Here is a 57,671-nt window from a genome sequence, read left to right as displayed (position 1 = left end):
TTTTGATATCAACGAGAAGGATAAACACAACCATCTTCACGGGTTTCTTTACCATGAAAAGTGGAATGTCTTGACCACGAAGCAAACTGATGAAGAAGTGATTGTTGAAACAGAAATTGATCTTTCTGAGCTTCCCTATGTGCAGAAGCAATTTCCTCATCATGCCGTCGTTCGGATGACATACACAATCAAGGAGAATACCCTATTTAAACATGCGACGGTCATGAACAAAGGAAAGGAAGCGTTTCCTTGGGGAATTGGTTATCATACTACATTTATATTTCCGGCAGAAAGCTCATTATTTTCCCTGACAGCAGATCAGCAATGGGAGTTGGATGAACGCCTGCTGCCGACCGGGAAGCTGATGGATGTCCCGTATAAAGAAGCTTTGCATGAAGGAATGGATTTGCGCCACAAGCAGCTGGATGATGTCTTTTTATCTTCTTATCAGAAGAGGGGCGGAGAAAACCAGGCAGTCATTTATCATCAGCATGCACATATCAGCATTATTTATAAGGCAGATGAACAGTTTAAACATTGGGTTGTATACAATGCGGACGGAAAACAAGGGTATTTATGCCCTGAGCCTTACACATGGGTGACAAACGCAGTGAATCTTGATTTACCTTCGTCACTCACTGGTTTACAAGTGCTGGAGCCGGGAGAAGAAACGACAGCTAAAAGCAGTATCACCATTGAACTGAATCATCAATAGCTAATGATGAAGCGCAGAGAGGCGGGGAAATTAATGAAAAAAAGCATAAAGCTTTATGTTGCTGTTTTACTGCTTTTCGTCGTTGCTTCGGTGCCTTATATGCATCAGGCTGCGCTTGCCGCTGAAAAACAAGATGCACTTTCCGGGCAGATCGATAAGATTTTAGCTGATCATCCTGCCCTCGAAGGCGCAATGGCCGGCATCACCGTTCGCTCTGCGGAAACAGGTGCTGTTCTATATGAACATTCAGGAGACACCCGAATGAGGCCTGCCTCTTCTCTAAAGCTTTTGACAGCAGCCGCGGCACTTTCTGTCCTTGGCGAGAACTATTCTTTTACAACCGAGGTCCGGACGGATGGAAAACTGAAAGGGAAAAAGCTGAATGGTAACCTTTATTTGAAAGGGAAAGGCGATCCGACACTTTTACCATCTGATTTTGACAAAATGGCTGAGAAATTGAAACATTCCGGCGTAAAAGTAATTAAAGGCAATCTGATCGGTGATGATACGTGGCATGATGACATGCGATTATCACCTGATATGCCTTGGAGCGATGAATACACATATTATGGCGCGTCAATCTCCGCTCTAACAGCGTCTCCAAACGAAGACTATGATGCAGGCACTGTGATTGTTGAGGTCACCCCAAATCAAAAAGAAGGGGAAGAGCCCGCCGTGTCTGTCTCTCCGAAAACCGATTATATAACGATAAAGAACGATGCTAAAACGACTGCTGCCGGTTCAGAGAAAGACCTCACAATCGAAAGAGAGCATGGAACAAACACGATTACAATTGAAGGGAGCGTACCGGTTGACGCAAACAAGACAAAGGAATGGATTTCTGTCTGGGAGCCTGCCGGATATGCCTTAGATTTATTTAAGCAGTCACTAAAAAAACAAGGTATTACTGTGAAAGGGGACATCAAGACGGGTGAAGCACCTAGTTCTTCAGATGTGCTGCTCTCTCATCGCTCAATGCCTTTATCGAAACTTTTTGTGCCGTTCATGAAATTAAGTAATAACGGACATGCCGAAGTGCTCGTAAAAGAGATGGGGAAAGTGAAAAAAGGAGAAGGGAGCTGGGAAAAGGGGCTCGAAGTGTTAAACAGTACGCTTCCGGAATTTGGTGTTGATTCTAAATCACTCGTCTTAAGGGACGGATCAGGAATCTCACATATTGATGCTGTATCCTCAGATCAACTTTCACAGCTGTTATATGACATTCAGGATCAGAGTTGGTTCTCGGCTTATCTAAATTCTTTACCTGTTGCGGGCAATCCTGACAGAATGGTGGGCGGAACGCTGAGAAACCGCATGAAAGACACTCCTGCACAAGGAAAAGTAAGAGCAAAAACCGGATCGCTCAGTACGGTAAGCTCTCTATCGGGGTACGCAGAAACAAAGAGCGGAAAAAAACTTGTTTTCTCTATTCTTCTAAATGGATTGATTGATGAAGAGGATGGAAAAGATATTGAGGATCAAATCGCTGTCATTTTGGCAAATCAATAATAGCGGCAGACCTGTTTTCCAAGAGAAAACAGGTTTTTTTATGTCTGTAATAACGCTTTGTCGAACCTTCCAACAATTAGAAGAATGATGCGCAAAAGAAAATTAGTCCGATTAAAAAGTAGTGTATAAGACCTTATGTAAAACAATACTTTTATCACTTTATATCCGGAAATTTGATAAAAAAAGAAACGAAAAATAAAGAAATAATACTATATTCAAAAAAATGTTATAAAAATTTAATGTTTTTTATTGTACTTTAAAAAATATCCGTTAATATAGTGCATATATGGATTATATAGTCATATAATTTCTTTTATTGTCATTTTTCTGCTTTTTTCTACATTTTCTTATCCTCTTATTATGAGAACTGGAGGGAATCCGTTGAGCGAACATACTTATTCTTTAACCCATGCCCAAAGGAGAGTGTGGTTTACCGAACTGCTGGAGCCAGATACCAGCATCTGCAATCTCACAGCCTGTGTGAAATTTAAAGGCAATATTGAGCTTGATACTCTGGAGGGAGCACTGAATCATTCCATCTCCCGCAACGACGCCATTAGATTTCAGCTGTTAGAAGGAGAAGAGCTTGAGCCGCGATTGCACCTTACTGAATATAAATATTATCCACTTAGAATAATTGATTTTTCAAATGTTGAAATGATAGAAATAGAGCAATGGATTCAGGATCAAGCGAGCATTCCATTTAAACTGTTCAACTCGCCTCTTTTTCAATTTTACCTCCTTAGAATTGACTCTCATGAAGTTTGGCTATTTGCGAAATTCCATCATATCATAATGGATGGAATCTCTTTAAATGTGATGGGAAATCAAATTATAGATCTTTATCAAAAAATGAAAAAGAAAGATCCTTTACCTGATCAGCCGGAACCTTCTTACTTGAGCTACATCGAAAAAGAGAGTCAATATCTACAATCTCCACGGTTTGCAAAGGACCGTTTATTTTGGACACAAACCTTTGAGCACCCGTTGGAATACCACTCGTTAGCCGACCAGACGTCCTTACAAAAACAGAGCACATCTGCATCCAGAGACACCATCATTCTTTCACCTGATCTAGAGCAAACGATTCGAATCTTCTGCGAAGAACACAATATCAATATCATATCCTTATTTATGGCTTCATTTTACATATGCATCAGCCGAATCACTTCTAAAAAAGATCTTGCCATTGGCACCTACTATGGCAACAGAGGGTCAAAGGCTGAAAAAGAAATGCTCGGCATGTTCGTTAGTTCTCTTCCAATCAGAATAACGGTTGATCCTGACACAGATTTTCTTTCCTTTGTCCGCACAATAGGCAGGGAACAGCTTTCTGTTATGCGTCATCAACGGTTTCCTTATAATTTGCTTGTAAATGAATTAAGAAATGAACAGAAGGATTTACACAACCTTATCGGTATATCTATGCAGTATCAGCCACTTCAGTGGCATAATGCAGATGATTTTGACTATGAAACAGCGCTTTATTTCAGCGGATACACTGCGAATGAGCTTTCAGTTCAAATACAAGAACGGATAGACAATGGAACCATTCAATTAAATTTCGACTATCAAAATACCTTGTTTTCTCTTGAGGATATTAAACGAATACAATCTCATTTGCTTACCATACTGGAAAACGCCCTTCAACATCCGCACAGCTTTATAAGAGAATTAGATATGACGAATACAAGAGAAAAGCAAAAATTGTTGTATGAGTTTAACAAGACGGAAGCTGTTTCGCCTAAAGCTTTCACCCTGCATGGGCTGTTTGAGCAACAGGCAGCTTCCACACCGGAGCGGCTGGCCATTCGCTTTTCAGGCGGTTCGCTGACATACGCTGAGCTTGATATGTACGCCAGCCGACTGGCTGCGCACCTTGCGGCACGCGGCGTCACAAACGAAAGTATCGTCGGTGTCCTGTCTGAACGCTCACCTGACATGCTGATCGCTGTCCTTGCTGTATTGAAGGCCGGAGGGGCGTATTTGCCGCTTGATCCTGCGTATCCAAAGGAGCGGCTGAGCTACATGCTGAAAGACAGCGGGGCATCACTCTTGCTGACGCAGCCGGGATGCTCCGCACCAAACTTTTCTGGCGAAACGCTTGAAGTGGACATGACATCTCTTGAGCGTGAAGAAGTAAAACGTTATGTGTCTGCTTCTGTTAGCGACGGATCTCTCGCCTATGTCATTTATACGTCGGGGTCCACCGGACAGCCGAAAGGAGTGGCCGTTGAGCACCGCCAGGCTGTTTCTTTTCTGACCGGCATGCAGCACCAGTTTCCGCTTTCGGAAGATGACATTGTCATGGTGAAAACCTCTTTTTCCTTTGATGCGTCTGTGTGGCAGCTGTTTTGGTGGACTCTTTCCGGTGCTTCGGCGTATCTGCTTCCGCCCGGTTGGGAAAAAGACCCCGCGTTGATCGTACAAGCCATTCATCAGGAAAACGTGACAACGGCTCATTTTATTCCGGCTATGCTGAACAGCTTTCTAGATCAAGCGGAAATGTTAGCGCTCGGTGACGGGACAAACCTAAAGCGTGTATTCGCCGGAGGTGAACCGCTTGCGCCGCGTACGGCAGCCCGTTTTGCTTCTGTATTGCCGCAGGTATCATTAATCCATGGTTACGGGCCGACAGAAGCAACGGTAGACGCGGCATTTTACGTGTTGGACCCAGAACGGGACAGGGACCGTTTGCGGATTCCGATTGGGAAGCCCGTACCCGGTGCGCGTTTGTATGTTTTAGATCCGCATTTAGCCGTACAGCCTTCTGGTGTCGCCGGCGAACTGTACATTGCCGGAGCGGGTGTTGCCAGAGGTTATTTGAATCGGCCGGCATTAACGGAGGAGCGTTTTCTAGAAGACCCGTTTTACCCGGGGGAACGCATGTACAAAACAGGGGATGTGGCGCGCTGGCTCCCTGACGGGAATATTGAATTCCTCGGGCGCACGGATGATCAGGTGAAAATCCGCGGCTACCGGATTGAGCCGGGAGAAATTGAAGCGGCACTAAGAAATATAGAAGGTGTAAGAGAGGCGGCCGTTACCGTACGGACAGACAGCGGGGAGCCGGAATTATGCGCTTATGTAGAAGGGCTCCAAAGAAACGAAATCCGAGCGCAGCTTGAGAGACTGTTGCCGGGCTACATGGTCCCAGCCTATATGATAGAGATGGAACAGTGGCCGGTTACACCAAGCGGAAAGCTCGACCGAAACGCCCTGCCAGCTCCTAGCGGAGCGGCAGATGCGGAGACCTACACGGCGCCGAGAAACGTGACTGAGATGAAACTTTCTCAGCTATGGGAGGACGTGCTGAAAAATGGCCCTGTCGGGATTCACGACAACTTTTTTGACCGCGGGGGACATTCCTTAAAAGCAACGGCGCTTGTCTCACGGATCGCCAAAGAATTCGATGTACAGGTGCCGCTAAAAGATGTGTTTGCCCATCCAACAGTAGAAGGGCTGGCTGCCGTTATCCGTGAAGGAACGGACAGTCCATATGAAGCGATTAAGCCCGCTGAAAAACAGGAAACCTATCCGGTTTCCTCTGCCCAAAAGCGGATTTATGTCCTTCAGCAGCTGGAAGACGGAGGGACAGGCTACAATATGCCGGCTGTGTTAGAGCTCGAAGGGAAGCTCAACCCTGAAAGGATGGACAGAGCTTTCCAAGAGCTGATCAAGCGCCACGAGTCGCTTCGTACCTCCTTCGAACAGGACGCAGGAGGCGATCCGGTGCAGCGCATCCATGACGAGGTGCCGTTTACGTTACAGACTACAGTTCTCGGCGAACGAACCGAACAGGAGGCCGCAGCCGCATTTATCAAACCGTTTGATCTCAGCCAAGCGCCGCTGTTCCGTGCCCAAATCGTAAAGGTATCAGATGAGCGGCACCTGTTGCTGGTTGATATGCATCACATCATTTCAGACGGTGTTTCCGTCAACATTCTGATTCGGGAATTCGGCGAGCTGTACAATAATCGGAAGCTTCCGGCACTGCGCATTCAATATAAAGATTATGCCGTATGGCAAGAAGGATTTAAAACAGGAGATGCGTACAAAACGCAGGAGGCGTACTGGCTGAAGCAGCTCGAGGGCGAGCTGCCTGTGCTGGATCTTCCGGCTGATCATGCCCGCCCGCCGGTGCGAAGCTTCGCGGGTGACAAGGTCTCATTTACGCTGGAACCAGAGGTGGCATCAGGCCTTCACAAGCTGGCACGAGAAAACGGAAGCACACTGTACATGGTGCTCCTTGCGGCTTACACCACGTTCTTGTCACGCTTAAGCGGACAGGAGGATATCATCGTCGGCTCGCCAATTGCCGGCCGTCCGCACAAGGATCTTGAGCCGATACTCGGCATGTTTGTGAACACGCTGGCGCTTCGGACGCGCCCGGAGGGCGGGAAGCCATTCGTACAGTATTTGCAGGAAGTGCGTGAGACAGCATTGGAAGCCTTTGAGCACCAAGATTACCCGTTCGAAGAGCTTGTCGATAAGCTTGAATTGACACGGGATATGAGCCGGAACCCAGTGTTTGATGCGATGTTTATCCTTCAAAATGTGGAAAAACAGGACATAGATCTGAGAGAAATAAAAGTCCGGCCTGCCAATTTCGCACATCACATTTCTTTATTTGATATCACATTAATAGCTACGGAGATAAATGGATCTATTTGCTGCGAAATGGAATTTAGTACCGAAGTATTCCTAAAAGCTACGATTGAACGGTGGGCTGATCATTTTATCCAATTTCTGCATGCGGCACTTTCAACCCCTGAAACAAGCCTTGCACAAATAAACATACTTAGTGATAAAGAAAAACAAAAAATAGTCTTTGAATTCAACAAAACTCAGGTTGAATTTGCTCAAAAAGATGTTCCTTTTCATCGCATATTTGAAGCGAAAGCTGAAGAAATTCCAGAACATATAGCTGTTATTGATAACGAAACAGAGATTAGCTATCGGCTTCTAAATGAAAGAGCCAATCGTCTGGCACGAACATTGCAAAACAGAAAAGGACCGAAGCCAACTGTGGCTGTTTTAGCCAAGCGGTCCATTGATGCAATTGTTGGAGTGCTGGCAGTGATGAAAGCTGGCGGAGTGTATATCCCAATCGATTCACATTATCCAAAAGCCCGTATTGAATATATTCTTCGTGATAGCGGGGCAGATATTCTACTTTCACAGCAGGAATTGAAGCATTTGATTTCAAACTTGCCTGAATCTGAGATGTCTCATATCTGCCTTGACGATGAAAGCACTTATGAAGAAAGTAACTGCAACCTTAACTTATCTCCTGCTCCTGAAGAGCCGGTATATATCATTTATACGTCAGGAACGACGGGTGCGCCTAAAGGTGTTATTGTCACCTATCAGAACTTTACTCATGCTGCTCTTGCTTGGCGTCAAATTTATGAACTGGATCGGAAGCCTGTCAGACTGCTTCAAATCGCGAGCTTTTCATTCGATGTCTTCTCAGGAGATTTGGCGAGAACATTGACCAACGGCGGGACTCTAATCGTTTGCCCAGATGAAACACGGCTGGAACCTGCTGAAATATATAAAATCATGAACTCTCAGAGAATCACGGTGATGGAGTCGACACCGGCTCTCATTATCCCGGTGATGGAGTATGTATACCGTAACCAGTTCAAGCTTCCTGACTTAGACATGCTGATCCTTGGTTCCGACATGGTGAAAGCTCAAGATTTCAAAACATTGACAGATCGCTTTGGCCAAAGCATGCGCATCATTAATAGCTATGGTGTCACAGAGGCAACCATTGATTCGAGTTTCTATGAAACCAGTATGGGTGGAGAGTGTACGGGAGATAACGTACCAATCGGCAGCCCGCTGCCGAATGTACACATGTACGTACTCAGCCAGACTGATCAAATTCAGCCGATCGGTGTTGCCGGCGAGCTGTGCATCGGCGGGGCAGGTGTTGCGAAAGGCTATCATCATAAACCTGACTTAACGCAAATGAAATTTACAGAAAATCCATTTGTCTCTGGAGAAAGGCTGTACAGAACCGGTGATCGAGCATGCTGGCTTCCAAACGGAACGATCAGGCTTCTTGGCCGAATGGATTATCAAGTAAAGATAAATGGATACAGAATTGAAACAGAAGAAATTGAAAGTGTTCTGCTTCAAACGGGGCTTGTCAGAGAAGCTGCTGTTGCCGTTCAGCATGATAAAAATGGACAGGCTGGTTTGGCAGCATATATTGTGCCTTCAGACATCAATACGAATGCTCTCCGTGCTGCTTTAACAAAGGAGCTGCCAGCGTATATGATTCCTGCACATCTGATTCCTTTAGAAAACATGCCGCTGACCCTAAACGGAAAGCTGGACAGAAATGCCTTGCCGGCTCCAAATAATGTGTTATCGCGTCCATATACCGCACCAGTTAACGACATACAAAAAACGATGGCGTATATATGGGAAGATGTACTGAGCATGTCACGAGTCGGCATTCACGATTCCTTTTTTGAGCTTGGCGGAGACTCAATTAAAGCATTACAAGTGGCAGCACGTCTGGCAGCTGAAGGCTGGAGCATGACAATACGCGACTTATTCCGTTATTCAACGATTCAGGAACTATGCGGACATATCACACCATTGGCATCTCAAGCGGACCAGGGACCTGCGGAAGGTGAAGCTGAACTCACCCCGATTCAGCGAAGATTTTTCGGACAGGTACATGCTTTTCACTATCATTACAACCAGTCCGTCATGCTTTTCAGTGAAAAAGGATTCAATGCTAACGCGCTTCATCTAGCGCTGCGTAAAATAACCGAGCATCATGATGCCATTCGCATGATTTTCCAACGTGACCAAAACGGCCATGTCATTCAGTTTAATCGCGGAATCAATCACAAGGATCATGAACTGTTTGGCCTTTATATTTCAGATTGGACAAAAGCATCGCTGGAAAGGGCTCATCTTGATGAAAAACTTGCCGCTGAGGAAACCGTCATTCAAAGCAAAATGAATGTAGAAAAAGGGCCTTTGCTGCAAGCAGGTTTGTTTAAAACGGCAGAAGGGGATCATTTGCTGATTGCACTTCATCATCTTGTGATAGATGGCGTTTCTTGGAGAATTCTGCTTGAAGATTTAGCTACAGCATATCAACAGGCTTTAGAAAAGAAAGAAATCCAATTACCGCCAAAAACGGATTCTTATTTATCCTACGCCGATGGTCTTACCCAAATAGCTGAAAGTAAACAATTGCTTTCAGAGAAAACGTATTGGCAAACGATTTTAGACGCTCACACTGCTTTTCTTCCTAAGGACATAGAAAATGTGCCGGACAGACTCCAAATGAACAGCGACGCAGCAGCGTTTGTACTATCCGGGGACTGGACTGAAAAATTGCTGTTTGAAACCCAGCAAGCCTATGGTACTGATGCCAACGAACTTTTGCTTATGGCTTTAGGAATGGCGCTTTCTGAATGGACTGGGCATGACCAAATCGTGATCAGCACTGAGGGACACGGCAGAGAAGGGCATGTGCCAAACATTGATATTTCAAGGACCGTTGGATGGTTTACCTCCATTTATCCTATTTTGCTAGACATGGTTATTCCCGAGCCTTTCGAGGATCAGCTCGCATACCGAATTAAGACGACAAAAGATATGCTGAGAAGAGTGCCGAACAAAGGAACTGGATACGGATTGTTAACACACATAGGAGAACTGCGGCATAAAGAGCCTGAGGTCAGCTTTAATTATCTCGGTCAATTTAGCGAAGAGAAAGAAGCTGATACGTTTCAATTATCATATTACCAGCCCCGTTACGAAATAGCGGGTGAGAGAGAACGAGAGTATGAGCTAGACATCAATGCTCTCATTACGGACGGACGGCTTCAAGTAAAAGCGGTATACACCCAGGCGTTCAGCAAACACTCAATTGAGTGCTTTATGGATCGTTTTCACAGGCATCTTATCGAGACGATTGAGCATTGTTCGCAGAAAAAAGCACGCGAAAAAACATTGAGCGATTTCAGCAATAAGGAATTAACGTTGTCTGCATTATCTAGCATCGAAGATCTCGTGAAAGATCTTTAACTTTTGAAAAGGTGTGTGGAATTGATGGCACAATCGGCACAAATTCAAGATATTTATCCGTTATCGCACATGCAGGAAGGAATGCTGTTTCATTCACTAATGGATTTCAGCTCGAAAGCATATATCGAACAGACCTCGTTTACGATCACAGGGAATCTATGCGTCGACTCGTTTCAAAAGAGCTTAAACCTTCTTGTTTCTAGATATGATATTTTCAGAACGATTTTCATTAAAGAAGTACCAGATCTTACAGGTCCGCAGCAGGTAGTCTTATCAAACCGGGAATTGACAGTATATAGAGAAGATATTTCTCGCCTGGCTGATCAAGAACAGCAGACGCTGATTGATGCTTTTATGACTAAGGATCGGGAAAAAGGATTTGATTTGCAAAAAGATCCTTTAATGCGTCTTGCCCTTTTTGATAGAGGAGACAGCCAATATACATGTGTCTGGACACATCACCATATCATCATGGATGGGTGGTGTCTCGGCATTATTCTTAAAGAGTTTTTCAGCATGTATGATTCGCTCAAAAATAACTCACCTGTACAGCTTGGCAGCACGGTGCCGTACAGCCGTTATATTGAATGGCTCGGAGAACAAGATCAAGAAGAGACCGCTGCCTACTGGAGCGAATATTTGAAGGAGTACGGCAATACTGCTTCTATTCCCCGAATAAAGCGCCGTACGGCAGACGGGGATTATAAAGCCGACCAGATCAGCTTTTCATTAGCGCAGGAAATGGTTGAGAAACTGACAGAGGCTGCCCAAAACTGGGGAGTGACATTAAACACGTTGTTTATGAGTATTTGGGGCGTGCTGCTCCATCGATATAATGCTGCAGATGATGCCGTTTTTGGGTCCGTCATTTCGGGACGCCCGTCAGCGATTGACGGGATTGAATCAATGGTCGGCTTGTTTATCAATACTGTTCCAGTGCGAATCCGATCTGCGGAAGGCATAACGTTTTCTTCGCTGGTCAAAGCCGTGCAGGAGGATATTTTATCATCTGAACAGCATGGGTATTATCCGCTTTATGAAATTCAAAACCATAGTCCATTGAAGCAAGGGTTGATCGATCATATTTTTGTTTTTGAAAATTACCCTGTACAGCTTCATCAGGCATTAAGCGTGGAGAGTGAAAATGACGAAGGCGCTCTGAAGCTGAGTGACATTTCAATGTCGGAACAAACCAATTACGACTTTAATATCGTTATCGTTCCGGGAGAATCATTTTATATCAAATTCAGCTACAACGCAGACGTTTACGAGCGGGAGGAGATGCTGAGGATTCAGGGGCATCTAAAGCAAGCACTGGATTGCATTTTGACAAATCCCGATGTTGCCGTCAGTGACATCAATATCGTGCCGCCGGAGGAGCAACAGGTTATCCAATCGTTTAACGAAACTGAGCGTCCTTATGTGAACAAAACGATACCCCAATTGTTCGAGGAACAAGCCCGCAAAACACCTGAAGCGGCTGCATTAAAAATGGGAGACGATTGCTGGACCTATCGCCAATTAAATATAAGAGCCAATCAGATTGCGCACGCCCTGATAGAAAAAGGCGTTAGATCTGGAGATATCGTGGCTGTGATGATGGGCCGGTCAATGGAAATGCCTGCAGCTTTGCTTGGGATTTGGAAAGCAGGCGGCGCTTATATGCCGCTTGATCCACATTTTCCAGCAGAACGTCTTTCTTTCCTGCTGAAGGACAGTCAAGCGGCTCAATTACTGATAGAAGAAGACCTTATTTCCTTGATCCCTCCGTCCTATGAAGGAAATACGATAACGATAGAACATACAGAAAGTTACCAAACAGAAGCGCCAAATATGCCCCCAGGTGATCTAGCCTACTTGATCTATACGTCGGGAACGACGGGGCGCCCTAAAGGGGTTTTAGTTGATCATCACGGTATTGCCAATACATTGCAATGGAGACGGGAAGAGTATAGCATGACCGAACAGGATATATCCCTCCATTTGTTTTCGTACGTGTTTGACGGCTGTGTAACGAGCTTATTTACCCCGCTTTTATCTGGTGCGTGCGTACTGCTGACAACAGATGACGAAGCGAAGGATGTGCTGGCCCTTAAGCGAAAAATAGCCCGTTATAAGGTCAGCCACATGATCATTGTTCCTTCCCTGTACAGGGTGTTATTGGAAGTGATGACTGCTGACGATGCAAAAAGTCTTCGTATTGTTACATTTGCGGGTGAAGCGGTCACGCCTGATCTGCTTGAGTTGAGTCAAATGATTTGTCCTTATGCTGAACTGGCAAATGAATACGGGCCCACAGAAAACAGTGTGGCAACAACAATATTGCGGCATCTGAATGAAAAAGAGAGGATCACAATCGGACACCCGATCAGAAACACAAAAGTATTTGTTTTGCACGGAAATCAAATGCAGCCGATCGGCGCGGCGGGTGAACTGTGTATTTCCGGCGCGGGTCTTGCGAGAGGATACTACAAACAGCAAGAGCTGACACAGAAAGCATTCTCCGATCATCCATTCCTTGAAGGGGAGCGTTTATACCGAACAGGTGATGCAGGCCGCTTTTTGCCTGATGGAACGATTGAATATATTGGACGTTTTGATGATCAAGTGAAAATTAGGGGTTATCGTATTGAACTGAGAGAGATTGAAACAGTTCTTCGACAAGCACCGGGGGTAAAAGAAGCAGCGGTACTGGCCCGTGATGTTTCTGCTGAGGAAAAGGAGCTCGTTGCTTATATCGTTCCGGAAAAGGGAAACAGCCTCCCAGATTTGTATCAGCATCTTGCCGGGACATTGCCGTCCTATATGATCCCAGCAAGTATTATCAACATCAGCCGGATGCCATTAACATCCAGCGGCAAGCTTGACAGGTTTGCGCTTCCTGAACCAGAAAACAATACGAGTGTCACATATATGGCGCCCCGAACCTTAATCGAAGCTGATCTCGCACATATTTGGGAAGATGTGCTGAATAAACAGCACATCGGCATTCGTGATGATTTCTTTCAGTTAGGCGGACAGTCCTTAAAAGCGGCCGCACTGGTATCAAGAATACATAAAAAGCTTAATGTCGAGCTGCCGCTCAGTGAGGTGTTTTCTTATCCGACGGTTGAAAGCATGGCGGTCAAATTGATGAGCTTAAAAGAACACGCTTTTACACAGATTGAACCTGCGGATCAAAGAGATGTCTATCCGCTGTCTTTCTCGCAAAAACGATTATATGCTCTTCATCAGCTGGCAGATGACAGCACAGGCTACAACATGCCAGCTGTACTTGAATTACGCGGAAATCTGAATCGCCAGCGGTTGAGAAGCGTTCTCACAGAACTTGTGAATCGGCATGAAGCATTACGGACTGTTTTTGTGCTTAACAGAGACGAGCCTGTGCAGATCATTTATCCAGAGATGGCTTTTGATCTAAAAGAGCTTGAAATGGAGTCAGAACAAATGCTTGAGTCTGCAATCGAGACCTTTATCAAACCGTTTGATCTATCATCCGGTCCGCTTTTTAGAGCATGTGTCATTACAATGGGCAATAATCGCGGATTTTTGCTGCTCGATATGCACCATATTATTGCCGACGGTGTCTCGATGAGCACTCTTGTCCAAGAATTTACTGACTTATATTGCGGAAAAGAGCTGCCAGCTTTAAACCTGCATTATAAGGATTTTGCTGTTTGGCAGCAAGAGAACTACCCGAAAGAGCTATACAAAAAACAGGAGGCCTACTGGCTCGGTCAGCTTGGCGGGAGTCTTCCTACACTAGAATTACCGCTTGATAAAACAAGGCCGCGTCTCCCTGATTTCAGCGGTGGAACAATTGAAGTCAACATTGATAAAGACATGGCTGATGAGCTGCACCGTTTAATGGCTGAAACGGGAACAACATTGTATATGATTCTTCTGGCTGTCTATTCTATTTTGTTATCTAAGCTAAGCGGGCAAGAGGATATTGTTGTCGGTTCGCCTGCTGCCGGAAGACCGCACGCTGATCTGGAGCGCGTCATCGGAATGTTCGTCAATACATTGGCGATGCGCAGCAAGCCCGAGGGCCACAAAACGTTCAGCTCCTATTTGCAGGACATTCGCCACCTGGCTCTGACCGCTTACGAGCATCAGGATTATCCTTTTGAGGAGCTGGCAGATAAGCTCGATACAAATCGAGAGGTAAATCGCAACCCGCTGTTCGATGCGATGCTTGTGCTTCAGAGCAGTGAAGATTTCCGGTTCGAAGTGCCTGGTCTGTCGATTTCGTCTGTCACTCCTAAACATGATATATCTAAATTCGATTTAACATTACACGCTGAGGAGCATCCGAGTGGAATACGCTGCCGTTTTGAATACAGCACTGCTCTTTTTGAAGAAGAAACCATTACGCAGTGGGCATCCTATTTTATTGAATTGGTGAAAGGGGTAACGGCGGATACCGAGATGAGAATTTCGGACATGCAATTGCTTCCTGCTGCAGAGCGTAGGTTGCTCCTTGAAAAAATGGGACAGTATGCGGCTTATCCGAGAAATGAAAATATAGTAAGCTTATTTGAAAAGCAAGCCGCTCAGCATCCGGAGCATATCGCAGTGGTTTGCGGCCATTCTCAGCTTACGTATCAAGACCTGAATGAAAAAGCCGAGCTGGCAGCTGCTATGCTGATCAAACAAGGGGTCAGAACTGGCGATATCGTCGGTCTGATGCTCGATCGGTCACCTGATATGATCATTGGCATTTTATCGATTTTAAAAGCTGGAGGGGCCTATTTGCCGATTGATCCTGAATATCCCAAGGAGCGTATTAGCTTTATGCTCAATGACAGCGGAGCAAAACGGCTGCTGACAGAGCGCGGTCAAAACAAACCTGCAGACTACACCGGGCATATTTTGTATATCGATGAATGTGAAAACGACTCAATTCCGGCTGATGTAAACATTCAAGAAATAGTAACAGATCAGCCCGCATACGTGATATACACATCTGGAACGACTGGCCAGCCAAAGGGAGTCATAGTCGAGCACCGCAATGTGATCAGTCTCTTGAAGCATCAAAACCTGCCTTTTGAATTTAACCATGAAGACATCTGGACGTTATTTCATTCTTATTGCTTTGATTTCTCTGTATGGGAGATGTTCGGTGCGTTATTGAACGGAGGTACATTAGTCGTGGTCTCTAAAGAAACAGCCCGTGACCCCCATGCATTCCGTTTATTGTTAAAAAAAGAGCGCGTCACTGTACTCAATCAGACCCCGACTGCTTTTTACGGCTTGATGCTTGAAGACCAAAATCATACAGATCATTTAAACATCCGCTATGTGATTTTTGGCGGCGAAGCCTTACAGCCCGGATTGCTTCAAAGCTGGAATGAAAAATATCCTCATACTGATTTGATTAATATGTACGGTATTACAGAAACAACGGTCCATGTAACATTCAAAAAATTGTCCGCAGCAGACATTGCAAAAAATAAAAGTAATATCGGCCGGCCTCTTTCTACTCTGCAGGCTTATGTGATGGATGCTCATATGAATCTGCAGCCGATCGGAGTTCCAGGGGAGCTGTATATAGGCGGAGAAGGTGTGGCACGGGGATATCTCAACAGAGATGAGCTGACCGCTGACCGTTTTGTATCCAATCCTTATCTTCCGGGAGACAGATTATACCGAACAGGAGATCTTGCTAAGCGCCTGTCAAATGGCGAGCTGGAATACTTAGGCCGCATTGATGAGCAGGTGAAAGTCAGAGGGCACCGTATTGAGTTAGGCGAAATCCAAGCGGCACTTCTTCAGTATCCAATGATTAAAGAGGCGGCTGTCATTACCAGAGCAGACGAGCAAGGGCAAACAGCTATATATGCATATATGGTGATAAAAGATCAACAGGCTGCGAATATATCAGACATCCGAACTTACCTAAAAAACGCCTTGCCTGACTTTATGCTGCCTGCCCGTATGATACAAATTGACAGCATCCCGGTGACTGTTAATGGAAAGCTCGATCAGAAAGCCCTGCCAGAGCCTGAAAAACACGCTTATACAGCTGATGATATCAGTCCTAGAAATGAGATTGAAACGGTGATGGCTGAAATTTGGGAGGAGCTTCTTAATGTAGATGAGCTGGGTGTAAGCGCCAATTTCTTTGAGCTTGGCGGAGACTCTATTAAAGCGCTGCAGGTTTGTGCCAGACTGAAGCAGCGCGGATTTGAAACGACAGTACGTGAGATGTTTGAACATCAGACTCTTGGTGAACTGTCCGCCCGGGTTCGAAAAGACGTACGCGCCATTGACCAAGGCCCGGTCGAAGGCGAGATTACTTGGACACCTATCCAGCAGTGGTTTTTCTCGCAATCTCTGGAAAGCCATCATTTTAACCAGTCCGTTATGATCTACCGGGCTGAACGATTTGATGAGGCTGCGCTTAGAAAAGTACTAAAAAGCCTTGTGACTCATCATGATGCACTGAGAATCGTATCCCGGCATGAAGATGGCAGGCAGGTGCAGATAAACAGAGGGATAGATCTTTCAGATGAGGAGCTATATGCACTTGAACTGTTTGATGTAAAGGATAGCCTAACAGAAGCCCGGAACACGATTGAGGAAGCAGCCAGCCGGATGCAAGAACATATTCGTTTGGAAACCGGCCCCTTACTTCACGCTGGATTGTTTAGAACCGAGAATGGTGACCATTTATTTCTGACGATTCATCACTTAGTTGTTGATGCGGTTTCCTGGCGCATTTTGTTCGAGGATTTTTCAGCGGCTTACAAACAGGCAGTCTCAGGAGAATCTATTAAACTGCCGCAAAAAACAGATTCATATTTAACGTATTCACAAAGAATAGCTGACTACTCTAAAAGTCGCCAGGTGCAGCGCGAAGCAGCGTACTGGGATGAGTGCGAGAACCGTCACATCCAGCCTATTCCAAAAGACAATGACGCATCATCTAACACATTCAAAGATACAGAAGTGATTGATTTTGAGCTATCTCGCCATCACACAGAATTACTACTAACGGCTGCACATAAAGCTTACAGCACGGAGATGAATGATATCCTTCTGACAGCTTTAGGTCTTGCTTTGCAGAAATGGACGGGAAATAACCAATTTAAAATCAGCATGGAGGGCCATGGAAGGGAATCATATCTTGAGGACATCGATATTAGCAGAACTGTTGGCTGGTTCACCTCCATTTATCCTGTGTGGCTTGATATGAGAGATTCCGATCATAAGGACAAAGAAGAGCGGCTGGGCCACCTTATTAAACAGACAAAAGATATGCTGCACCGTATACCGCATAAAGGCGCGGGCTACGGCGTGCTGAAATATATCAGCAAAAGATGGGGCTCTCAGAAAAACAGCCCAGAAATCAGCTTTAATTATTTAGGCCAGTTTGATCAGGATATTCAATCAAATGCCTTTGAGGTGTCTGACATCAAGCCAGGAAATGAGATCAGCCCGAACTGGGATCGTCCTTATGCACTGGATATCAGCGGCGCCGTTTCTTCGGGGTGCCTGAACATGCACATCATCTATAACAGGCTGCAATTCGAAGAAAAAACAATCCAAACATTTGCCGGGCATTTTAAACAGACACTGGAAAACATCATTAAACATTGTACGGGCAAAGAAAACCGAGAATGGAGCGCATCTGATTTCACTGATGAAGACTTAACGCTTGATGAATTGAGTGAGATTATGGGAGCCGTCAACAAACTATAGGAGAGGAGATTCACTGATGCCGCAGCAACCCGAAATACAGGATATATACCCTTTGTCATTTATGCAGGAAGGGATGCTTTTTCACTCACTGTATGATGAACAGTCGAGAGCTTATTTTGAACAGGCTTCTTTTACGATCAATGGACAGCTTGACTTGGAGCGTTTTCAGAAAAGTATGGATGCTGTTTTTGACAGGTACGATATCTTTCGAACAGCATTCATCTATAAAAATGTAGCCAAACCTCGTCAAGTCGTGCTCAAGCAACGTCATTGCCCTGTTCATGTTGAAGATATTTCTCATCTCAATGAAAAAGATAAAGAACATTGTACAGAGGCATTCAAAGAGCAGGACAAATCCAAAGGCTTTGATCTCCAAACGGATGTGCTGATGAGAATATCTATTTTAAAATGGGCGCCTGATCATTATGTCTGTATCTGGAGCCACCATCATATTTTAATGGATGGCTGGTGTTTAGGCATCGTCATTAAAGACTTTCTCCATATTTATCAAGCGCTTGGAAAAGGGCAGTTTCCTGATTTGCCTCCCGTACAGCCGTACGGGACGTATATTAAATGGCTGATGCAGCAAGACCGGGAAGAAGCAGCTGAGTATTGGAAAAAGAGGCTTCAGCATTTCGAAAAAGCTTCGCCTCTGCCTAAAAGAACAAATCAAATGTCGGATGGGACATTACAGCAGATCACGTTTACCATTCCTGAAAAAGAAACCTCCGAATTACAGAAAATCGCTGCAGCTTGTGGTGCGACACTTAACACTGTTTTCCAAGCTTTATGGGGAATCATGCTCCAAAAGTTCAATCGCCGCGACGATGCTGTGTTCGGATCAGTTATATCAGGCAGACCTTCTGAGCTAAAAGATGTGGAAAACATGGTCGGACTTTTTATCAATACCATTCCTATTCGAGTCCAAAGTGATTTTCTGTCTTTTTCTGACCTAGTCAGCAGAATGCAAAAGGACATGACTGAGGTAGAAGCTTATAGTTACTTTCCCTTATATGATATTCAGGCGCAGAGCGCTCTTAAACAAGAGCTGATCGATCATATTATCGTCTTTGAAAATACACCTACTCAACAAGAGATTGAAGAGCTGAATCAAGCTGGATCATTTGATTTCTCCGTGAAAGATTTTGAGATGGAAGAGGTAACTAATTATAGATGCAGTGTCAAAGTGATCCCAGGGCGTACTTTGTACGTTCGGATTCATTTTCATACAGGCGCTTATCAACCAAATATGATGTCTGAGATAAAAGATTATTTACTGCACATGATCTCTGACGTCATCTCTGATCCATCTCTTCCTGTGTCAAAGATGACGTTGCTAGATGAGGACAAAACACGGAAAATCGTTTCTCAAAATAACAGGACAGTATCTGTTTCACCTGAAGCGCCAACCCTGCATGGCCTGTTTGAGCGACAGGCGGCAGTCACACCGGAGCGGCCAGCGATTCGCTTTTCCGGCGGTTTGCTGACATACGCTGAGCTTGACATGTACGCCAGCCGGCTGGCTGCGCACCTAGCGGCACGCGGCGTCACAAACGAAAGTATCGTCGGTGTCCTGTCTGAACGCTCACCTGACATGCTGATCGCTGTCCTTGCTGTATTGAAGGCCGGAGGGGCCTATTTGCCGCTTGATCCTGCGTATCCAAAGGAGCGGCTGAGCTACATGCTGAAAGACAGCGGGGCATCACTCTTGCTGACGCAGCCGAAATGTTCCGTACCGAACTTTTCCGGAGAGACGCTTGAAGTTGACATGACATCTCTTGCGAGCGAAAAAGCAGAAAACCATCTATTTACTCCTGCTGACGGCGGTTCTCTCGCCTATGTCATCTATACATCGGGCTCTACCGGGCAGCCAAAAGGAGTGGCCGTTGAGCACCGCCAGGCTGTTTCCTTTCTGACCGGTATGCAGCACCAGTTTCCGCTTTCGGAAGATGACATTGTCATGGTGAAAACCTCTTTTTCCTTTGATGCGTCTGTCTGGCAGCTGTTTTGGTGGACTCTTTCCGGTGCTTCGGCGTATCTGCTTCCGCCCGGCTGGGAAAAAGACCCCGCGTTGATCGTACAAGCCATTCATCAGGAAAACGTGACAACGGCTCATTTTATTCCGGCTATGCTGAACAGCTTTCTCGATCAAGCGGAAATCGAAAGGCTGAGTGACAGGACAAGCCTGAAGCGTGTATTCGCCGGAGGTGAACCGCTTGCGCCGCGTACGGCAGCCCGTTTTGCTTCTGTATTGCCGCAGGTATCATTAATCCATGGCTACGGGCCGACAGAAGCAACGGTAGACGCGGCATTTTACGTATTGGATCCAGAACGGGACAGAGACCGTTTGCGGATTCCGATTGGGAAGCCCGTACCCGGTGCGCGTTTGTATGTTTTAGATCCACATTTAGCCGTACAGCCTTCTGGTGTCGCCGGCGAACTGTACATTGCCGGAGCGGGTGTTGCCAGAGGTTATTTGAATCGGCCGGCATTAACGGAGGAGCGTTTTCTAGAAGACCCGTTTTACCCGGGGGAACGCATGTACAAAACAGGGGATGTGGCGCGCTGGCTCCCTGACGGGAATATTGAATTCCTCGGGCGCACGGATGATCAGGTGAAAATCCGCGGCTACCGGATTGAGCCGGGAGAAATTGAAGCGGCACTAAGAAATATAGAAGGTGTAAGAGAGGCGGCCGTTACCGTACGGACAGACAGCGGGGAGCCGGAATTATGCGCTTATGTAGAAGGGCTCCAAAGAAACGAAATCCGAGCGCAGCTTGAGAGACTGTTGCCGGGCTACATGGTCCCAGCCTATATGATAGAGATGGAACAGTGGCCGGTTACACCAAGCGGAAAGCTCGACCGAAACGCCCTGCCAGCTCCTAGCGGAGCGGCAGATGCGGAGACCTACACGGCGCCGAGAAACGTGACTGAGATGAAACTTTCTCAGCTATGGGAGGACGTGCTGAAAAATGGCCCTGTCGGGATTCACGACAACTTTTTTGACCGCGGGGGACATTCCTTAAAAGCAACGGCGCTTGTCTCACGGATCGCCAAAGAATTCGATGTACAGGTGCCGCTAAAAGATGTGTTTGCCCATCCGACGGTAGAAGGGCTGGCTGCCGTTATCCGTGAAGGAACGGACAGTCCATATGAAGCGATTAAGCCCTCTGAAAAACAGGAAACCTATCCGGTTTCCTCTGCCCAAAAGCGGATTTATGTCCTTCAGCAGCTGGAGGACGGAGGGACAGGCTACAATATGCCGGCTGTGTTAGAGCTCGAAGGGAAGCTCAACCCTGAAAGGATGGACAGAGCTTTCAAAGAGCTGATCAAGCGCCACGAGTCGCTTCGGACCGCCTTCGAACAGGACGCAGGAGGCGATCCGGTGCAGCGCATCCATGACGAAGTGTCGTTTACATTACAGACGACAGTTCTCGGCGACCAAACCGAACAGGAATCGGCAGCCGCGTTTATCAAGCCGTTTGATCTCAGCCAAGCGCCGCTGTTCCGTGCCCAAATCGTAAAGGTATCAGATGAGCGGCACCTGTTACTGGTTGATATGCATCACATCATTTCAGACGGTGTTTCCGTCAACATTCTGATTCGGGAATTCGGCGAGCTGTACAATAATCGGAAGCTTCCGCCACTGCGCATTCAATATAAAGATTATGCCGTATGGCAAGAAGGATTCAAAACAGGAGACGCGTACAAAACGCAGGGGGCGTACTGGCTGAAGCAGCTCGAGGGCGAGCTGCCTGTGCTGGATCTTCCGGCTGATCATGTCCGCCCGCCGGTGCGAAGCTTCGCTGGTGACAAGGTCTCATTTACGCTGGATCAAGAGGTTGCATCAGACCTTCACAAGCTGGCACGAGAAAACGGAAGCACACTGTACATGGTGCTCCTTGCGGCTTACACCGCGTTCTTGTCACGCTTAAGCGGACAGGAGGATATCATCGTCGGCTCGCCAATTGCCGGCCGTCCGCACAAGGATCTTGAGCCGATACTCGGCATGTTTGTGAACACGCTGGCGCTTCGGACACGCCCGGAGGGCGGGAAGCCATTCGTACAGTATTTGCAGGAAGTGCGTGAGACAGCATTGGAAGCCTTTGAGCACCAAGATTACCCGTTCGAAGAGCTTGTCGATAAGCTTGAATTGACACGGGATATGAGCAGAAATCCGCTGTTTGACGTAATGTTTGTTCTTCAAAACATGGATCAGGAATCGTTGGAGCTGGATGAACTTTGTCTCAAACCTGCAGCAAACAATGGGCATCAAACGTCCAAATTTGATTTAACCCTATATGCCCAGGAACAGCCCCACGGTTTGCTGACGTTCCAAATGGAGTTTAGTACTGACTTATATAAGAAAAAAACGATAGAAAAGTGGCTTCAATACTTCATCAATATGTTACTCTCCATCATCAAAGACAACAAAGCCGCTCTCGGAACAATAAATATCCTGAATGAGGATGAGACCCATTACCTTATCCACGAGCTCAATCGCACAAAAATAGATTATCCAAGAAATGAAACCATCAGCAGACTCTTTGAAATGCAGGCTGAACAAACGCCTAATGCTGTAGCAATTGTCAGCGACACCCAAGTATTTACTTACGAGGACCTGAACAGCTGGGCAAATCAAATTGCCTCAGTTCTACAGATTAAGGGCGTAGGGCCTGATAGTGTTGTAGCCTTGTTGACAGGCAGAACACCAGAACTCATTGCAGGAATGCTGGGCATTCTAAAAGCCGGGGGAGCCTATCTGCCTATTGCTTCTGATCTGCCTGTTGAACGAATAGCTTATATGCTGTCAGACAGCGGGGCGGCATTACTCCTTCAATCTGAAAAAACAGAAAAACAACGATTAGACATTGAATGTGAACAAATCATAATCGAAGATATTCAAAAGCAAGGAGAAACGAAGAACGTTGATTCTTCAGCAGGGCCACATTCACTCGCATATATCATTTATACCTCTGGATCAACCGGTAAACCAAAGGGTGTCATGATTGAGCAGCGAAGTGTAATTCGTCTTGTGAAAAACAGCAATTATATTACATTTACACCTGAAGACCGCCTTCTGATGACATCATCAATCGGTTTCGACGTTGGGTCATTTGAAATTTTCGGACCGCTGCTAAATGGTGCCGCTTTGCATCTGTCCGATCAACAAACATTTCTCGATTCCCATCAGCTTAAGAGGTACATAGAACATCAAGGAATCACAACGATTTGGCTGACATCTTCTCTATTCAATCATTTGACAGAACAAAATGAACAAACATTTTCACAGCTGAAACATTTGATTATTGGCGGAGAAGCTTTGTCGCCGAGCCACGTCAATCGAATCAGAAATGTCTGCCCTGAAGTATCTATATGGAATGGATATGGCCCTACCGAAAATACAACTTTTTCGACATGCCTTCACATTCAAAAAACATATGAACTTTCCATTCCGATCGGGCGGCCGGTTGGTAATTCCACCGCTTATATCTTAAATCAATGGGGAGTGCTGCAGCCGGTCGGAGCTGTCGGTGAACTTTGTGTCGGCGGAGATGGCGTCGCCAGAGGATATTTGGGCCGTCCTGATTTAACGAAAGAGAAATTTGTCCCACATCCATTTGCACCTGGCGATCGACTGTATCGCACAGGTGATCTGGCGCGCTGGCTTCCTGACGGGACAATTGAGTACGTTGGCCGTATTGATGATCAAGTAAAAGTCAGAGGCTATCGTGTGGAGCTGGGTGAGATCGAATCAGCACTTCGTCAAATAGACGGGGTCAAAGAAGCCGCAGTGTTAGCACGTACAGCCCAGACCGGGAGCAAAGAGCTGTTTGGCTATATCAGCGTAAAAGCAGGCACGAATGCTGAACAAGTGCGTTCTCTTCTTGCGCGTTCGCTGCCAAACTATATGATCCCGGCGTACATTATTGAAATGGAGACTCTCCCGCTCACATCAAACGGCAAATTGAACCGAAAAGCACTTCCTGAACCAAATTTCACATCTAAACAAACGTACGCTCCACCTCGAAATGACCTTGAAGACCAACTTGTGTTGATCTGGCAGGAGGTTCTCGGCATCCAGAGGATCGGAATAGAGGATTCGTTTTTTGAATTGGGCGGAGATTCAATCAAAGCGCTTCAAGTTTCTGCACGCCTTGGGCGCTATGGACTAAGCTTGCAGGTAAGTGATTTATTCCGTCATCCAAAGATAAAGGACTTATCACCATTGATCCGTAAGTCAGAGAGAATCATAGAGCAAGGACCCATTCAGGGTGACGTTCCTTGGACGCCTGTTCAGCAATGGTTTTTTTCACAAGATATTGAAGAAAGACACCATTTCAATCAGTCTGTCATGCTATTCCATTCTGGACGTTTGTCTGAAAACGCCCTTAGACCAGCCTTGAAAAAACTGGCGGAGCATCATGATGCGCTTCGGATGGTTTATCGCAACGATGATAGGCGATGGATTCAAATCAACCAAGGCATTAAGGAGTCACAGCTATACAGCTTAAGAATCTCTGATCTTTCACAGTCAGAAAGCGGCTGGGAGACGAAAATCAAACAAGAAGTTGCAGATCTTCAGCAAAGCATCAATTTGCAGGAAGGACCATTGTTGCACGCCGCTTTGTTTAAAACACTGACCGGAGATTACTTGTTCCTTGCGATCCATCACCTTGTCGTTGATGGTGTCTCATGGCGGATTTTGCTGGAGGATTTGTCAGCCGGATATCAACAAGCTGCTGCAGGCCAGACGATCCAGCTTCCGCCTAAAACGGATTCCTACCAGGAATACGCAAGACGCATACAGGAATATGCCCAAACCAGTAAGCTGATTCGCGAAGAGGCGTATTGGCGAAGTATAGAAGAACAGCAAGCCGCAGAACTGCCATATGAAATACCGCATCATCTGAACATCGACTCCAGCAAAAGGGACTCATTAAGCTTTTCACTGACTGAAGCAGACACCGCCGTCTTGCTGCAAAATGTCAATTACGCCTATGGCACAGATACACAAGATATTCTGTTAACCGCAGCATCCTTGGCGATTTGTGAATGGACAGGAGGAAGTAAGCTCCGTATCGCTATGGAAGGACACGGTAGAGAACACATTCTGCCAGAGTTAGATATCAGCAGGACGGTCGGCTGGTTTACATCCATGTACCCGGCCTTCATAAGCTTTGAAAATCATAGGGATGAGCTCGGAACCTCAGTAAAAACCGTTAAAGATACACTGGGCCGGATACCAAACAAAGGGGTAGGTTACGGTATGCTGAAATACCTTACACACCCTGAAAATAAAAGCATTACGTTTTCAAAAACACCTGAAATCAGCTTTAACTATTTGGGCCAGTTCAACGACATCGAAAGACAGGACACCTTCCGCCCATCAAGCCTTGGGAGCGGAAAGGATATCACTCATACATGGAAGCGTGAGCAAATCATCGAGATGAGCGCAATGGCAGCAGACAAAAAGCTCCATTTCAATCTTAGTTATCCGCCAGCCCGCTTTCACAGAAACACAATGGAACAGCTTATTAACAGGATTGAACACTTTTTGCTGGACATTATGAAACACTGCGCCGGTCAACAGAAAGCAGAAAAGACACTGAGCGATTTCAGCAGTCAATCATTAACGGCAGAGGACTTGGACAGCATAACCAGCTTGGTGGAAGAATTGTAGAAAATCGTGACAGGAGACATGAACATGACAAAAGCGAATTCAATTCAGGATATTTATCCGCTGTCTTACATGCAGGAAGGGATGCTTTTCCATTCCCTCCTGCAAAAAGATTCACAGGCGTATGTTGAGCAAGCTTCTTTTACAATAGAAGGAAAAGTCAACCCGCAGTTTTTTCAAAACAGCATCAACGCTCTTGTAGAAAGACATGATATTTTCAGAACGATTTTTATCAGCCAAAATGTTTCCTCCCCCCAGCAGGTTGTTCTGAGAGAACGAAATGTCATCGTACTGGAAGAAGACATTACTCATTTAAACGAGGCGGAGCAATCACAGTTTATCGAGCAATGGAAAGAAAAGGACCGGGACCGGGGGTTTCATTTGCAAAAGGATGTGCTCATGCGCATCGCTCTGATTCAAACAGGAGAGAGCCAGTACACTTGTATTTGGACCTTTCATCACATCATGATGGACGGTTGGTGCCTCAGCATTGTGCTAAAGGAGTTTCTGCATATTTACGCATCTTATGTAAATGCATCCCCAATAACATTGGAGCCGGTCCAGCCATACGGAAAGTATATCAAATGGCTGATGGAGCAAGACAAAGAGCAGGCGGTTTCTTATTGGGACCATTATCTTTCCGGCCATGAACAGCAAACCGTGCTCCCGAAGCAGAAAAAAACAAAGGGAAGAAGCAGGCAGGAACACGTTACATTTTCATTCTCTAAGGAAGAAAGCAGCAGGCTTTCAGAGCTTGCTGCAAGAGAAGAAGTGACACTCAGTACGATTTTTCATACCATTTGGGGCATTCTGCTGCAAAAATATAATAATAACGATGACGCCGTATTCGGTTCTGTCATTTCAGGAAGGCCCGCAGAAATCGAAGGCATTGAACATATGGTAGGTCTTTTCATTAATACGATGCCGATTCGGGTGCAGGGGGCAAAAACGCCATTTCTTCAACTTATAAAAGATATGCAAAAAGACCGTCTTGCCGCTGAAGCGTACAGCTACCACCCTTTGTATGAGATTCAATCCCGCTCAGCTGTTAAGCAAGGGCTGATTGATCATATTCTCGTATTTGAAAACTATCCGGTGCAGCAAGAGATTCAAATGCTGAACAAACAGGAACATGCTTCTGATCTTTTTCAAATTCATAATTTCACTGTCGCAGATGAAACCAACTACAGCTTTTATCTTATGGTAGCACCAGGAGAAGAAATCCATATGAAAATGAGCTATGATGCTGAGCAGCACGATCGGTCTTTTGTGCTTTCTGTCAAGGAGCATTTTCTGAATGTTGTATCGCAAATCTTACACAATCCGAATCTTTCACCTGGTGAAATCGAGATTACGACAGACACCGAAAAGCGGCAGCTGATTGGAGAAATCGCAGATCGAACACCAGTTTACGAAACCATCCATGCCATGTTTGAAACACAAGCAGAAAAGACGCCGGATGCTTATGCGGTAATTGATCAAGCCTGCTCGTTAACATACAAAGAACTGAATAAATCGGCTAACAGATTGGCGCGGCATTTACGAATGAAGGGTGTTGCGAGACAGGAGCCCGTTGCGATTATGATGGAACGCTCAGCGGCGTTTATCACAGGTATTCTTGGAATCTTAAAGGCAGGCGGCGCTATTGTTCCGATAGATCCGTATTATCCAGCTGACAGAATCCGTTATATTCTAAATGACTGCGGCTGTTCGCATGTTGTTTCACAAGCGCATCTTTCCTCATCGTTAGAAAACAATTACATTATCACTCATGCAGAAGATATCGAAAGCAAAGAAGACGGCAATAACATGAAGTCAGTCAATAATGCTGACGATCTGCTGTATATCATTTATACGTCAGGTACAACAGGTAAACCAAAGGGTGTTCAATTTGAGCATCGAAACATGGCTAACTTGCTGAAGTTCGAATATGCACACTCTGGCATTGATTTCGAAGCAGATGTTCTGCAATTTGCGACACCTGCCTTTGACGTCTGCTATCAAGAAATATTTTCTGCGCTTCTTAAAGGAGGCACACTGCACATCGTGCCAGAAGCCATAAAAAGAGATGTGCCTCAGCTGTTTGCATTTATAAACAAGCAACAGACGAATATTGTGTTTCTCCCAACTGCTTTTATCAAAATGATTTTCAGCGAGCAGCAACTGGCGAACTCGTTTCCTTATGGCGTCAAACACTTGATTGCAGCCGGGGAACAATTAATGATTTCAGACCTTTTCCAAGAGATGTTACGTGAACGCGACATACACCTGCACAATCATTACGGACCTTCAGAAACTCATGTCGTATCAACGTATACCATTCATCCGGGAGACCCTATTCCGGAGTTTCCGCCAATCGGTAAACCGATAAGCTGTACTGATCTATATATTTTGAATCATCAAAAACAACTGCAGCCCTGCGGCGTACCAGGTGAACTCTATATTTCCGGCGCAAGTGTTGCCAGAGGATATGTCAATCACGATAAACTGACACGCGACAAATTTTCATCCGACCCATTCAGGCCTGGTGTGATCATGTACCGTACAGGTGATTTGGCCAGACGGCTTGAAGACGGCAACATCGAATATATCGGACGGGCAGACAATCAAGTGAAAATCAGAGGTTATCGAATTGAGCCGCAAGAAATCGAAGTCACGCTAATGAATCATCCGGACATTAGTGAGGCTGCCATTCTCATCTGGCAAGATCAAAACGGTGAACATGAATTATGCGCTTACTATTGCAGTGTACAAAAGCTGAATGCAATAGATTTACGCAGTTATATGGCTAGTGAGCTCCCAGAATACATGATTCCGTCGAAATGGATATGGGTTGACAGCATACCTCTTACCCCAAACGGAAAAGTAGATCGCGCAGCACTTCCGGAGCCAGATGCTTCAATCAGCGGAAACCCATATACTGCCCCTCGAAATCTGTTAGAGGCAAAGCTTTCGCAACTATTTGAAGATGTGCTAAAGAATGGACATATAGGCATCCAAGACAACTTTTTTGACAATGGCGGCCACTCGTTAAAAGCAACAGTGCTTATGTCACGGATCGCAAAGGAATTCCATGTGCAAGTTTCACTTAAGGACATCTTTGCTCATCCGACTGTTGAAGGATTAGCTTTAATTATTCGAGAGGCTGAACAAAATCTGTATGCAGCAATTGAACCAGCAGAAGAAAGGGATACATATCCTGTATCTTCGGCCCAAAAACGAATCTATGTGCTTCAACAGCTTGATGAGGGTGTCGCCTATAACATGCCTGCGGTCTTAGAACTGGAAGGTGCACTGGATGTCGCCAAACTGTCTGCTGTATGTAAAGAACTGATCAGCCGGCATGAGCCGCTTCGAACTTCCTTTGTATCCGGAGCTGATGACGAGCCGGTTCAGCGTATCCACACCGAAGTGCCTTTTACGTTAAGTAAAGAGACCACTATCGAGGGATTTGTCCGTCCCTTTGATCTCAGCCAGGCGCCATTATTTAGAGCAGGCCTTATAGAAGTGTCAAACGAGAAGCATGTATTGCTGGTGGATATGCACCATATCATTTCAGATGGCGTATCCGTTCAGCTCCTAATCCGAGAATTTACCGATCTTTATGCAAACCGGCAGCTTAAGCCATTGCGGATCCAATATAAAGATTACGCCGTATGGCAGCAGAAATTTAAAAAGGGAGACTCGTACCAAAAGCAGGAGACTTACTGGCAGCAGCAGTTTAGCGGGGATCTTCCTATACTGGAGCTTCCAACAGATAAACGACGTCCGGCAGAACGGCAATTCATAGGCGGAAAAGTAACCTTTCAATTGGACAAAGAGATCACGGCCCGCATAAAGCGGCTCGCCCATAAAAACAGAAGCACGCTTTATATGACGCTTCTCGCTTTGTATTCAGCCTTTTTGTCTCGGTTAAGCGGTCAGGATGATATCGTGATTGGTTCACCAATCGCCGGACGGCCCCATGCCGACCTTGAAGCTGTTCTTGGGATGTTCGTCAATACACTGGCTCTCCGCACACGCCCAGCGGGTAATAAGACATTTGAGGAATTTCTGAAAGAAGTCAGACAGACGGCATTAGAAGCGTATGAGCATCAGGATTACCCGTTTGAAGAGCTTGTGGACAAACTCGGTGTGCAGCGGGAAATGAGCCGGAATCCTTTGTTTGACACAACGCTAGTCCTTCAGAATATGGAACAGCAAAAGCTAAAAATGAATGATGTACAGCTTCAGTGGAACGACTTGGAGCACCCAATATCAAAATTTGATATTTCCCTATACGTTACAGAGCATGATTCCGAGCTTTTCTGTCAGTTTGAATACAGTACAGCTTTGTTTGAGAAAGAAACCATCCAAAGGTGGGCCAGCCTTTTCACCACGCTTGTGGAACATACAGCTGCCAGCCCTGAAACAGAATTGGACGATATTCCAATCTTAACAAAAGAAGAAGAGAGAGATTTCATTGAATCATGCCATCCGTTTGAGGAGACGGGCTATTCAATGAATCAAACGCTCCACTATGCACTCGAACAGCAGGCAGCAAAAACGCCTGATCAGGCGGCCGTTATCTTCGAAGATGGAGTGATGACCTATAAAGAATTGAACGAACAGGCTAACCGTATCGCCTGGGAGCTAATTGGACGGGGGGTAAAACCCGAAACGACTGTTGCCATTATAGGAAAGCGTTCACCTGAAATGCTGCTTGGCATTTATGGCATTCTTAAAGCTGGCGGCGCTTATCTGCCCATCGACCCGGATTATCCGGAAGAACGAATCAGCTTTCTGCTGGAGGACAGCGGTACAAACATTCTCCTGCTTCAGTCTGCCAGCCTTCATATTCCGGCATTTACAGGAGAGATTGTCTATCTCAATCAGACAAATAACGGACTGGCACATCGTTTGTCCAATCCGAATGTGGATGTTCTCCCGCAATCTTTAGCCTATGTCATCTATACATCCGGCTCTACCGGGATGCCTAAGGGTGTTGAAATTGAACATCGATCAGCGGTGAATTTTTTGAATTCCCTACAGTCCCGCTATCAGCTAAAGCATTCAGATATGATTATGCACAAAACATCATATTCATTCGATGCTTCAATATGGGAGCTGTTTTGGTGGCCTTATGCCGGAGCTTCTGTTTATCTGCTTCCTCAGGGAGGCGAAAAAGAACCTGAAGTGATCGCGAAGGCCATAGAAGAACAAAAGATCACAGCTATGCATTTTGTGCCTTCAATGCTCCATGCATTTTTAGAACATATAAAATATCGCTCTGTACCGATTAAGACAAACAGACTCAAGCGAGTGTTTTCTGGGGGAGAACAGCTGGGGACCCATCTTGTCTCCCGATTTTACGAGTTGCTTCCAAATGTTTCAATAACCAATTCCTATGGGCCAACGGAAGCAACCGTAGAAGCTGCATTCTTTGATTGTCCGCCGCATGAAAAACTTGAACGGATCCCAATTGGAAAACCTGTTCATCATGTCAGATTATATATCCTGAATCAGAATCAGCGGATGCTGCCTGCTGGATGTATCGGCGAACTGTACATTGCCGGAGCGGGTGTTGCCAGAGGTTATTTGAATCGGCCGGCATTAACGGAGGAGCGTTTTCTTGAAGACCCGTTTTACCCGGGGGAACGCATGTACAAAACCGGGGATGTGGCGCGCTGGCTCCCTGACGGGAATGTTGAATTCCTCGGGCGCACGGATGATCAGGTGAAAATCCGCGGCTACCGGATTGAGCCGGGAGAAATTGAAGCGGCACTAATAAGCATAGAAGGTGTAAGGGAGGCGGCCGTTACCGTACGGACAGACAGCGGGGAGCCGGAATTATGCGCTTATATAGAAGGGCTCCGGAGAAACGAAGTGCGGGCACAGCTTGAAAGACTGTTGCCGGGCTACATGATCCCAGCCTATATGATAGAGATGGAACAGTGGCCGGTTACACCAAGCGGAAAGCTTGACCGAAACGCCCTGCCAGCTCCTGGCGGAGCGGCAGATGCGGAGACCTACACGGCGCCGAGAAACGTGACTGAGATGAAGCTTTCTCAGCTGTGGGAGGACGTGCTGAAAAATGGCCCTGTCGGGATTCACGACAACTTTTTTGACCGCGGGGGACATTCCTTAAAAGCAACGGCGCTTGTCTCACGGATCGCCAAAGAATTCGATGTACAGGTGCCGCTAAAAGATGTATTTGCCCATCCGACAGTAGAAGGGCTGGCGGCCGTTATCCATGAAGGAACGGACAGTCCATATAAAGCGATAAAACCGGCTGAAAAGCAGGAAACGTATCCGGTTTCCTCTGCCCAAAAGCGGATTTATGTCCTTCAGCAGCTGGAGGACGGAGGGACAGGCTACAATATGCCGGCTGTATTAGAGCTCGAAGGGAAGCTCAACCCTGAAAGGATGGACAGAGCTTTCAAAGAGCTGATCAAGCGCCACGAGTCGCTTCGGACCTCCTTCGAACAGGACGCAGGAGGCGATCCGGTTCAGCGCATCCATGACGAGGTGCCGTTTACGTTACAGACTACAGTTCTCGGCGCACGAACCGAACAGGAGGCCGCAGCCGCATTTATCAAACCGTTTGATCTCAGCCAAGCGCCGCTGTTCCGTGCCCAAATCGTAAAGATATCAGATGAGCGGCACCTGTTGCTGGTTGATATGCATCACATCATTTCAGACGGTGTTTCCGTCAACATTCTGATTCGGGAATTCGGCGAGCTGTACAATAATCGGAAGCTTCCGGCACTGCGCATTCAATATAAAGATTATGCCGTATGGCAAGAAGAATTTAAAACTGGAGACGCGTACAAAACGCAAGAGGCGTACTGGCTGAAGCAGCTCGAGGGCGAGCTGCCTGTGCTGGATCTCCCCGCTGATCATGCCCGCCCGCCGGTGCGAAGCTTCGCGGGTGACAAGGTCTCATTTACGCTGGATCAAGAGGTTGCATCAGGCCTTCACAAGCTGGCACGAGAAAACGGAAGCACACTGTACATGGTGCTCCTTGCGGCTTACACCGCGTTCTTGTCACGCTTAAGCGGACAGGAGGATATCATCGTCGGCTCGCCAATCGCCGGCCGGCCGCACAAGGATCTTGAGACGATACTCGGCATGTTTGTGAACACGCTGGCGCTTCGGACGCGCCCGGAGGGCGGGAAGCCGTTTGTACAGTACTTGCAGGAAGTGCGCGAGACAGCATTGGAAGCCTTTGAGCACCAGGATTACCCGTTCGAAGAACTTGTCGATAAGCTTGAATTGACACGGGATATGAGCCGGAATCCAGTGTTTGATGCGATGTTAGTTGTTCAAAATAATGATTACGAGCGATTGCATCTTCATGATTTGCAAATGAAGCCGGCACAAGTTTCTCATCTCGTTTCTAAATTCGATTTGACACTACAGGCATCTGAGGGCGACGGAAACATTCATTTCCTTTTTGAATATTCAACCGCATTGTTCGAGAAAACCACCATTGAACGCTGGGCATCGCATTTAACAAATGTACTTAGCATCATTGGTAAAAACCCGGAGGTGACACTCAACCATATCGACATCCTGACCCAAGAAGAGCGGCACCAGCTGCTTAATGAGTTTAACACCGGGCAAGCGAATCAATACGGAGTTCAAACAATCAGTCAATTGTTTGAGCAGCAAGCTGCACGAACACCAAAAGCTTCTGCACTTGTCAGCGGAGACAAAACACTCACTTATCAAGAGCTTGACGAGTGGTCCAATGGAATCGCACGTGCATTGCGCAGCCGAGGTGTTAAGCCGGACACACCAGTAGGCATCATGATGCATCGTTCGTTCAGTATGATAGCATCCATACTTGGTGTGTGGAAAGCCGGAGGCTGTTACGTTCCCATCGATCCTGAATACCCGACAGAACGGAAACGCTATATCCTTAGCGACAGCGGAACGAAACTGCTGATGACAATAAATGAAGCGGATCGGGAAGCACTTGCTGACTTTGAAGGAGAGATCTTAGCGATAGAAAGTGTAGAGGCATACGACAAATCACCGCTGCCGCAAGTATCGTCTGCTCATCATTTGGCTTATATCATTTATACCTCTGGAACGACGGGCCGTCCAAAAGGGGTAATGGTCGAGCATAAAGGTATTGCCAACACTCTTCAGTGGCGGCGAAACGCTTATGCATTCAACGAGACAGATACCATTCTGCAGCTCTTTTCTTTCTCATTTGACGGCTTTATAACGAGTATGTTTACACCGCTTTTGTCAGGTGCAAAAGCCGTTTTGCTTCATGAAGAGGAAGCGAAGGATATTCTGGTCATTAAGCATCAGCTGTCTCGTCAACGGATTACACATATGATTATTGTGCCTGTTTTATATCGAGCGCTTTTGGACATAGTGCAGCCGGAAGATGTAAAGACGCTTAGAGTCGTCACACTGGCGGGAGAAGCGGCTGACCGCGAATTGATCGACCGCAGCTTAGCTATATGTCCGCATACCGAACTCGCCAACGAATATGGACCGACAGAAAACAGCGTGGCGACTACCGTCATGAGACATATGGAAAAGCAGGCATACGTAAGCATCGGCCAGCCGATTGACGGGACTCAAGTGCTGATTTTAAATAGCAATCATCAGCTTCAGCCAATCGGTGTTGCGGGAGAGCTTTGTATAGCAGGAACAGGGCTTGCAAGAGGGTACGTTAATCTTCCAGAACTGACAGAGAGAGCATTCACGCAGAATCCATTTAAACCCGAAACACGAATGTACCGAACAGGAGACGCCGCCAGATGGATGGCCGACGGAACACTCGAATATCTCGGAAGAATCGATGATCAAGTCAAAATCAGAGGATACCGTGTAGAAACGAAAGAAATTGAATCGGTCATCCGGTGTATAAATGGTGTAAAAGACGCCGCAGTAGTTGCTCATGAAACAGCGTCAGGACAAACCGAATTAAGTGCTTATGTGGTGACAAAACCAGAGTTGAGCACAAATGCTGTACGCTCAGAATTACAAAACAAGCTGCCGGTGTTTATGCACCCTGCGTTTATTGAAAAACTGGACTCACTTCCATTGTCACCAAACGGCAAGCTGGATCGCGGAGCACTTCCAAAACCTGTATATAACCACGAAGGTGAACGTCCATTCCTCCCGCCAGCCAGCAAAATGGAACAAATACTGGCAGATATATGGCAAGAAGTACTGGGGGCAGAAAAGATCGGAACAGCTGATTCGTTCTTTGAACTTGGCGGAGATTCAATCAAAGCGTTACAGGTATCTGCGCGGCTTCACCGGATAGGCAAGCAAATGGCAGTGAAAGATTTGTTTAGCCATCCGACCATTCAAGAATTGGCAGCTTATATCCGTGATTCAGATACAAGTTCCAGCCAAGCTCCGGTTGAGGGAGACGTACAATGGTCGCCTGTTCAAAAATGGTTTCTTTCTCAAGATATAAAAGAAAAACACCATTTTAATCAGTCCGTAATGCTGTATCGAAGCACCTCTGTACAAGAAGACGCACTGCGCAAAACGTTAAAAGCAATAACGTGTCATCATGATGCGCTGCGAATGGTGTTTACACAGAATGAACAAGGAAAGTGGGATCAATATAATCGGCCGCTCAGTCATTCGGACGACGCGTTGTACGGCCTTCAGATGATTGATTTATCAGCTCCGGACGGCACTGATGGAAATAGAGCGTATGAGCCTATTATCAAACGTCATGTACTTGATATTCAGCAGAAAATGGATTTGAAGAATGGTCCGCTGCTGCAAGCCGGTCTTTTCCACACAATTGACGGTGATTTCTTATTTTTATCTGCTCATCACCTCGTCGTTGACGGCATTTCATGGCGGGTTCTGCTTGAAGATTTGGCTTTAGGGTATCGCCAAGCTGCAGGCGGGGAGGATATCAAACTGCCGCCTAAAACAAGCTCATTTAAAGCGTATACGAAAAAGCTCTCTGACTACGCTGAAAGCCAGCAGCTCATGAAACAGCTCAAGTATTGGCGCGAAGCCGAAGAGTATCAAACAGAGGCATTGCCTTTTGATCACATTGATGGAACTAGAGCACACGAGGGACAACGGTCCACGATTTCGTTTACCTTAAACGAGAAAGAGACAGCAGCACTCTTAAAAGACGCCAACAGCGCATATAACACTGATACGCAGGACATGCTGCTCGCTTCTGTCATTCTTGCGCTGCGCCATTGGACCAATCAATCCGCCTTCAAACTATCATTAGAGGGCCACGGGCGAGAGGATGTATTAGAAGGAATAGATGTGAGCCGGACGGTTGGATGGTTTACCGCCATTTATCCGTTATTGGTTAAATTGAACGCAGACTTGCCAGATTCGGAAGAATACATGGTTCATGTGCTAAAAACAACAAAAGATACACTGAGACGTGTACCTGACAAAGGATTCGGCTACGGTGTCATCAAATATTTGACTCCGCCTGGCAAAAAAGACATCAATTTCACAGGTGCACCAGAAATCAGCTTTAATTATCTTGGTCAATTTGAAAGCGGCCGCACAGCTGAAGTACCTGAGGAGGACGCCTTCTCATTCTCTCCGCTGGGTGCCGGGGGTGATATCAGCACAACATGGAACCGTGAACAGTCGCTGGATATCAGTGCAATCGCTGCAGAAGGGAAAATGACTGTCAATATGACTTATGACACTACCCGTTTTCAGCGCAAAACCATCGAACAGCTTAGCGAAACATGCCGTCAATTTTTATTACAGCTGATCGAACACTGCCAGAACAAAAGCGAAACAGAAAAAACGATCAGCGATTATGATGATCAAGAACTGACCGAGGATGCCCTGCAAGAGATTGCTGATATGCTCAGTTTTCACTAATGAAACCGTGAAGAAAGGTGCAGACACTATGGATAACATAAAAAAAATCAAGAACATTTATCCTCTGAGTCACATGCAGGAGGGAATGCTCTTTCATTCCTTCCTCCGTAAAGAGGAGGGGGCATACGTTGAGCAGTCGCTCTTCACTATTAAAGGAAGCCTCAGCTATAAATGGTTTCAGCGCAGCATTCAAGCCATTATCGACCGCCATGATATTTTCAGAACCGTGTTTTTGCCGCACGTCCCGCATTTGTCGGGACCTCGGCAAGTCGTGATGACAGAACGTGAATTCCATTTGTACAGCGAAGACATTTCCCATCTGCCAACAAACGACCAGAATGAGTATATTGAACGCTTTAAAGAGAAGGACAAGCAAAAAGGCTTTGATCTGCAAAAAGACATGCTGATGCGGATTTCTCTGTTCAAAACAGCTGAAGATGAGCATGTCTGTCTTTGGAGTCACCATCACATTTTAATGGACGGATGGTGCCTAGGTATTGTTATGCAGGAATTTATGCAAATTTATCAATCGATTCATGCAGGAAAACCGCTTTCATTAGACCCTGTCCGTCCGTACAGCACCTATATTTCCTGGCTGACAAACCGAGACAAAGAAAAAGCAGCGGCCTACTGGGATACCTATTTAAAAAACTACAGCACTCCATCACCTCTGCCTCGTGTGTCTGATAAAGAAACAAAAGAAGGTTATCACCGTGAAGATTTGATATTTTCATTAAATAAACCACTGACAGACAAGCTGAAAGAGACTGCCAAACAACACGGCGTCACGCTCGCTACCCTTATTCAGGCTGTCTGGGGTGTGATGCTGCAGCAATATAACCGCACAGACGACGTTGTGTTTGGCGCAGTTGTATCAGGAAGACCGTCAGAAATCCCAGGCGTGGAGCAAATGATAGGGTTGTTTATCAATACCATACCGATTCGAATTAAAACACATCAAGACGAAACGTTTCAAGAACTGTTCATACGATGCCAGAAAGAAATGCTGGAAGCTGAGCCGTTTACCTGCCAGCCTTTATTTGATATTCAGGCAAACACCGCATTAAAACAGGAACTGATTGATCACATTATCGTCTTTGAAAACTATCCGTTACAGCAGAAAATCGCCGATTCCGCTGATCAGACCGATTCACCGCTGCAAATCGATCAAGTTCAAGTATCCGAGCAATCAGGATATAACTTTAATCTTGTCGTTGCTCCCGGCGAAGAGCTTGTCATCAAGTTCAGCTATAATGCATTCGTTTACGATGCTGCCTGGATCAGCTGTATCAAGAGGCAATTTACGCAAGCGCTTAGCACAGCTGCACAGCACCCTCATATGCCAATTGCTGATTTTTCTTTTCTTGATGCAACAGAAAAAGAGCAGATTGTCACACAGTTCAACAATACAAAAACGGAGTATCCAAAGAAACATACAATTATCGATTTATTTCGCGAACAAGCAGAAAAGACGCCAGACCATACCGCACTTGTGTATGGCAATATGTCTATTTCGTATAAAGAGCTTGATAAACGCTCTAATGCGCTCGCCAGAGAGTTAATTCAAAAGGGATTTCGGAAAAACGAGACAGCCGGAATATTGGCTGCACATTCTCCCGAATTCATGATCAGTGTGCTTGCCGTATTAAAAGCAGGGGGAGCATACCTCCCGCTTGATGAGGAGCTTCCGCCTGAACGAGTCAGCTTTATGCTTGAGGAAACGCAAGCAAAAATGCTGATTGTTCAAAAGGGGCTGGAGCAAAATGCTGCGTTCTCAGGAACATGTATGATTGCAGATGCGCAGGCATTGATGGGAGAGAACCATTTTCCTATCAACACCATCTCCAGTCCAGACGATCTTGCATATATCATGTATACCTCAGGATCAACAGGCCGGCCGAAAGGGGTCATGATCACGAATCGCAATGTCGTGTCCCTTGTCAGAAACAGCAATTACACGTCTGCGTCCGGTGATGACCGGTTTATTCTGACTGGATCTATCAGCTTTGACGCCGTCACCTTTGAAATGTTCGGGGCACTTTTAAATGGCGCAAGCCTTCATATCATTGATAAATCGACAATGCTGACACCTGATCGGTTTGGAGCATATTTGCTTGAAAATGACATTACAGTGCTATTTTTAACGACAGCTCTTTTTAATCAGCTGGCACAGGTACGAGCTGACATGTTTCGCGGACTCGATACGTTATATGTCGGAGGAGAAGCACTTTCGCCTGCTCTGATGAATGCTGTCAGGCACGCCTGCCCAGATCTCGCGCTTCATAATATTTACGGGCCTACGGAAAACACGACTTTTTCAACCTTTTTTGAAATAAAGAGAGACTATGCGGGGCCGATTCCGATTGGAAAACCAATCAGCAATAGCACCGCTTACATCTTAGATACAAAAGGACGTCTTTTGCCAATAGGCGTTCCCGGCGAGCTTTGTGTTGGCGGTGATGGGGTCGCTAAAGGCTATTTGAACAAAGATGACCTGACAAATGCTGTTTTTTCTCCTCATCCTTTCTTGCCTGGAGAAAGAATATACCGTACCGGTGATTTGGCGCGCTGGCTGCCTGATGGAAACTTAGAATACATCAGCAGAATTGACAGGCAAATGAAAATCCGCGGAAAACGAATTGAGCCTGCCGAAATAGAAGCGCACCTGTTAGAAATGGAAGGCGTTCAAGAAGCAGCAGTGACATTGAGAGAAAAAGATGGAGAGGCGCAGCTGTACACTCATTACGTCGGTGATCACAAAAAAACAGATACGGATTTTCGCGCCGATTTGGCGCGTGTGCTTCCAGACTATATGATCCCGCAGCACTGGGTGCGTGTGGAGCGGATGCCGCTTACCGGAAACGGAAAAATAGACCGCAGCGCGCTGCCTATTCCAGAAAATAAGCCTGCCAAACGACAGAACATCATATTGCCAAGAAACTTGGTTGAAGAAGAATTGGCGAACATTTGGAAGCAAGTCCTCGGTGTTAACACAATCAGTATTGATGATGACTTCTTTGCTATTGGCGGACATTCACTAAAAGCACTGCAAGTCATACATACACTAAAACATCAGCAGAACATTGACATACCGATTGATTTCTTGTTCGAACATCCGACAATCGCTCAGCTTGCCGAAAAACTTTATTCTAAACAGCTGACAGCAGCAAATGAACAGCATGTGATCAAACTGAACCAGCACGGCGCGCAAAATCTTTTCTGCTTCCCGCCGATATCGGGATTTGGCATTTATTTTAAAGACCTTGCTTTATTGCTGAATGAGAAGGCAGCCGTATACGGGTTTCACTTTATTGAACAAGACACCCGCATTGAACAATATGTTAATTGCATGACGGACATACAGCCTGAGGGCCCATACGTTTTATTAGGCTACTCTGCTGGCGGAAACCTGGCTTTTGAAGTGGCACAGGCTATGGAGCGCAAAGGATTGGAAGTCAGCGACTTCATTATCGTGGACGCTTATCTAAAAGAACAGCCTTTGCCTATCGATACCGGGAATGACGAATCTGCAGCATATCTGCCTGAAGCAGTCAGAGAAAAGGTGATGAAGAAAAAAAGAAACTATCAGGAATATTGGGCACAATTGCTGAATGAAGGCCACATCAAAGCAAGCATTCATTTCATCGAAGCTGGAATCCATCCCGAAACCAGCGGGCATACAGGCTTAACGAAATGGGAAGGCGCCTGCGGAAACTATAGTGAGTACACGGGTTTTGGCGCTCATAAAGACATGCTGGAAGGAACATATGCTGAAAAGAATGCTGACATCATCCTCGACATTTTAGAAAAGATCACTTCAAATAAAGCAATCCCGCACAAACAATAGAGCGGATTCGCGGACAGAGGCATTCTCTGTCCGCTTCTTTTTGTATCAAAGAATGGATCGATGACACTAGGGAATGATAACATCATCCTTTTTCTTGGAGGCTTGTCATGGATCATCTATCTTTTCTTACGTTTATCATGCTGATTCTAGCCAGTTACAGACTGACACATTTGATTGTATTCGACAAAATCACAGAATTTATCCGAAAACCTTTTATGAAAAAGAAAAGGATTGTTGATCAAAACGGGCATGTAGATGAAAAAAGCGTGCCGGCTTCTAACTTTGGATACATGCTCAATTGCTACTGGTGTGCCGGTGTTTGGTGTGCCATCTTGATCGGACTTGGCTATCTTTTTTTGCCTCGTATTGCAATACCGCTGATCTTTATTTTAGCCATTGCCGGAGCACAAGCGATCCTTGAAACGGCTGTCGGTGTCGGCGTAAAACTTATTGACGTGTTAAAAAGTTTGCAAACCATGATGAATGATAAAAAGTCCTAAAAGCGGCTCACAACATGCTTTAGGACTTTTTTCGTTTATTTAGTGAGATAGACATTCTGTTAATCACCCTTTTATAGCCCGGGAATACCGTAATAGCGAATAGTGAAAGTGATGTAATGGGGGAGAAGAAACAGAATGAAGGTTTGCCAAAAGTCGATTGTCCGTTTCCTTGTCAGCTTGATCATCGGAACGTTTGTCATTTCCGTTCCGTTTATGGCCAATGCGCAGTCTGACAGGGAGCTGAGAGCCGTATGGATTGCTTCCGTATTAAATATTGATTGGCCGTCCAAAAAAGGGTTATCTGTGAAAGAGCAAAAACAGGAGTATATCAAACTGCTGGACGATGTGCAAAAAATGGGAATGAATGCCGTTATCGTTCAGATTAAACCGACGGCTGATGCCTTTTATCCGTCAGCTTACGGGCCTTGGTCGGAATACTTAACCGGTGTCCAAGGGAAGGACCCGGGCTATGATCCTCTTGCATTTATAATTGAAGAAACCCATAAACGAAATTTGGAATTTCACGCGTGGTTTAATCCTTACCGTATTACAATGAATCATACAGATCTTAATAAATTGTCTGAGAGTCACCCGGCAAGAAAACATCCAGATTGGGTTGCCGCCTACGGAAACCAGCTGTATTATCATCCAGGCATTCCAGAAGCGAGAGATTTTATCGTCAAAGGCATTGAAGAAGTCGTAAAACATTATGATATCGATGCTGTTCATATGGATGATTATTTTTACCCTTATAAAATAGCAGGACAGGAATTTCCTGATCAAGCACAGTATGAACAATACGGAAAAGACGCTTTTTCTAATATCGATGACTGGCGGCGGGACAATGTGAACCAGCTTGTCAAACAAATCAACCAAACAATTAAAGCTGCAAAACCGTATGTCAAATTCGGCATCAGTCCCTTTGGAGTATGGAGAAACGCCGCAGATGACCCGACCGGATCGAATACAAAAGCAGGCGTCAGAAATTATGACGATCTATATGCAGACACAAGGCATTGGATCCAAGAAGGCGACATCGATTATATTGCTCCGCAAATTTATTGGAGTATCGGCTTTAACGCAGCGGCGTACGACGTGCTGGCTGATTGGTGGAGCAATGAAGTCAAAAATAGGCCTGTTCACTTATATATTGGCCAGGCAGCATATAAAATCAATAACAATTTTGATCCGCCTTGGTCCGACCCTGAGGAATATGTGCGGCAAATCACTTTGAACCGCCAGCTTGAACTGGTGAAAGGAAGCATGCATTTCAGCCTCAAGGACCTCAACAAAAATCCGCTTGGCATCAAAGACAGGCTCAGCACCGATCTTTACAGCAAGCCGGCACTGGTTCCGCAAATGCCTTGGCTTGACAATACCGCCCCAAAAAAACCGAAGCTTACGAAAGTCACCGAAGACAAAAACGGCAATCTTCTGCAGATTAAAGATCACCCATCAAATCAAAAAACGAAAGAAACAGCCTATTATGCGATATACAGAGCCGAAGGGAAAAAGCAGAGAACATTGCTGGCAACGCAAAGAAAAACACATGAGCAGCAAACCTTCTTAGATAACACGGCAGATCCTAACAAGAAATATACGTATTATGTCACTTCAGCAGACCGGCTTCATAACGAAAGCAAGGCTTCCAAACGAACAACAAAATAAGAAATGAGAAGGACGGCTTTCTAAGTCGTCTTTTTTAGTGATTTTGGAGACAGGAAACGATGGTAAACCGCTGTATTTTTTAAAAAAACAAAGGTGAGATTCACATGAATATGGAGGCGGTGTTTGGACATTTTCCATTATTGGAATCTGAGAAGCTAGAATCGAAGAGAAACACGTACAGGACGTGTTTTACGTTTTCATTTTTAGTCTGGTTAGGTGCCACATTATTTTTTGTGCTGTTCGAAGATGCTGTGTTGACTGATCCGGCTGAAGAAGCCTTTTTGACGAACTTTCTTCTCTTGGAAGCGGGCACCGCTCTTGTTTTATGCCTTGTGTTCTTTCTCTATCAAAAACTCGATCAATCACAGTTCGCGGTGATCAAGCTAGGTATATGGGGATCAGCGGTCGGTTTATTGATTGATACGATTTCCCTTTGGAATCTCCCTCATCTTCCCGGCTTTATCAAAGGGCCAAGTTATTGCGTTTGCGATATGGATGGTATGCGCCTACTGCATGTATTTGCTCATTCCGCTGAAATTATCACATAAAAAATGATTCAGTTTTAATTTTCAGACTTTTCTTGTCAGGGAATGATTATAGAACTCGCCTAATAGGATGTTACAAAGATGTGAAGGAGGAAACGATGTGAATTTTGAGCTGACAAAAGAACAACAAATGGTGCGTGAAATGGTAAAAGATTTTGCGAAAAAAGAAATTGCTCCTCACGCTGAACATGTAGATCAAACAGGCGAGTTCCCGATACAAACATTTGAAAAAATGGGTGAACTCGGTCTGATGGGTATTCCATTTCCAGAAGAATACGGCGGATCTGGCGGTGATACGATTTCATATGCCTTAGCGGTTGAAGAAGTCGGCAAAGCCTGCGGCAGTACTGGATTAAGCTATGCTGCAGCGGTCTCGTTAGGCGCAAGCCCTCTTTACTACTTCGGAACAGAAGAGCAAAAACAGACGCATTTGACGCCGCTGGCTTCAGGCACAGCACTCGGATCATTCGGCCTGACGGAGCCAAATGCCGGCTCAGATGCAGGAGGCACTCAAACAAAAGCGATTTCAAATGGTGACGAGTATGTAATCAACGGCGAAAAGTGCTGGATCACTAATGCAAGCTACGCACGCACAGTTATTGTAACCGCCGTAACAGGCAAAAACAAAGACGGAAAAAACATCATCTCCGCATTAATCGTGCCAACTGACACACCAGGACTTACGATTACGAGCCCGTACGATAAAATGGGCGTCCGCGGATCGAATACAGCGGAAATTTTGCTTGAGGATGTAAGAGTGCCTGCGGCCAACTTACTTGGCGATCCAACAAAAGGGTTTAAACAGTTTCTATATACGCTGGACGGAGGGCGAATCTCCATCGCTGCTCTTGCAGTCGGCATTGCCCAAGCGGCCCTTGACGCATCATTGGCATATGCGAAAGAACGAAAGCAGTTTGGACAGCCGATTTCTTCCTTTCAAGCGATTCAATTTAAGCTTGCTGACATGGCGATGGAAATTGATCTGGCACGGCAAATGGTGTTAAAAGCCGCTTGGCTGAAAGACCATAACCACCCGTTCACCAAAGAAGCGGCGTACGCCAAGCTATTCGCATCTGAAATGGCGACAAGAGCTTGCAATCAAGCCATTCAAATCCATGGAGGTTCAGGCTATATGAAAGAGTATGGGGTGGAACGGATGCTGCGGGACGCAAAATTAATGGAAATCGGTGAAGGCACATCTGAAATTCAGCGTCTCGTGATCGCCAGACAGCTTTTAAAATAAAAATGTAAACGCTTTCCCATCATTAAGAAAGGAGGAACAATGAATGGCTGAACTCATCCATTCCACAATCGGCAGGCTGCTGGAACAAACAGCTGATGCGTATCCCGATCGAGACGCTGTTGTGTATCCAGACCGAAATATCCGTTATACGTACGCTCAATTTGACAGTCTGTGCCGTCAAACCGCTAAAGGCCTTATGCGGATGGGGATTGGAAAAGGAGACCACGTCGCCATATGGACTTCTAATATCCCTGAATGGCTTGCCGTCCAGTTCGCAACTGCGAAGATCGGAGCCGTGCTCGTAACCGTCAATACCAATTATCAAGCACACGAACTGGACTACTTGTTAAAGCAAACGGATGCCGCCGCGCTTATTATCATGGATTCATACAGGGGCACTTCTTATCCAGACATCGTGAACAGTTTAATTCCAGAACTGCAAGAAGCAAAGCCCGGCCAACTGAAATCTGAACGCTATCCCTTTTTAAAAACGCTGCTCTATATTGGCAATAAACGGTTGCCTGGCATGTATCATTGGGACGATACAGAGATATTGGCGAAAACAGTGACAGATGCTGAGCTTGAAGAGAGAATGAACAGCCTGGATAAAGACAATGTGATTAATATGCAATACACATCAGGAACGACAGGGTTTCCAAAAGGCGTGATGCTGACCCATTTCAATGTCATCAATAACGCTGCCAATATCGCTGAATGTATGGCTTTAACCTCTCAAGACCGCATGTGCATCCCTGTTCCGTTTTTTCACTGCTTTGGATGCGTCCTTGGGGTTTTGGCATGTGTATCCGTCGGGGCAGCCATGATACCCGTGCAAGAATTTGATCCCGTTACCGTCCTTAAAACGGTAGAAAAAGAGAAATGCACAGCGCTCCATGGTGTGCCTACCATGTTTATCGCCGAGCTGCATCATCCGGATTTTGATGCATATGATCTATCGACGCTCCGAACAGGAATCATGGCCGGCTCTCCCTGTCCAAGTGAAGTGATGAAAGCTGTGATTGAAAGGATGGGCATGAAAGACATTACGATCGCCTATGGACAAACCGAAGCCTCGCCAGTCATTACACAAACGAGAGCAAATGATTCCTTCATAAGAAGAGTCGAAACAACCGGCCGCGCCCTGCCACATACTGAAGTGAAAATTGTAGAACCTGGGACATGTCAAGAAGTTCAAAGAGGCGTGCAGGGAGAACTGTGCACCCGCGGCTATCACGTCATGAAAGGCTATTATAAAGACAAAGAAGCGACCAGAAAAGCAATCAATCATGACGGATGGCTGTTTACCGGAGATCTTGCTGTCATGGATGAAGACGGGTACTGCCGCATCACCGGAAGATTAAAAGATATGCTCATCAGAGGCGGCGAGAACATTTATCCGCGGGAAATTGAAGAATTTTTATACCGGCATCCCGCTGTTTTAGATGTACAGGTCGTTGGTGTGCCTGACGCCAAATTTGGGGAGGAAGCTGCAGCCTGGATTAAACTGAAAGACGGTAAAAGCGTTTCACCTGATGAGCTTAAAGCCTATTGCAAAGGGAAAATCGCCCGCCACAAAATTCCGCGTTATGTTATTTTTACGGATGACTATCCGATGACGGCCTCAGGCAAAATTCAAAAATATAAACTGCGAGAAAAAACGATTGAAATGTTTAACCTATCATCAAGTCAATGAGGTGAAATCATGTTTACAAAAGTACTGATCGCCAACCGCGGAGAAATTGCAATGAGAATTATCCGAACATGCAGCAGTCTCGGCATTAAAACGGTCGCGGTTTATTCAGAAGCAGACAAGGACGCGCTCCATACAAAAGCCGCTACAGAGGCATATTTGATCGGGGAATCGAGAGTCAGTGAAAGTTATTTAAATATAGAGAGAATCATAAAGACGGCGAAAAAAGCAAATGCCGACGCGATCCACCCGGGATATGGATTGTTATCAGAAAACAGCCGGTTCGCTGAACGCTGCAAGCAAGAAAACATCGTGTTTATCGGACCTTCCCCTGATATCATCGCAAAGATGGGCAGCAAAATTGAAGCGCGAAAAGCAATGGAGGCTGCAGGTGTCCCTGTGGTGCCGGGCGTTTCTGAATCCCTCGGAGATATAGAGGCAGCCTGCCGCACCGCAAGTCAAATCGGCTATCCTGTCATGCTGAAAGCTTCAGCGGGCGGAGGGGGCATTGGAATGCAGCGTGTTGAAAATGAAGAAGCATTAAAAAAAGCGTACGAGGGAAACAAAAAGCGCGCAGCAGATTTTTTTGGTGACGGGTCGATGTATATAGAAAAAGTTATTGAACATGCGCGTCACATCGAGGTTCAGCTTTTGGCCGATCAACACGGCCATACAGTACATCTGTTTGAACGTGATTGCTCTGTTCAGAGGCGCCACCAAAAAGTCATTGAAGAGGCACCGTCTCCATTTGTAGACGATGAACTAAGAATGAAGATCGGGCAAACAGCGGTAAAAGCAGCGAAGGCAATCGGCTATACGAACGCAGGCACCATCGAATTTATAGTTGACCAGAAGCAAAATTTTTATTTCCTCGAAATGAATACGAGACTGCAAGTTGAACACCCCGTGACTGAAGAAATAACAGGTCTGGACTTAGTTGAGCAGCAGCTGCGGATTGCTGCGGGCCATACACTCACATTCTCCCAAAAAGACATCAAACGGAACGGGCATGCGATAGAGGTTCGAATATACGCGGAAGATCCCAAGACCTTCTTCCCGTCACCAGGTACGATCACTGCGTTTTCACTTCCTGACCAAAAAGGAGTCAGACACGAATGTGCGGTAGCAAAAGACAGCACCGTTACCCCTTTTTATGACCCGATGATCGCTAAGATGATTGTCAAAGGCCAAACCAGAACAGAAGCAATTGAAAAACTAGAGACAGCGCTTCGCGACTATCGTGTAGAGGGAATCAAAACAAATCTTCCGCTTCTCATACAGGCTGCGGCAACAAAGGCATTTAAAGAAGGGGATGTCACGACTGACTTTTTGAAACAACACCTATAAAGGAGGCAGTTGTCATGACGGTTAGCATACAAATGGCAGGAAACCTGTGGAAAGTCCACGTCAAAGCCGGCGACCAAATCGAAAAGGGCCAGGAGGTAGCCATTTTGGAATCGATGAAAATGGAAATCCCGATCGTTGCAGATAGAAGCGGAATCGTAAAAGAAGTCAAAAAAAATGAAGGCGACTTTGTAAATGAAGGAGACGTACTGCTCGAACTGAGCGATTCCACTCAATAATTTGGAGGAAGACCATGTCATATCCTAAAAAAGTGACAATCAAAGAAGTCGGCCCGCGTGACGGCTTACAAAACGAGCCCGTATGGATCGCAACAGAGGATAAAATAACCTGGATCAACCAGCTTTCCCGGACAGGGCTTTCGTATATTGAAATCACATCCTTCGTTCACCCGAAATGGATTCCGGCGCTTCGAGATGCTATCGACGTAGCGAAAGGCATCGACCGTGAAAAAGGGGTAACGTACGCGGCACTTGTCCCGAATCAAAGAGGACTGGAGAATGCGCTTGAAGGAGGCATTAACGAAGCTTGCGTTTTTATGTCCGCCAGCGAGACGCACAACAGAAAAAACATCAATAAATCCACTTCTGAGTCCCTTCATATACTCAAACAAGTAAACAACGACGCAAAAAAAGCAAACCTCACAACAAGAGCCTACCTCTCGACTGTTTTCGGCTGTCCGTACGAAAAAGATGTCCCCATTGAACAAGTCATTCGCCTTTCAGAAGCTCTATTTGAATTTGGGATTTCTGAACTGTCGCTTGGAGATACGATTGGAGCGGCTAATCCCGCCCAAGTGGAAACTGTACTTGAAGCTCTTTTGGCACGATTCCCGGCTAATCAAATTGCCTTGCATTTTCATGATACGAGAGGAACCGCTCTGGCCAACATGGTCACAGCACTCCAAATGGGCATCACGGTGTTCGACGGCTCGGCAGGCGGGCTTGGGGGATGCCCATATGCGCCAGGTTCATCAGGAAACGCCGCAACTGAGGATATCGTGTACATGCTTGAACAGATGGATATCAAAACAAATGTAAAGCTAGAAAAACTGCTATCTGCGGCCAAATGGATAGAAGAAAAAATGGGCAAACCGCTGCCGAGCAGAAATTTACAGGTGTTTAAATCATCTTGATAAAAGGGAGGACGCATACAATGGGAGACTCTATTCTTTTTACTGTTAAAAATGAACATATGGCGTTGATCACCTTAAACAGGCCTCAGGCAGCAAATGCTCTTTCAGCGGAAATGCTTAGAAACCTGCAAATGATTCTTCAGGAAATTGAATTCAACTCAAACATCCGCTGCGTCATCCTCACAGGCACCGGTGAAAAAGCGTTTTGTGCAGGGGCAGACCTAAAGGAACGGATAAAACTGAAAGAAGATCAGGTTCTGGAAAGTGTATCTCTCATTCAAAGAACGGCGGCTTTACTTGATGCCTTGCCGCAGCCGGTCATAGCTGCGATAAATGGAAGCGCATTAGGCGGCGGACTAGAATTGGCATTGGCATGCGACCTTCGAATCGCAACTGAATCAGCTGTGCTGGGACTTCCGGAAACAGGGTTAGCTATTATCCCGGGCGCTGGAGGGACCCAAAGGCTGCCCCGGCTGATTGGCAGAGGAAAAGCAAAAGAATTCATTTATACAGGCAGACGCGTGACCGCACACGAAGCAAAAGAAATCGGTCTTGTAGAGCATGTCACGGCTCCTTGTGACCTTATGCCAAAAGCAGAGGAACTGGCCGCAGCTATTTCTGCCAACGGGCCGATCGCTGTCCGTCAGGCTAAATTTGCAATCAATAAAGGATTGGAGACAGATCTCGCTACAGGCCTTGCGATTGAACAAAAAGCGTATGAACAAACCATCCCGACAAAAGACAGGAGAGAAGGGCTTCAGGCCTTTCAAGAAAAAAGACGGGCCGTATACAAGGGAATATAAAAGGGGGGCAATGCTCATGGATTATGAAAAGGAACGAACAGAACGGGCTGAACGGATTCGAAAAGGCGGAGCGGAAAAGTATCATCAAAGCAATCGGGAAAAAGGCAAGCGCTTTGTCAGAGAGCGGCTTTCCCTTCTCTTTGACGATGACATTGAGCTAGAAGACGCTTTTTTTGCGGAATGTATGTCAGACGGGCTTCCCGCTGACGGAGTTGTAACCGCTATCGGCAAAATCGGCGGCCAAACCGTTTGCGTCATGGCGAATGATTCAACAGTGAAAGCGGGGTCATGGGGAGCAAAAACAGTTGAAAAAATCATCAGAATTCAAGAAACCGCCGAAAAATTAAACTGTCCGCTCATTTATTTAGTCGATTCGGCAGGCGCCCGAATTACCGACCAAATCAATGTCTTTCCAGGGAGACGCGGTGCAGGAAGAATTTTTTACAATCAAGTCAAATTATCGGGACGCATTCCGCAAATCTGTCTGCTTTTCGGACCATCTGCAGCAGGTGGCGCTTATATTCCGGCCTTCTGTGATATCGTCGTTATGGTAGACGGTAACGCCTCCATGTATTTAGGCTCGCCAAGGATGGCGGAAATGGTTATTGGCGAAAAAGTGTCTCTCGAAGAAATGGGTGGCGCCCGTATGCATTGCTCAATCTCCGGCTGCGGAGATATTCTTGCAGAAACTGAAGAAGAAGCCATACAGCTGGCGCGGGCTTATTTGTCTTACTTTCCGGCAAATTTTCAAGAAAAAGCGCCCATTCATGAGAAACGCCCGCCAAAACACTTCGACACCCCGCTTGCCGACGTCATTCCGCAAAATCAAAACGCACCTTTTGATATGCATGAGCTGATTGAGCGGGTCATAGATGAAGACTCATTTTTTGAGATCAAAGCCTTATTTGCACCGGAATTATTGACGGGCCTCGCACGAATCCACGGACAGCCTGTCGGCATTGTTGCAAACCAGCCGAAGGTAAAAGGAGGCGTCTTATTCCACGATTCAGCAGACAAAGCGGCTAAGTTTATTACCTTATGTGACGCTTTTCATATCCCATTGCTGTTCTTAGCCGATATCCCCGGTTTTATGATTGGCACAAAAGTAGAACAGGCTGGGATTATCAGACACGGAGCGAAAATGATTTCTGCGATGTCAGAGGCAACTGTTCCAAAACTCTCTGTCATTGTCCGAAAAGCTTACGGGGCGGGGTTGTATGCAATGGCAGGGCCGGCATTTGAACCGGATTGCTGTCTAGCGCTCCCAACCGCCCAAATCGCCGTCATGGGCCCTGAGGCAGCTGTAAACGCTGTCTACGCTAAAAAAATCGCCGAGCTGCCAGAAGAAGAGAGAGCCGCATTTATCAGCAGCAAACGGGAGGAATTCAAAGAGGACATCAATATCTACCGTCTGGCTTCAGAAATGATCATTGATGCTGTTATCCCAGCCAATTCGCTGCGTGATGAGCTGGCCAAACGGCTAAAGGCATACATGACAAAGGAAATGACATTTACCAATCGAAAGCATCCGGTTTATCCAGTGTAAAAGCAAGAACTTAGGAGCGCAAAAAAAGCGCTCCTTTATATATTTACAATAACAACATTATGTCAACTAATTACCTTTGCATAAAACGCTTGGTTTTTTAGAATAGTAAATAAAGGCTGCCGCACCTCTAGCGGCAATTGTCAGTTTATCATAAAAAGGGGCCTACATTATGTATCATTTATATTCACATAACGACTTGGACGGAGTAGGGTGCGGAATCGTAGCAAAATTGGCGTTCGGAAAAGACGTAGAGGTCCGGTATAACTCTGTCAACGGTTTAAACGCACAGGTGCAGTACTTTTTAGAAAAAGCGAAGGAGAGCAACAGACAGGACGCGTTATTCATCACCGATCTCGCCGTCAATGAAGAAAACGAAGAGAGATTGAATGAGTATGTTCATGCAGGGGGCAAAGTGAAGCTCATAGACCATCATAAAACAGCCCTTCATTTGAATGAGCATGAATGGGGATTTGTCCAGGTGGAATACGATGATGGAAGGCTCACATCCGCGACATCGCTTTTATATGGTTATCTCGTTGAAAATGGCTTCATGAAACCGACAAATGCCTTAGATCAATTCACAGAGCTCGTCCGCCAATACGATACATGGGAGTGGGAGCGGTACGATCAAAAACAGGCGAAGCGGCTTAATGATCTTTTCTTTTTGCTGTCAATCGATGAATTTGAAGCAAAAATGATCCAGCGCCTTTCCGCGCATGACGAATTTTTCTTCGATGATTTTGAAGAAAAACTGCTTGATTTAGAAGACGAAAAAATCGAGCGCTACCTCCGCAGAAAGAAAAGGGAAATGGTACAAACCTTTGTTCACGAACACTGTGTAGGCATCGTTCACGCTGAATCGTACCATTCAGAGCTGGGGAACAGGCTGGGGAAAGATAATCCGCACCTCGATTACATAGCGATTTTGAGCATGGGGTCAAAACGAGTCAGTCTCCGCACCATTCATGATTACATCGATGTGTCAGAAATCGCCGGCCGATATGGCGGCGGAGGGCATGCAAAAGCGTCCGGCTGTTCAATAACCGATGAAGTATACGAGTTGTTTGTAGCTGAAGCTTTCCGTATTGATCCTGTACGGCCGGATGCCTTCCGTAACATCTATAATCTAAAGGGATCTGCGAATGGATCATTATATGAAAATCGCGCACAAATGAGATTTTTTCTTTTCCCTTTAGACAACGAATGGAATATTCAAATTAACGGAGAAACCCAAGACGAAACATTCGCAGCGTTTGAAGAGGCAGAATGGTTTATTAAGAGAAATTATGCCGCATCGCTCGTGCGGGATGAAGTGTTTGTCGCATTTTTAGCGGAGAATCTGAAGCTGGCAAATCAACATCGGAAGTAAAAAAATATGCATAGGGGAGCGTCAGTCACCCCTATGCATATCTGCTAGCTATCGTTTAAATATGGCTGTACGTTTCTTAATCACAAAATAAAGGGCTATCACGACAACAGCCAATATCATAATCGGTGTTGTATAAGTGCCTGCTATATTCTCAACATCATCCCACTGGCTTCCTAGCTGTATGCCTAAATAAACAAACAGAATAGACCATGGAATGATAGCAAGCACAGTCAGTACCACAAATTTGAGAAAAGGCATTCTGGCAATACCTGCCGGAATGGATATGGCATGTCTGACAACCGGTATAAAACGAGCCGAGAAGACAACTCCGGCGCCGTATTTCTGAAACCAGTTTTCCGACATGTCGATATGATGCTTTTTAATCAATAAATACTTCCCGTATTTGTCCAGAAATGGCCTGCCGCCATAGCGGCCGATCCAGTAAATAAAGATCTGGGCAATGGTGCCCCCGATAACACCCGCAATAATTGCGCCAATAAATCCAATCGTGCCCTCCGATACCATATAGCCGCCATAAGCTAATACAATCTCACTCGGAATGATTTCAATCATTAACCCAATCGCAATACCCGCATATCCCATGTTCGTCAGCCATGTTAAAATTTCGCTTATCAAACTGCCCACATTCTTCACAACCTGTCCTAATCTTTTTCACTATTATATGACTGATTGACGAGCAAGATGGTTACAATTTTTTTACCGCAGCATTTCTTTCGTTTCCCGTTTGATCACATCTTCTAAATAGGCCAAAAGCTGAGATCTCATTTCGGGACGCATTAAGCCGATTTCGGTGCTCGCTTTAAAACAGCCTAGCTTATCGCCAATGTCATATCGATTTCCTTCCAGCAGCCGGGCATGGATCGGCTCCTTACGGCAAACCTCACGAAGCGCATCTGTCAGCTGAATTTCGTTGCCCGCGCCTCTGCCAATTGTCTTCAAAACGGAGAAGATCGAAGAATTCAGCACATAACGTCCCATCACTGCGATTTCCGAAGGCGCTTCTTCAGGAGAAGGCTTTTCCACTAAATCGTTCACTTCGTATATATGCCCTTGAGACCCTGATGTATTTATAATACCATATTTGCTGACATCCTCAGGGAGAACTGACTGTACACCGACAACCTCTGTGCCATAAACGTCATATACATCCATTAATTGCCGAAGAGCCGGTGTTTCAGACACCATAATATCATCACCTAAGAGAACGGCAAAAGGCTCATCTCCGATAAAATGCTCCGCACACAGCACCGCATGGCCTAATCCGAGCGGTTCTTTCTGGCGGATGTAATGAATGTTGGCCAAATCGGCAATCTGCTGCATTTCCTTAAGCGTCTCCGTCTTGCCTTTTTCCCGGAGATTGAATTCCAATTCCGCCGACCGATCAAAATGATCTTCAATCGAGCGTTTGTTTCTCCCTGTAATAATCAGTATATCTTCAATTCCTGACTCTGCGGCCTCTTCTACAATATATTGGATTGCTGGTTTGTCGACGATTGGGAGCATTTCTTTAGGCTGCGCCTTTGTCGCCGGCAGAAATCTCGTTCCTAAACCCGCTGCGGGTATAACCGCTTTTCTCACTTTTTTTCTCATTCATCTTCACTCCTGATCCTGTATGTTTTTCAGCGAATCTCCAAATACCCAGATTCGGTTTCCGATAAAATTCATCATCATTCCGCCGATAGTGGCGGCGAGCTTACTCACCAAAAGCGAGCAGCCGCAATTTTGAAACAAATAAAGCAGCAAAAAGGTGATCCCCGACGCGGCAATATTAATCATGAGAAAACGCACGATCTCTTTCCCGTCAGCCTTACCTTTCACACAAAACGTCCAATTCCGGTTCCACACATAGCTGTTGATGATACCTGCAGTATAGGAGCAGATCTGCGCCGGCAGATAAGAGACATGACAAGCGGTAAGAAGAAAGAAGACACCAAAATCTATCAGCGTATTGCCGACGCCTACGGTGCAAAAACGGCCTAATGTCTTTATTTTTTCTTTCAGCGTAACGAACCTCCCTTCATAAAAGATGCGAGTGGCAGTCATATTTGTTGATATGGATTACTATAGCGGACAGTGTTGAATAAACAATTAATAAAATATGAACAAAACATGAAAAAGCGGGTATACCGCTCAATAGTCTTATACTCTTGAAAAAACAGCCGCATTGAACGGCTGTTTTTTGTGTCTGAAAACATACAAATATAAACGGAGTGTTAGCCCCATCTTATCAATGAATAAATGTATCCAGTTCCTTTGTAGAATCGAACACTAACTCCTCCAAAAGTTTCTATACACAATTTTTTTAATGATGTAGGATGTTAGATAAAGGGATATCTTGGATAATGATGTAATCTCCGTTCAATGTGATTAGTGGGAGGCCATGAACAATCCTGTCTTTTTATTTTCTGGACAATGGTCGCTAGGAATGGGGAAGTTTTTTTGAACAATTTTGAAGGAGTGGTGCGATCTCCTCGAAGAAAGGAGAGAATGGAGACATATGAAGATGAGCTTTCAGAACAACTGGGAACATTGCTAAACAGCTTCCGGCTACTTTATGCGTGCAATCTTCGTGACCTGTTGTTATCAAATTCCAAAAGAAAATCCCCCATTTTAAGGAAAAAGGAGGATGTGAAGTGATGAGGAAAAAGTGTAGCGTATGTTTATGGATTCTAGTTTTATTATTGAGCTGCTTATCTGGGAAGTCTGCGTATGCTGCCACTAGTACTACAATTGCAAAACATATAGGGAATTCAAATCCGCTTATCGACCATCATTTAGGAGCGGATCCGGTTGCGCTGACCTATAACGGAAGAGTCTACATCTATATGTCAAGTGATGACTATGAATATAATAGCAACGGAACAATTAAAGATAATTCATTTGCCAATTTGAATAGAGTATTCGTCATATCTTCAGCGGATATGGTGAACTGGACAGACCACGGAGCCATTCCGGTAGCAGGTGCCAATGGAGCTAATGGAGGCCGTGGAATTGCAAAATGGGCAGGTGCGTCATGGGCACCGTCAATCGCAGTTAAAAAAATTAATGGCAAGGATAAATTCTTCCTTTATTTCGCAAACAGCGGCGGAGGTATCGGGGTTCTCACCGCAGACAGCCCGATTGGTCCATGGACCGACCCAATCGGAAAACCGCTCGTAACGCCAAGTACGCCAGGAATGTCTGGTGTTGTATGGCTTTTTGATCCGGCAGTATTTGTAGATGACGACGGAACCGGTTACCTGTATGCCGGCGGAGGCGTTCCTGGCGGTTCAAATCCAACGCAGGGACAATGGGCCAATCCTAAAACGGCTAGAGTCATAAAATTGGGGCCTGATATGACGAGTGTTGTTGGAAGTGCATCTACAATTGATGCGCCTTTCATGTTTGAAGATTCGGGATTGCACAAGTATAACGGAACATATTATTACTCCTATTGCATCAATTTCGGCGGCACGCACCCGGCCGATAAACCCCCGGGTGAGATCGGCTACATGACCAGTTCAAGTCCCATGGGCCCCTTTACATATAGAGGGCACTTCCTGAAAAATCCGGGTGCATTTTTCGGAGGCGGCGGAAATAACCATCATGCTGTTTTCAATTTTAAAAACGAGTGGTATGTGGTGTACCACGCGCAAACTGTCAGTTCCGCTCTGTTCGGGGCCGGCAAAGGATACCGTTCTCCCCATATTAATAAGCTGGTGCATAACCCAGATGGATCCATCCAAGAGGTAGCAGCAAATTATGCAGGTGTAACACAGCTTTCCAATTTGAATCCTTATAACCGGGTAGAAGCTGAAACGTTTGCTTGGAATGGACGCATTTTGACAGAGAAGTCCACAGCACCCGGCGGGCCAGTAAATAATCAGCATGTAACAAGCATTCAAAATGGAGACTGGATTGCTGTAGGAAATGCAGACTTCGGAGCGGGCGGTGCCAGGTCATTTAAAGCAAATGTAGCATCCACTTCAGGCGGGAAAATAGAAGTGCGCCTCGACAGTGCTGATGGTAAGCTTGTTGGAACTCTGAATGTGCCTTCAACAGGCGGAGCGCAAACCTGGAGAGAAATAGAAACTGCAGTAAGCGGGGCAACCGGCGTGCACAAAGTATTCTTTGTATTTACCGGAACAGGTACAGGAAACTTGCTTAATTTCGATTACTGGCAGTTTACGCAACGATAGCACGGATAATGGGACCGTTTAAAAACAGACGGGTTGATGCACCGGCCAACATACCGGAGCAGCCCGCCATTATGGATATGCCGGTCAGATTTTCTAATACAGTAAAAGACACATTACGAAGGAGAGGAATAAATGATTCCACGCATTAAAAAAACAATTTGTGTATTATTAGTATGTTTCACTTTGTTGCCAGTCATGTTAGGGCCAGGCGCTACTGAAGTTTTGGCAGCAAGTGATGTAACAGTTAATGTATCTGCGGAGAAACAAGTGATTCGGGGTTTTGGAGGGATGAACCATCCGGCTTGGGCTGGGGATCTTACAGCAGCTCAAAGAGAAACTGCTTTTGGCAATGGACAGAACCAGTTAGGATTTTCAATCTTAAGAATTCATGTAGATGAAAATCGAAATAATTGGTATAAAGAGGTGGAGACTGCAAAGAGTGCGGTCAAACATGGAGCAATCGTTTTTGCTTCTCCTTGGAATCCTCCAAGTGATATGGTTGAGACCTTTAATCGTAATGGTGACACATCGGCTAAACGGCTGAAATACAACAAGTACGCAGCATACGCGCAGCATCTTAACGATTTTGTTACCTTCATGAAGAATAATGGTGTGAATCTTTACGCGATTTCGGTACAAAACGAGCCTGATTACGCTCACGAGTGGACGTGGTGGACGCCGCAAGAAATACTTCGCTTTATGAGAGAAAACGCCGGCTCGATCAATGCCCGCGTCATTGCGCCTGAGTCATTTCAATACTTGAAGAATTTGTCGGACCCGATTTTGAACGATCCGCAGGCTCTTGCCAATATGGATATTCTCGGAACCCACCTGTACGGCACCCAGGTCAGCCAATTCCCTTATCCTCTTTTCAAACAAAAAGGAGCGGGGAAGGACCTTTGGATGACGGAAGTATACTATCCGAACAGTGATAACAACTCGGCGGATCGATGGCCCGAGGCATTGGATGTTTCACAACATATTCACAATGCGATGGTAGAGGGGGACTTTCAAGCTTATGTATGGTGGTACATCCGAAGATCATATGGACCTATGAAAGAAGATGGTACGATCAGCAAACGCGGCTACAATATGGCTCATTTCTCAAAGTTTGTGCGTCCCGGCTATGTAAGAATTGATGCAACGAAAAACCCTAATGCGAACGTTTACGTGTCAGCCTATAAAGGTGACAACAAGGTCGTTATTGTTGCTATCAATAAAAGCAACACAGGAGTCAACCAAAACT

At 45.8% G+C, this 57,671-nt stretch carries 22 protein-coding genes and 2 pseudogenes (2 of these 24 running past the window's edge); 21 read left to right on the top strand and 3 right to left on the bottom strand.

Translation table 11 applies throughout. The features are described from left to right. The 19 genes and pseudogenes from galM to nrnB form a co-directional block, all read left to right on the top strand. A protein-coding gene (galM, locus tag NSQ83_RS10100) for an aldose 1-epimerase (protein ID WP_198878704.1) crosses the window boundary here: on the top strand, positions 1-715 show its 3' portion. The gene continues 263 nt to the left of window position 1, outside the view; 715 of the gene's 978 nt are visible here — the last part of the coding sequence; its start codon lies beyond the left edge, outside the window; it ends in the stop codon at positions 713-715. A 33-nt stretch (positions 716-748) separates the two neighbouring features. Beyond that, the gene (dacB, locus tag NSQ83_RS10095) at positions 749-2,224 is read left to right on the top strand and encodes a D-alanyl-D-alanine carboxypeptidase/D-alanyl-D-alanine-endopeptidase (protein ID WP_173614124.1); all 1,476 of its coding nucleotides are present in this window, start codon (positions 749-751) and stop codon (positions 2,222-2,224) included. A 381-nt stretch (positions 2,225-2,605) separates the two neighbouring features. Then, positions 2,606-10,291 (top strand): plipastatin non-ribosomal peptide synthetase PpsA, encoded by a 7,686-nt coding sequence (gene ppsA, locus NSQ83_RS10090; RefSeq protein WP_204551504.1) that lies wholly within the window; start codon positions 2,606-2,608, stop codon positions 10,289-10,291. A gap of 24 nt (positions 10,292-10,315) precedes the next feature. Further along, positions 10,316-17,998 (top strand): plipastatin non-ribosomal peptide synthetase PpsB, encoded by a 7,683-nt coding sequence (gene ppsB / locus NSQ83_RS10085; RefSeq protein ID WP_198879175.1) that lies wholly within the window; start codon positions 10,316-10,318, stop codon positions 17,996-17,998. Between the two features lie 16 nt (positions 17,999-18,014). Continuing rightward, the gene (gene ppsC / locus NSQ83_RS10080) at positions 18,015-25,682 is read left to right on the top strand and encodes a plipastatin non-ribosomal peptide synthetase PpsC (RefSeq protein WP_339239210.1); all 7,668 of its coding nucleotides are present in this window, start codon (positions 18,015-18,017) and stop codon (positions 25,680-25,682) included. A gap of 24 nt (positions 25,683-25,706) precedes the next feature. Beyond that, a complete protein-coding gene (ppsD, locus tag NSQ83_RS10075; RefSeq protein ID WP_204551502.1) occupies positions 25,707-36,518 on the top strand; it encodes a plipastatin non-ribosomal peptide synthetase PpsD in 10,812 nt (3,603 codons plus the stop codon). 7 nt (positions 36,519-36,525) lie between these two features. Beyond that, a complete protein-coding gene (ppsE, locus tag NSQ83_RS10070; protein ID WP_198879155.1) occupies positions 36,526-40,365 on the top strand; it encodes a plipastatin non-ribosomal peptide synthetase PpsE in 3,840 nt (1,279 codons plus the stop codon). Positions 40,366-40,472: 107 nt separating this feature from the next. Beyond that, the gene (locus tag NSQ83_RS10065) at positions 40,473-40,865 is read left to right on the top strand and encodes a DUF1360 domain-containing protein (protein WP_014476970.1); all 393 of its coding nucleotides are present in this window, start codon (positions 40,473-40,475) and stop codon (positions 40,863-40,865) included. 135 nt (positions 40,866-41,000) lie between these two features. Continuing rightward, entirely contained in the window at positions 41,001-42,533 is a 1,533-nt protein-coding gene (locus NSQ83_RS10060) for a glycoside hydrolase family 10 protein (RefSeq protein WP_204551501.1), read from the top strand. Positions 42,534-42,637: 104 nt separating this feature from the next. Further along, a pseudogene (locus NSQ83_RS10055) lies at positions 42,638-42,795 on the top strand (hypothetical protein). Continuing rightward, positions 42,785-43,088, top strand: a pseudogene (locus NSQ83_RS10050) (DUF5367 family protein). Before NSQ83_RS10055 ends, NSQ83_RS10050 begins: the two co-directional pseudogenes overlap by 11 nt. A 90-nt stretch (positions 43,089-43,178) precedes the next feature. Then, positions 43,179-44,321, top strand: a complete 1,143-nt coding sequence (locus NSQ83_RS10045) for an acyl-CoA dehydrogenase (RefSeq protein WP_129134286.1) — start codon at positions 43,179-43,181, stop codon at positions 44,319-44,321. Positions 44,322-44,364: 43 nt separating this feature from the next. Next, positions 44,365-46,014, top strand: a complete 1,650-nt coding sequence (locus NSQ83_RS10040; protein WP_198879130.1) for an AMP-binding protein — start codon at positions 44,365-44,367, stop codon at positions 46,012-46,014. 9 nt (positions 46,015-46,023) lie between these two features. Then, a complete protein-coding gene (locus NSQ83_RS10035) occupies positions 46,024-47,358 on the top strand; it encodes an acetyl-CoA carboxylase biotin carboxylase subunit (protein WP_198879131.1) in 1,335 nt (444 codons plus the stop codon). A gap of 14 nt (positions 47,359-47,372) precedes the next feature. Continuing rightward, on the top strand, positions 47,373-47,594 hold the full coding sequence (locus NSQ83_RS10030; RefSeq protein WP_014476962.1) for an acetyl-CoA carboxylase biotin carboxyl carrier protein subunit: 222 nt from the start codon (positions 47,373-47,375) through the stop codon (positions 47,592-47,594). Positions 47,595-47,608: 14 nt separating this feature from the next. Then, positions 47,609-48,508 carry a hydroxymethylglutaryl-CoA lyase gene (gene ldeG, locus NSQ83_RS10025; RefSeq protein ID WP_015714026.1) on the top strand — a complete coding sequence of 300 codons (900 nt, stop codon included), beginning with the start codon at positions 47,609-47,611 and terminating at the stop codon, positions 48,506-48,508. A gap of 20 nt (positions 48,509-48,528) precedes the next feature. After that, positions 48,529-49,311 (top strand): enoyl-CoA hydratase, encoded by a 783-nt coding sequence (locus NSQ83_RS10020; RefSeq protein ID WP_046381061.1) that lies wholly within the window; start codon positions 48,529-48,531, stop codon positions 49,309-49,311. A gap of 10 nt (positions 49,312-49,321) precedes the next feature. Then, the gene (locus tag NSQ83_RS10015) at positions 49,322-50,857 is read left to right on the top strand and encodes an acyl-CoA carboxylase subunit beta (RefSeq protein WP_198879132.1); all 1,536 of its coding nucleotides are present in this window, start codon (positions 49,322-49,324) and stop codon (positions 50,855-50,857) included. A gap of 169 nt (positions 50,858-51,026) precedes the next feature. After that, positions 51,027-52,226, top strand: coding sequence for an oligoribonuclease NrnB (gene nrnB / locus NSQ83_RS10010; protein WP_017696504.1), 1,200 nt, complete (start codon positions 51,027-51,029; stop codon positions 52,224-52,226). 48 nt (positions 52,227-52,274) lie between these two features. Here the strand turns inward: nrnB and NSQ83_RS10005 are convergent, their stop codons facing one another. The 3 genes from NSQ83_RS10005 to NSQ83_RS09995 form a co-directional block, all read right to left on the bottom strand. Then, the gene (locus NSQ83_RS10005) at positions 52,275-52,871 is read right to left on the bottom strand and encodes a DedA family protein (RefSeq protein ID WP_003231529.1); all 597 of its coding nucleotides are present in this window, start codon (positions 52,869-52,871) and stop codon (positions 52,275-52,277) included. Between the two features lie 72 nt (positions 52,872-52,943). After that, complete coding sequence (gene galU, locus NSQ83_RS10000; RefSeq protein ID WP_085187645.1) at positions 52,944-53,837, bottom strand: UTP--glucose-1-phosphate uridylyltransferase GalU; 894 nt, start codon at positions 53,835-53,837, stop codon at positions 52,944-52,946. A gap of 6 nt (positions 53,838-53,843) precedes the next feature. After that, positions 53,844-54,290, bottom strand: coding sequence for a GtrA family protein (locus NSQ83_RS09995; protein WP_080529371.1), 447 nt, complete (start codon positions 54,288-54,290; stop codon positions 53,844-53,846). A 593-nt stretch (positions 54,291-54,883) separates the two neighbouring features. On the opposite strand from NSQ83_RS09995, the gene xynD reads away from it, so the two are divergent. Next, the gene (gene xynD, locus NSQ83_RS09990) at positions 54,884-56,425 is read left to right on the top strand and encodes an alpha-L-arabinofuranosidase (RefSeq protein ID WP_198879133.1); all 1,542 of its coding nucleotides are present in this window, start codon (positions 54,884-54,886) and stop codon (positions 56,423-56,425) included. 132 nt (positions 56,426-56,557) lie between these two features. Further along, on the top strand, positions 56,558-57,671 hold the 5' portion of the coding sequence (locus NSQ83_RS09985; protein ID WP_198879134.1) for a glycoside hydrolase family 30 beta sandwich domain-containing protein. The gene runs 155 nt beyond the window's last position; only the first 1,114 of its 1,269 coding nucleotides appear in the window; its start codon is at positions 56,558-56,560; the stop codon falls past the right edge of the window.

The organism is Bacillus sp. PS217 (assembly GCF_037963535.1).
Lineage (GTDB): Bacteria > Bacillota > Bacilli > Bacillales > Bacillaceae > Bacillus > Bacillus subtilis.
Note: the sequence above shows the minus strand (reverse complement) of the source record. Positions and strands in the feature narration are given on the sequence as shown.

What these genes read in the sequence shown, in the direction of transcription:
- dacB (WP_173614124.1), top strand. Translation starts at nt 749, where the DNA reads ATGAAAAAAAGCATAAAGCTTTATGTTGCTGTTTTACTGCTTTTCGTC.
- ppsB (WP_198879175.1), top strand. Translation starts at nt 10,316, where the DNA reads ATGGCACAATCGGCACAAATTCAAGATATTTATCCGTTATCGCACATG.
- ppsC (WP_339239210.1), top strand. Translation starts at nt 18,015, where the DNA reads ATGCCGCAGCAACCCGAAATACAGGATATATACCCTTTGTCATTTATG.
- ppsD (WP_204551502.1), top strand. Translation starts at nt 25,707, where the DNA reads ATGACAAAAGCGAATTCAATTCAGGATATTTATCCGCTGTCTTACATG.
- NSQ83_RS10065 (WP_014476970.1), top strand. Translation starts at nt 40,473, where the DNA reads ATGGATCATCTATCTTTTCTTACGTTTATCATGCTGATTCTAGCCAGT.
- NSQ83_RS10060 (WP_204551501.1), top strand. Translation starts at nt 41,001, where the DNA reads ATGAAGGTTTGCCAAAAGTCGATTGTCCGTTTCCTTGTCAGCTTGATC.
- NSQ83_RS10040 (WP_198879130.1), top strand. Translation starts at nt 44,365, where the DNA reads ATGGCTGAACTCATCCATTCCACAATCGGCAGGCTGCTGGAACAAACA.
- NSQ83_RS10035 (WP_198879131.1), top strand. Translation starts at nt 46,024, where the DNA reads ATGTTTACAAAAGTACTGATCGCCAACCGCGGAGAAATTGCAATGAGA.
- NSQ83_RS10030 (WP_014476962.1), top strand. Translation starts at nt 47,373, where the DNA reads ATGACGGTTAGCATACAAATGGCAGGAAACCTGTGGAAAGTCCACGTC.
- ldeG (WP_015714026.1), top strand. Translation starts at nt 47,609, where the DNA reads ATGTCATATCCTAAAAAAGTGACAATCAAAGAAGTCGGCCCGCGTGAC.
- NSQ83_RS10020 (WP_046381061.1), top strand. Translation starts at nt 48,529, where the DNA reads ATGGGAGACTCTATTCTTTTTACTGTTAAAAATGAACATATGGCGTTG.
- NSQ83_RS10015 (WP_198879132.1), top strand. Translation starts at nt 49,322, where the DNA reads ATGCTCATGGATTATGAAAAGGAACGAACAGAACGGGCTGAACGGATT.
- nrnB (WP_017696504.1), top strand. Translation starts at nt 51,027, where the DNA reads ATGTATCATTTATATTCACATAACGACTTGGACGGAGTAGGGTGCGGA.
- galU (WP_085187645.1), bottom strand. Translation starts at nt 53,837, where the DNA reads ATGAGAAAAAAAGTGAGAAAAGCGGTTATACCCGCAGCGGGTTTAGGA.
- NSQ83_RS09995 (WP_080529371.1), bottom strand. Translation starts at nt 54,290, where the DNA reads ATGACTGCCACTCGCATCTTTTATGAAGGGAGGTTCGTTACGCTGAAA.
- xynD (WP_198879133.1), top strand. Translation starts at nt 54,884, where the DNA reads ATGAGGAAAAAGTGTAGCGTATGTTTATGGATTCTAGTTTTATTATTG.